The 57,270-nt window shown below is 63.3% G+C and carries 48 protein-coding genes and 2 pseudogenes (2 of these 50 only partly in view); 25 read left to right on the top strand and 25 right to left on the bottom strand.

What is annotated here, in order from left to right; genetic code table 11:
• Together trpS and murJ are read right to left on the bottom strand one after the other, a co-directional pair.
• A protein-coding gene (gene trpS / locus IVB22_RS36910; RefSeq protein WP_247522041.1) for a tryptophan--tRNA ligase crosses the window boundary here: on the bottom strand, window positions 1-768 show its 5' portion. Its footprint begins 285 nt before the window's first position; the window shows 768 of its 1,053 coding nt (coding positions 1-768); the start codon lies at window positions 766-768; the stop codon falls past the left edge of the window.
• Between the two features lie 80 nt (window positions 769-848).
• Window positions 849-2,393 carry a murein biosynthesis integral membrane protein MurJ gene (gene murJ, locus IVB22_RS36905; RefSeq protein WP_247522040.1) on the bottom strand — a complete coding sequence of 515 codons (1,545 nt, stop codon included), beginning with the start codon at window positions 2,391-2,393 and terminating at the stop codon, window positions 849-851.
• Window positions 2,394-2,617: 224 nt separating this feature from the next.
• Between murJ and IVB22_RS36900 the strand changes: the two genes are divergently transcribed.
• Both IVB22_RS36900 and IVB22_RS36895 read left to right on the top strand, forming a co-directional pair.
• On the top strand, window positions 2,618-3,619 hold the full coding sequence (locus tag IVB22_RS36900) for an adenosine kinase (protein ID WP_247522039.1): 1,002 nt from the start codon (window positions 2,618-2,620) through the stop codon (window positions 3,617-3,619).
• A 207-nt stretch (window positions 3,620-3,826) separates the two neighbouring features.
• Window positions 3,827-4,306, top strand: a complete 480-nt coding sequence (locus IVB22_RS36895) for a hypothetical protein (RefSeq protein ID WP_247522038.1) — start codon at window positions 3,827-3,829, stop codon at window positions 4,304-4,306.
• A gap of 829 nt (window positions 4,307-5,135) precedes the next feature.
• On the opposite strand, the gene IVB22_RS36890 is transcribed toward IVB22_RS36895, so the two are convergent.
• Both IVB22_RS36890 and IVB22_RS36885 read right to left on the bottom strand, forming a co-directional pair.
• Entirely contained in the window at window positions 5,136-6,830 is a 1,695-nt protein-coding gene (locus IVB22_RS36890; RefSeq protein ID WP_247522037.1) for an AMP-binding protein, read from the bottom strand.
• Window positions 6,831-6,923: 93 nt separating this feature from the next.
• Window positions 6,924-8,110, bottom strand: a pseudogene (locus tag IVB22_RS36885) (serine hydrolase domain-containing protein).
• A 368-nt stretch (window positions 8,111-8,478) separates the two neighbouring features.
• Between IVB22_RS36885 and IVB22_RS36880 the strand changes: the two are divergent.
• Together IVB22_RS36880 and IVB22_RS36875 are read left to right on the top strand one after the other, a co-directional pair.
• On the top strand, window positions 8,479-8,799 hold the full coding sequence (locus IVB22_RS36880) for a hypothetical protein (RefSeq protein WP_247522036.1): 321 nt from the start codon (window positions 8,479-8,481) through the stop codon (window positions 8,797-8,799).
• A 104-nt stretch (window positions 8,800-8,903) separates the two neighbouring features.
• Window positions 8,904-10,397, top strand: a complete 1,494-nt coding sequence (locus IVB22_RS36875; RefSeq protein ID WP_247522035.1) for an NAD-dependent succinate-semialdehyde dehydrogenase — start codon at window positions 8,904-8,906, stop codon at window positions 10,395-10,397.
• 134 nt (window positions 10,398-10,531) lie between these two features.
• On the opposite strand, the gene IVB22_RS36870 is transcribed toward IVB22_RS36875, so the two are convergent.
• The 3 genes from IVB22_RS36870 to IVB22_RS36860 form a co-directional block, all read right to left on the bottom strand.
• Entirely contained in the window at window positions 10,532-11,335 is an 804-nt protein-coding gene (locus IVB22_RS36870) for a crotonase/enoyl-CoA hydratase family protein (RefSeq protein WP_247522034.1), read from the bottom strand.
• Window positions 11,336-11,506: 171 nt separating this feature from the next.
• A complete protein-coding gene (locus IVB22_RS36865; protein WP_247522033.1) occupies window positions 11,507-12,421 on the bottom strand; it encodes a phosphoribosylaminoimidazolesuccinocarboxamide synthase in 915 nt (304 codons plus the stop codon).
• Window positions 12,422-12,484: 63 nt separating this feature from the next.
• The gene (locus tag IVB22_RS36860; protein ID WP_247522032.1) at window positions 12,485-13,402 is read right to left on the bottom strand and encodes a pirin family protein; all 918 of its coding nucleotides are present in this window, start codon (window positions 13,400-13,402) and stop codon (window positions 12,485-12,487) included.
• Between the two features lie 151 nt (window positions 13,403-13,553).
• Between IVB22_RS36860 and IVB22_RS36855 the strand changes: the two genes are divergently transcribed.
• A complete protein-coding gene (locus tag IVB22_RS36855) occupies window positions 13,554-13,895 on the top strand; it encodes a GNAT family N-acetyltransferase (protein WP_247522031.1) in 342 nt (113 codons plus the stop codon).
• 106 nt (window positions 13,896-14,001) lie between these two features.
• On the opposite strand, the gene IVB22_RS36850 is transcribed toward IVB22_RS36855, so the two are convergent.
• Window positions 14,002-15,372, bottom strand: coding sequence for an MmgE/PrpD family protein (locus IVB22_RS36850; protein WP_247522030.1), 1,371 nt, complete (start codon window positions 15,370-15,372; stop codon window positions 14,002-14,004).
• Window positions 15,373-15,507: 135 nt separating this feature from the next.
• Here IVB22_RS36850 and IVB22_RS36845 point away from each other — a divergent pair, with 135 nt between their 5' ends.
• The gene (locus tag IVB22_RS36845; RefSeq protein ID WP_247522096.1) at window positions 15,508-16,623 is read left to right on the top strand and encodes an FUSC family protein; all 1,116 of its coding nucleotides are present in this window, start codon (window positions 15,508-15,510) and stop codon (window positions 16,621-16,623) included.
• An 83-nt stretch (window positions 16,624-16,706) separates the two neighbouring features.
• Here IVB22_RS36845 and IVB22_RS36840 read toward each other — a convergent pair whose 3' ends face one another.
• From IVB22_RS36840 to gyrB, 4 genes are all read right to left on the bottom strand, one after another.
• On the bottom strand, window positions 16,707-17,180 hold the full coding sequence (locus IVB22_RS36840; RefSeq protein ID WP_247522029.1) for a DUF2867 domain-containing protein: 474 nt from the start codon (window positions 17,178-17,180) through the stop codon (window positions 16,707-16,709).
• Complete coding sequence (locus tag IVB22_RS36835; RefSeq protein ID WP_247522028.1) at window positions 17,177-18,583, bottom strand: MATE family efflux transporter; 1,407 nt, start codon at window positions 18,581-18,583, stop codon at window positions 17,177-17,179. The genes IVB22_RS36840 and IVB22_RS36835 overlap by 4 nt, the downstream gene beginning before the upstream one ends.
• Before the next feature lie 140 nt (window positions 18,584-18,723).
• Window positions 18,724-20,022: a UDP-N-acetylglucosamine 1-carboxyvinyltransferase gene (gene murA, locus IVB22_RS36830; RefSeq protein ID WP_247522027.1), complete on the bottom strand. Its 1,299-nt coding sequence runs from the start codon at window positions 20,020-20,022 to the stop codon at window positions 18,724-18,726.
• Between the two features lie 9 nt (window positions 20,023-20,031).
• Window positions 20,032-22,470, bottom strand: a complete 2,439-nt coding sequence (gyrB, locus tag IVB22_RS36825; RefSeq protein ID WP_247522026.1) for a DNA topoisomerase (ATP-hydrolyzing) subunit B — start codon at window positions 22,468-22,470, stop codon at window positions 20,032-20,034.
• Between the two features lie 334 nt (window positions 22,471-22,804).
• On the opposite strand from gyrB, the gene IVB22_RS36820 reads away from it, so the two are divergent.
• Entirely contained in the window at window positions 22,805-24,685 is a 1,881-nt protein-coding gene (locus IVB22_RS36820) for an acyltransferase family protein (protein ID WP_247522025.1), read from the top strand.
• 9 nt (window positions 24,686-24,694) lie between these two features.
• Here IVB22_RS36820 and IVB22_RS36815 read toward each other — a convergent pair whose 3' ends face one another.
• The 6 genes from IVB22_RS36815 to rpsT form a co-directional block, all read right to left on the bottom strand.
• Window positions 24,695-26,890, bottom strand: coding sequence for a hypothetical protein (locus IVB22_RS36815; RefSeq protein ID WP_247522024.1), 2,196 nt, complete (start codon window positions 26,888-26,890; stop codon window positions 24,695-24,697).
• A gap of 128 nt (window positions 26,891-27,018) precedes the next feature.
• Window positions 27,019-28,158: a DNA replication/repair protein RecF gene (gene recF, locus IVB22_RS36810; RefSeq protein ID WP_247522023.1), complete on the bottom strand. Its 1,140-nt coding sequence runs from the start codon at window positions 28,156-28,158 to the stop codon at window positions 27,019-27,021.
• Window positions 28,159-28,243: 85 nt separating this feature from the next.
• Window positions 28,244-28,549 (bottom strand): endonuclease domain-containing protein, encoded by a 306-nt coding sequence (locus tag IVB22_RS36805; RefSeq protein WP_247522095.1) that lies wholly within the window; start codon window positions 28,547-28,549, stop codon window positions 28,244-28,246.
• 149 nt (window positions 28,550-28,698) lie between these two features.
• Window positions 28,699-29,817 carry a DNA polymerase III subunit beta gene (gene dnaN, locus IVB22_RS36800; protein ID WP_247522022.1) on the bottom strand — a complete coding sequence of 373 codons (1,119 nt, stop codon included), beginning with the start codon at window positions 29,815-29,817 and terminating at the stop codon, window positions 28,699-28,701.
• A gap of 321 nt (window positions 29,818-30,138) precedes the next feature.
• Window positions 30,139-31,569: a chromosomal replication initiator protein DnaA gene (gene dnaA / locus IVB22_RS36795; protein WP_247522021.1), complete on the bottom strand. Its 1,431-nt coding sequence runs from the start codon at window positions 31,567-31,569 to the stop codon at window positions 30,139-30,141.
• Between the two features lie 1,322 nt (window positions 31,570-32,891).
• Entirely contained in the window at window positions 32,892-33,158 is a 267-nt protein-coding gene (rpsT, locus tag IVB22_RS36790) for a 30S ribosomal protein S20 (protein ID WP_247522020.1), read from the bottom strand.
• Window positions 33,159-33,547: 389 nt separating this feature from the next.
• On the opposite strand from rpsT, the gene IVB22_RS36785 reads away from it, so the two are divergent.
• The 4 genes from IVB22_RS36785 to IVB22_RS36770 all read left to right on the top strand — a co-directional run bounded on the left by IVB22_RS36785 (window position 33,548) and on the right by IVB22_RS36770 (window position 36,968).
• Window positions 33,548-33,865: a hypothetical protein gene (locus IVB22_RS36785; protein WP_247522019.1), complete on the top strand. Its 318-nt coding sequence runs from the start codon at window positions 33,548-33,550 to the stop codon at window positions 33,863-33,865.
• Between the two features lie 126 nt (window positions 33,866-33,991).
• Window positions 33,992-34,648, top strand: a complete 657-nt coding sequence (gene msrA, locus IVB22_RS36780) for a peptide-methionine (S)-S-oxide reductase MsrA (RefSeq protein ID WP_247522018.1) — start codon at window positions 33,992-33,994, stop codon at window positions 34,646-34,648.
• Between the two features lie 218 nt (window positions 34,649-34,866).
• Window positions 34,867-35,610 (top strand): polysaccharide biosynthesis/export family protein, encoded by a 744-nt coding sequence (locus IVB22_RS36775; protein ID WP_247522094.1) that lies wholly within the window; start codon window positions 34,867-34,869, stop codon window positions 35,608-35,610.
• A 353-nt stretch (window positions 35,611-35,963) separates the two neighbouring features.
• Complete coding sequence (locus IVB22_RS36770; protein WP_247522017.1) at window positions 35,964-36,968, top strand: tripartite tricarboxylate transporter substrate binding protein; 1,005 nt, start codon at window positions 35,964-35,966, stop codon at window positions 36,966-36,968.
• Between the two features lie 73 nt (window positions 36,969-37,041).
• Here IVB22_RS36770 and IVB22_RS36765 read toward each other — a convergent pair whose 3' ends face one another.
• Genes IVB22_RS36765 through IVB22_RS36755 form a run of 3 tightly spaced genes read right to left on the bottom strand, consistent with a single transcriptional unit; the run spans window position 37,042 to window position 38,903 of the window.
• The gene (locus IVB22_RS36765) at window positions 37,042-37,713 is read right to left on the bottom strand and encodes a dienelactone hydrolase family protein (RefSeq protein ID WP_247522016.1); all 672 of its coding nucleotides are present in this window, start codon (window positions 37,711-37,713) and stop codon (window positions 37,042-37,044) included.
• 60 nt (window positions 37,714-37,773) lie between these two features.
• The gene (locus tag IVB22_RS36760) at window positions 37,774-38,118 is read right to left on the bottom strand and encodes a hypothetical protein (protein WP_247522015.1); all 345 of its coding nucleotides are present in this window, start codon (window positions 38,116-38,118) and stop codon (window positions 37,774-37,776) included.
• The gene (locus IVB22_RS36755; RefSeq protein ID WP_247522014.1) at window positions 38,115-38,903 is read right to left on the bottom strand and encodes an alpha/beta fold hydrolase; all 789 of its coding nucleotides are present in this window, start codon (window positions 38,901-38,903) and stop codon (window positions 38,115-38,117) included. Before IVB22_RS36755 ends, IVB22_RS36760 begins: the two co-directional genes overlap by 4 nt.
• Before the next feature lie 329 nt (window positions 38,904-39,232).
• Between IVB22_RS36755 and IVB22_RS36750 the strand changes: the two genes are divergently transcribed.
• The 5 genes from IVB22_RS36750 to IVB22_RS36730 all read left to right on the top strand — a co-directional run bounded on the left by IVB22_RS36750 (window position 39,233) and on the right by IVB22_RS36730 (window position 45,992).
• Window positions 39,233-39,724, top strand: coding sequence for a (2Fe-2S)-binding protein (locus IVB22_RS36750; protein WP_247522013.1), 492 nt, complete (start codon window positions 39,233-39,235; stop codon window positions 39,722-39,724).
• The gene (locus IVB22_RS36745; RefSeq protein WP_247522012.1) at window positions 39,721-41,994 is read left to right on the top strand and encodes a molybdopterin cofactor-binding domain-containing protein; all 2,274 of its coding nucleotides are present in this window, start codon (window positions 39,721-39,723) and stop codon (window positions 41,992-41,994) included. The genes IVB22_RS36750 and IVB22_RS36745 overlap by 4 nt, the downstream gene beginning before the upstream one ends.
• 131 nt (window positions 41,995-42,125) lie before the next feature.
• The gene (locus IVB22_RS36740) at window positions 42,126-42,995 is read left to right on the top strand and encodes a DUF3800 domain-containing protein (RefSeq protein WP_247522011.1); all 870 of its coding nucleotides are present in this window, start codon (window positions 42,126-42,128) and stop codon (window positions 42,993-42,995) included.
• 370 nt (window positions 42,996-43,365) lie between these two features.
• Window positions 43,366-44,463 (top strand): HD-GYP domain-containing protein, encoded by a 1,098-nt coding sequence (locus tag IVB22_RS36735; protein WP_247522010.1) that lies wholly within the window; start codon window positions 43,366-43,368, stop codon window positions 44,461-44,463.
• A gap of 233 nt (window positions 44,464-44,696) precedes the next feature.
• Window positions 44,697-45,992 carry a cytochrome P450 gene (locus IVB22_RS36730; RefSeq protein ID WP_247522009.1) on the top strand — a complete coding sequence of 432 codons (1,296 nt, stop codon included), beginning with the start codon at window positions 44,697-44,699 and terminating at the stop codon, window positions 45,990-45,992.
• 102 nt (window positions 45,993-46,094) lie between these two features.
• Here the strand turns inward: IVB22_RS36730 and IVB22_RS36725 are convergent, their stop codons facing one another.
• The 3 genes and pseudogenes from IVB22_RS36725 to IVB22_RS36715 form a co-directional block, all read right to left on the bottom strand.
• Window positions 46,095-47,789, bottom strand: a complete 1,695-nt coding sequence (locus tag IVB22_RS36725; protein WP_247522008.1) for an amidohydrolase — start codon at window positions 47,787-47,789, stop codon at window positions 46,095-46,097.
• Between the two features lie 178 nt (window positions 47,790-47,967).
• Window positions 47,968-49,547 (bottom strand): annotated as a pseudogene (locus IVB22_RS36720) (AMP-binding protein).
• Window positions 49,548-49,745: 198 nt separating this feature from the next.
• Complete coding sequence (locus IVB22_RS36715) at window positions 49,746-50,165, bottom strand: VOC family protein (protein WP_247522007.1); 420 nt, start codon at window positions 50,163-50,165, stop codon at window positions 49,746-49,748.
• A gap of 150 nt (window positions 50,166-50,315) precedes the next feature.
• Between IVB22_RS36715 and IVB22_RS36710 the strand changes: the two genes are divergently transcribed.
• The 8 genes from IVB22_RS36710 to IVB22_RS36675 all read left to right on the top strand — a co-directional run bounded on the left by IVB22_RS36710 (window position 50,316) and on the right by IVB22_RS36675 (window position 55,485).
• Complete coding sequence (locus IVB22_RS36710; protein ID WP_247522006.1) at window positions 50,316-51,293, top strand: tripartite tricarboxylate transporter substrate binding protein; 978 nt, start codon at window positions 50,316-50,318, stop codon at window positions 51,291-51,293.
• A gap of 37 nt (window positions 51,294-51,330) precedes the next feature.
• Entirely contained in the window at window positions 51,331-51,630 is a 300-nt protein-coding gene (locus tag IVB22_RS36705; protein ID WP_374207824.1) for a DUF3551 domain-containing protein, read from the top strand.
• Between the two features lie 155 nt (window positions 51,631-51,785).
• Window positions 51,786-52,253 (top strand): helix-turn-helix transcriptional regulator, encoded by a 468-nt coding sequence (locus IVB22_RS36700; protein ID WP_247522005.1) that lies wholly within the window; start codon window positions 51,786-51,788, stop codon window positions 52,251-52,253.
• Window positions 52,253-52,594, top strand: coding sequence for an SRPBCC domain-containing protein (locus tag IVB22_RS36695; protein ID WP_247522004.1), 342 nt, complete (start codon window positions 52,253-52,255; stop codon window positions 52,592-52,594). The genes IVB22_RS36700 and IVB22_RS36695 overlap by 1 nt, the downstream gene beginning before the upstream one ends.
• On the top strand, window positions 52,552-52,806 hold the full coding sequence (locus tag IVB22_RS42220) for a DUF899 family protein (RefSeq protein ID WP_374207822.1): 255 nt from the start codon (window positions 52,552-52,554) through the stop codon (window positions 52,804-52,806). Before IVB22_RS36695 ends, IVB22_RS42220 begins: the two co-directional genes overlap by 43 nt.
• Window positions 52,807-52,890: 84 nt before the next feature.
• On the top strand, window positions 52,891-53,253 hold the full coding sequence (locus tag IVB22_RS36685) for a DUF1428 domain-containing protein (RefSeq protein ID WP_247522003.1): 363 nt from the start codon (window positions 52,891-52,893) through the stop codon (window positions 53,251-53,253).
• Window positions 53,254-53,549: 296 nt separating this feature from the next.
• Complete coding sequence (locus IVB22_RS36680) at window positions 53,550-54,191, top strand: aspartate/glutamate racemase family protein (protein WP_247522002.1); 642 nt, start codon at window positions 53,550-53,552, stop codon at window positions 54,189-54,191.
• A 25-nt stretch (window positions 54,192-54,216) separates the two neighbouring features.
• Window positions 54,217-55,485 (top strand): serine hydrolase, encoded by a 1,269-nt coding sequence (locus tag IVB22_RS36675; RefSeq protein ID WP_247522001.1) that lies wholly within the window; start codon window positions 54,217-54,219, stop codon window positions 55,483-55,485.
• Window positions 55,486-55,500: 15 nt separating this feature from the next.
• Here the strand turns inward: IVB22_RS36675 and IVB22_RS36670 are convergent, their stop codons facing one another.
• Complete coding sequence (locus IVB22_RS36670; protein ID WP_247522000.1) at window positions 55,501-55,812, bottom strand: hypothetical protein; 312 nt, start codon at window positions 55,810-55,812, stop codon at window positions 55,501-55,503.
• A gap of 215 nt (window positions 55,813-56,027) precedes the next feature.
• On the opposite strand from IVB22_RS36670, the gene IVB22_RS36665 reads away from it, so the two are divergent.
• Window positions 56,028-57,270: the 5' portion of a methyl-accepting chemotaxis protein gene (locus tag IVB22_RS36665; RefSeq protein WP_247521999.1), read on the top strand. It continues 455 nt past the right edge of the window; only the first 1,243 of its 1,698 coding nucleotides appear in the window; its start codon is at window positions 56,028-56,030; its stop codon lies off the right edge, out of view.

Raw genomic sequence — 57,270 nt, 5'->3', positions numbered from 1 at the left:
CCGGCTCTCCAGGCCCTTTTCTTCCGACGGCAGCGGTTCCGGATCGGTCTTCGCCTTGCGGATCTTTTGCGCGATGGTATCCGCGTCGTCGGTCAGGTTGATCCGCGAATTGTCCGACGCATCCGACTTCGACATTTTCTTGGTGCCGTCGCGCAGGCTCATCACCCGCGTCGCGGGACCCATGATCAGCGGTTCAGGCTGCGGAAAGAACAATCCGTCATTGGAGCCGTGACTGCGGATCGAATCGGCAAAGTCATTGTTGAATTTCTGCGCGATGTCGCGCGACAGCTCCAGATGCTGCTTCTGGTCCTCGCCGACAGGCACATGCGTGGCGCGATACAGCAGGATGTCGGCCGCCATAAGCACCGGATAGTCATAGAGACCCACCGACGCGTTCTCGCGATCCTTGCCGGCCTTCTCCTTGAACTGGGTCATGCGGCTGAGCCAGCCGACCCGCGCGACGCAGTTGAAGATCCAGGTCAGTTCGGCATGGCCGGCGACCTGGCTCTGGTTGAACACGATGTGCTTCTTCGGATCGATGCCGGCGGCGATGAAGGCTGCCGTAACCTCGCGGGTGTTGCGGGCGAGCTCGGCCGGGCCGCCCCAGACGTCGACGCCTTGCGTGATCGCGTGCATGTCGACGACGCAATAGATGCAGTCATGGGTTTCCTGCATCTTCACGAAGTTGACGATCGCGCCGAGGTAATTGCCGAGATGCAGATTGCCCGTCGGCTGGACGCCCGAAAATACTTTTTCAACAAAAGCCATAGCCAGCTTCCCCAAGGATCCCAAATCGGATGCCTATTTCGCGCTGTCGTTTGCCACGCAGGGGCTGTCAGCGCAAGCTGCTAGCCCTTTGTTTGCCTGACGGCGTTAACCGCGTCGCGCCAGCCGGTGACGCCGAAAAGCCTTAAGAGCAGGCCATAAATCGCAATTCCCGCCGCAATCACGGCCAGCAGCAGGACGGCCTGCACAAACCCGTGCGCGCCTGAGGTGAGGGCCGGCAGCGACCGTGTCGCCAGCCACAGCAGCGCGCCCATGGCGAGCGCGGATAGCGCGATGCGCGGCAGCCGCCGTCGCGCTTCCATATCGATCGAAAATCCAAACGTCTGCGCGCCGCGGCGGATCAGGCTGAACGCCATGCTCCACGCGCCGAGCGCAATCGCCGCCGCGATGCCCTCAGTGCCGTACCAATGGCTGAGCAGAAAGGCCGCCGCGATCGCCAGCACCACGCCCTTTAGCGCTGAAACCAGCGGCGTCATCGTATCTTCGCGCGCGAAGAACGCCGGTGACAGCGCCTTCACCAGCACATGCGCGGGCAGCGCCAATGTCAGCCACATCAGCGCGCGCGCCGTCGCCGCGGTATCATCCGCGGTGAAGGCGCCGTGCTCGAACAACAGCCGCACGATCGGCTCGCTCAGCACCATCAGCCCGAGCGTGGCCGGCAGCGCCAGCCCAACGGCAAGTTCGAGGCCGCGCGATTCCGCATGCGCGACGGCGGTGCGATCCTCCGCCCGCACCGCGCGCGTCAATTCCGGGATCAGCACCGTGCCCATGGCGACGCCGACAATGCCGAGCGGCAGTTCGACCAGGCGGTTGGCGAAATAGAGCCACGACACCGCCGACGGCGAGGAAGATGCGATGATCGCGCCGGCGACCATCAGTAGCTGCGGCGCGCTCGACGCCATCATGCCCGGTGCGGCCTTGGCGAGAAAGCCGCGGATTTCCGGATCAAACGAAATCCGCAAGGGGGCGGCGATGTTGCCGCCACGGCGCAGCACCAGCACCGATAGCTGTAACAGTCCGGCAATGCCTGTGGTCGCGGCGACGATTTGCGCGGCTTGCACCGCATCCGGCCGTATGGCGAGCAGGACAACCATCACCGCGATCAGCGCGATGTTGAACAGCAGCGGCGAAAACGCCGTCAGCGCGAAGCGGCCTTGCGCATTCAGCAGCGCCATCATCACGGTCACTGGCCCTGCAAAGGCGAGGTACGGCAGCATCAGGCGGGCATTGCCGGTGGCGAGCTGCAGCGTCTCGCGCCCCGAAAATCCCGGCGCCAGCGCCGCAATGACGAGCGGCATCGCCAGCACGAGCACCGCTGTGGCTGCGATCAGCGCTGTTGTCACCGTGCCGAGCACGCGCCCCGCAAACGCCGCCGCGGCCACAGCCCCATCGGTTTCGCGCACCCGCAGCCATGCCGGCACCAGCGCCGCGTTCAGCCCGCCCTCGGTCAACAGCCGCCTGACAACATTGACGAGCTGAAACGCCGCCAGGAATGCATCCGCGACGGCGCCCGCGCCGAGCAGCGCCGCCAGCATGGAATCGCGCGCGAATCCAAGCAGCCGCGACGCTAGCGTTCCCGAGGAGACCGTGAGAAAGGAGCGGATCATTGGAGGGGCTGTATAGCAGTCCATAACCCGTCATGCCCGGCCTTGTGCCGGGCATCCACGTCTTTACGGTCTCTCAGCGACGAAGACGTGGATGGCCGGGACACAGGCGAGCGGAACGCGCGGCCCCGCTTCCCTTGCTGGCGCGGGGCCGATCTGGTAGGCCGCAGCCTTCTTGGCCGCGCCCGGCTTATTCGCGCAAACAGCCTTAAAACAGGACGCAACGAATGACTGACGCAAAATACGACGTTCTCGGGATCGGCAATGCGATTTTCGACGTGCTGGTGCAGACCGACGAGGGCTTTCTCGCCCGCCACGGCATGACCAAGGGCGGCATGGCGCTGATCGACGAGGCCCGCGCCGCCGCGATCTACAAGGAGATGGGCCCGGCGACCGAGATGAGCGGCGGCTCGGGGGCCAACACCATCGTCGGCCTTGCCAGTTTCGGCGCCCGCGCGGCCTTCATCGGCAAGGTCAAGAACGACCAGATCGGCGGGCTCTACACCCACGACATCCGCGCCGCCGGCGCGGCCTTCGAGACGAAGGCGGCGGAAAGCGGCCCCGCCACCGGCTGCTCCTACATCCTGGTGACGCCGGACGGCGAGCGCACCATGAACACCTATCTCGGCGCCGCGCAGGATCTTGGGCCCTCCGACATCGATGAAGCGCAGATCGCGGCCTCCCGCATCGTCTATCTCGAAGGCTATCTCTGGGATCCCAAAAACGCCAAGGAAGCCTTCGTCAAGGCCGCTGGCATTGCGCACGGCGCCGGCCGCCAGGCGGCGCTGACCCTGTCGGATTCCTTCTGCGTCGATCGTTATCGTGACGAGTTTCTCGACCTGATGCGCAAAGGCACCGTCGATCTCGTGTTCGCCAACGAGGCCGAGCTGCATTCGCTGTACCAGACCTCGGATTTCGAGGCCGCGCTGAAGCAGTTGCGCGCGGATACGAAACTCGCCGTCGTCACCCGCAGCGAGAAGGGCTGCGTGGTTGCGGCGAAGGATGGCGTCACCGCAGTGCCCGCGTTCCCGATTCAAAAGCTCGTTGATACCACCGGCGCCGGCGACTTGTTCGCCGCCGGCTTCCTGTTCGGCCTCGTCCGCAACGCCGGTTATGAAGCCGCCGGCCGCCTCGGCGCGCTGGCCGCGGCCGAAGTGATCCAGCACATCGGCGCGCGGCCGCAAGTGTCGTTGAAGGATCTGGCGAAGCAGAATGGGTTGCCGGTGTAGGGCTTGCTCGACCTCGCCCTGCCCGTGGCCAGAGCGGCCGGAACAAGGTTGCGCTACCGCCGGTTGAGGATGTTGATACGTCTGCTGACGAATCGCGCTTGAACTTCCATCGGCATCCGCCTTTGTGTAAGCAGCCTTGCGTCGCCATTTTGCTTGATCTCGTCCCTCGGTTGCGAATAAATCCAGCTGGGTAGGGGGATACGTCAAGTGCGTGCATCTAGAACAATAACGCTCGTCGTCACGGTTTGCTTGTTGCTGGCCGGCTGCGGCACGAAATATCAGGAGATGGGCTTTACGGGCGGCGTCTCAGCAGAGCAGATCACCAAAGACACCTATCGTATCGCCGCGCGCGGGAATGGAAATACTCGCTCCACGACGATTCAGGATTACGCTCTCCTGAAGGCCGCCGAAATCACGAAGGCCGCGGGCGCAACACATTTCGCTATAATCAGCGCCGCTGATGCAACTACCTCTGACACGATCGTCATGCCCGGAACGAGTACAACCACATTCAGCGGCAATACGGCCTATACGACGAGGTCGCCGGGATACGTCGACAACATCATCAAGCCGGGCCAAGACGTCCACATCCGAGTCTTAAAGCTCGCGCCGGGCCAGCAGATGCCAAGCGCCTACTCTGCGGACGAGATAATCCAATTTATTGGTCCGAGGGTGCAGCGGGACTGAGATATCGCTTAGCCATCGTCGCGCCCCAGCATTGATTTGCCCGACGGCGCAAATCAAAAAGCGATCTCCCGCAAAAATAGTCCGCTTCTCGTTTCCCCCGAATCATTCCTACAACTTCCGCCATCCCGTCCCCCACAGAGGGGCGTTTCGCGATCGTCACTAAACGGGGCGGGGTGCGGTGGACGCGGCAGCGTCGGGCGCGCAGACGTCGTCGCAGGGCGGGCTCTCTGAGTCCGTGAGCGAAGAGACGGCACGCAGACGAACGGCGCTGAAGCGTACGGCCAAGTCGTGTGGTCCTGGCACCCGTTGCTGGTGTCAAGTCCGCGGAGGATGTGCCGGCCCGACCGGGCAGGCCCCATCCATCAATCCGCGGATGACGGTGGCTAAAGGAATTCGCACACCGGGGAGATCACGAAGTACGCCGTAAAACCATTGCGCAGGGAAGGCCGGATGCTCTCCGCTGGACCTGTATGCTCGTGTGCGCGTTCTTTGTGCGCAATTGCACACGAGACCGCGGGTGCAGCGCGCACCCGGTCTTCCCTGCGCCCTCTTTTCTCAAGGGCGTGAAAGATAAGGGCAAAGCTCGGGCGGAATGCGCCGCGAGATCGCGAAGGTGCGTTTGATGAATGCGAGCGCGCCGCACCTACAGTTGTCGTCACCCGCCTTGTGCGCAATTGCGCACTGGGGCGGGTGACCCAGTATTCCAGAGACAGGAGTGATAGAACCGAGAAGCCTCGGCGTACTGGATCCCCCGCCTTCGCGGGGGACGACGAGTGTAGGCGGGGTGGGTACGTGCCATGCAACCGCGCGACACTCTCATCCTTCTTTTTCACGCCGTCTTCGCCGCCTTCAGCCCCAGCTTCGCTTCCACCGCTTCCCGCATCAAAAACTTCTGGATCTTTCCCGTCACCGTCATCGGAAATTCTTCCACGAACTCGACATAGCGCGGAATCTTGTTGTGGGCGATCTGGCCCTGGCAGAAGGCGCGGACGTCGTCGGCGGTGAGCGTCTCGCCGGGCCGGGTGCGGATCCAGGCGCAGAGTTCTTCGCCGTAGCGATCATCCGCGACGCCAAAAATCTGCACGTCCTGGATTTTGGGATGGCGATAGAGGAATTCCTCGATCTCTCTGGGATAGAGGTTTTCGCCGCCGCGGATCACCATGTCCTTGATGCGGCCGACGATGTTGCAATAGCCCTCGGCGTCGATGATGGCGATGTCGCCGGTGTGCATCCACCCCTGCGCGTCGAGCACGTCGGCGGTCTTTTCAGCCTCGTCCCAATAGCCCAGCATGACGCTGTAGCCGCGGGTGCAGAGTTCGCCGCGTTCGCCGCGCGGCACCACGCGCCCCTCGAGATCGACGACCTTGACCTCGACATGCGGATGGATGCGGCCGACGGTCGACACCCGACGTTCCAAGGGATCGTCGGTCGAGCTCTGAAAACTGACCGGCGACGTCTCGGTCATGCCATAGGCGATGGTCACCTCGCCCATGTTCATCTCGTTGTTGACGCGCTTCATCACCTCGATCGGGCAGGGCGCGCCCGCCATGATGCCGGTGCGCAGCGATTTCAGGTTGAAGCGCGCAAATTCGGGATGATCGAGTTCGGCGATGAACATGGTCGGCACGCCGTAGAGCGCGGTGCATTTTTCGCGCTCGATGGTTTGCAGCGTCGCCAGCGGATCAAAACCTTCGCCGGGATAGACCATGGTCGCGCCGAGCGTGACGGAGGCGAGATTGCCCATCACCATGCCAAAGCAGTGATAGAGCGGCACCGGAATGCAGATGCGGTCCTTTTCCGTCAGCCGCATCGCGCGGCCGACGAAATAGCCGTTGTTGAGGATGTTGTGATGCGTCAGCGTCACGCCCTTCGGCGAGCCCGTGGTGCCGCTGGTGAATTGAATGTTCACCGCATCGTCGAATTGCAACGTCCTGGAGAGTTCGGCAAGCTGCTCGCGGTGCCGCGCGCCTCCCATCTTTGCCACGTCGTCGAAGGCGATGGTGCCCGGAGATTTGGGGCCGCCGATCTGGATCACCGCGCGCAGTTGCGGCAACTGCTGTGCCTGCAATTCGCCCGGCTGCGAGGCCGCGAGTTCCGGCAGCAGCGTATTCAGCATCTCCATGTAGTTGGAGGTCTTGAAGGCGGTCGCGGTGACGATCGCGGCGCAGCCGACTTTTGCCAAAGCGAATTCGAGTTCGCTCAAGCGGTAGGCGGGATTGATGGTGACGAGAATGAGTCCCGCTTTGGCGGCGGCGAATTGCGTCAGCGTCCATTCCGGGCGATTGAGCGACCACACCCCGATCCGCGCGCCGCGCTCCAGGCCGAGCGCGAGAAAGCCTGCCGCCAGCGCTTCGACGCGTTCGGCAAACTCTTTCCAGGTCCAGCGCACGTCATGGCTCGGCGAAACCAGCGCCTCGCGATCGCCCCAGCGCGCGGCGGCCTGATCGAGGCAACGTCCGATGGTGTCGCCGAGCAGCGGCGCGTCGGCGGTGCCGGAGACGTAGCTATCGATGGTGTCGGTCAAATCGGTTTCTCCAAAAACTGGATCAAGTATCAAAGAAGAAATGCGCTGCGCCCTCCCCCGCAAAGGGGGAGGGAGCGGCGATCCTGCGGTAAACTACGCCGCCTTCTGTCCGGCATCCAGCCCGGCATAAACCCCGCGCTCAAAGCCCGCAAAGGCTTCCAGCGCCTTGCCATCGGCGAACGGCAACAGCTGCATCAGGATCACGCCGGCGATGTTGCGCGCCGGGTCGATCCAGAAATAGGTGTTGGCGAGGCCGGCCCAGGCGAGGCTGCCGGCGCTGCGGCCTTCCGCCGTCTTGGCGGTGTTGATCATGAAGGAGAGGCCCCACTTCTTGACGATATCGGGATAGAGATCGACATCGTTGGTGTACATGGGCGCCATCGTCGTCATCTTGCCCATGGTGAGATCGCCGATGTGGTTCTGGCCCATCAACGCGATCGTCTCGGGCTTCAAGAGCTGGTTGCCGTTGCCGCGGCCTTTGTTGAGGATCATCTGGGTAAACTTGATGTAATCGGCCGCCGTGCTGTAGAGGCCGCCGCCGCCCATGTGGAATTCCGGATTCTGTTCGATCTCGAACGGGATCGGCGCCAGCGATCCATCCCCACCGCGCGCATGCACGCCGACCAGCCGCTGGCGCTGGGAGTCCGTGATCTTGAAGCCGGTGTCGCTCATGCCGAGCGGCGCGAACATATGGTCGCGCAGGTAAGCGTCGAGCCGCTTGCCGCTGGCGGCTTCCACCGCCTTGCCGACGAAATCGATGTTGATGCCATATTCCCAGCGCGTGCCGGGATCGGACATGATCGGCGCCTTCAGCGCGGCGTTCTGGCAGCCGAAGATGTCCGGGGTTCCGGTCTTCTCCAGATATTGCGCGCAGTCGCCGTTAAACAAGCTGTAAGCGAAGCCGGCGGTGTGGGTCATGAGATGGCGAAGTGTGATCGGATTCCTGGCGGGACGCAGTTTTGGGTCGCCGCTGGCGTCAAAACCTTCCAGCACTTGCGGGTTGGCAAAGTCAGGCAGCACCTTGCCGATCGGTTCGTCCAGCGAAAGCTTGCCTTGTTCGACGAGCTGCATGCCGGCGGCGCTCGTAATCGCCTTGGTCATGGAGGCGATCCAGAAAAGCTGTCGGCGGTCATCGGATCGTCCTTGGACAGGTCGCGCTTGCCGAACGCGCCTTGATAAATCACCTCATTGCCAGTCGCGGCCATCGCGACCACGCCGGGAATCTCCTTGGCCTCGCATTTTTGACGCAGAATCTGATCGATCTGGGCTTTGCTTTGCATGGGTCACCTCCCGCTATGTTTTTATGGAAGTGGAACGATCTTCCTCCCGGCCGTGCGATCCGGCAAGCGGCCGCGGATGGCCGCCGCCGATGTCGCGATGTCGTGATGGGCAAGCTCTTGATGGGCGAGCCGCGTGGGCAGCGGTGGCGCGGTATGGGCGACGCCAAACTGCAACACCTCGCCACAATCCGCGGTGGGCGATCCCCTCGGTCGGTGACCGGCTTAACCATCCACGATAACGTGATTTCGCCATGATTCCCGTCGCCGATTTTTTGCGGTAAAGCGTTCAGATTCCAGCACAAACGTTGCTCGTTGGCTGGATCAATTGACGAAAATTGTCTCATTTCTGCCTGTCGCGAAGGTGCGCAATGATTTCGACCTGGAGTGAATGGAAGCGCTATCCCCGTGCCGGGCGTGGCGAAAATATCGAGGCCCCGATCTCGCCCGGTATTTACGAAGTCCGCTACGCCGGCACCGGTGCGCTGCATTCCTTCGAGGCGGTCGATAACGTCGCCCAGGCCCTGGCGCTTTTGCCGGTCGGTTCCAAATCCTGGTTCAGCCGCCGCGAGCCCGCCAAGCTGCCCGACCTCGAATACCGGACCTGCGCAACCTCCTCGAAGGCCGATGCCAAGGCGGCGGCGCAACGCATGGTCGGCCGCCGCGAAACCTATATGAGCGGCGCGGCCTGACCTCAAAATTGGTTGACGCAGGGTTGCCTCAGCGGGCGGTGCATTGCTGACGATACAGGCCTATACTCGGACCAATATCCCAAGAAAATCCGAGGAGTAACGCCATGAACCCGCCCGTTGCCGCACGCGCCCAAGCCTCCACTCCCTCGCTGCACGATCGCCTCAAGGATCCCTCGCTGCTGCGCGACCGCTGCTATATCGACGGCGCCTGGGTCGGCACGCCGTCGCGCCCGGTCACTAATCCGGTCAATGGCGTGGAGCTCGCAAAAGTGCCGGCCATGAGCACGGCCGAAGCCACGCAAGCCGTCGAAGCCGCCGAACGCGCCTTCCCGGCCTGGGCCAATCTCACGGCCAAACAGCGCTCCAATACCTTGCGTAAGTGGTTCGAGCTGATCATCGCCAACCGCGAAGACCTCGCGCTGATCCTGACGTCAGAGCAGGGCAAGCCGCTGGCGGAAGCGCTCGGCGAAGTCGATATCGGCGGCGCCTATGTCGAATTCTTCGCCGAGGAGGCCCGCCGCGTCTATGGCGAAACCATCCCGACCCAGCGGCCCGATGCGCGCCTGCTCGCGATCAAGCAGCCGATCGGCGTCTGTGGCGCCATCACGCCGTGGAATTTCCCCTGCTCGATGATCACCCGAAAGGTCTCGCCGGCGCTCGCCGCGGGCTGCACGGTGGTTCTCAAGCCTGCCAATGAAACGCCGCTGACCGCGCTGGCGCTGGTAGCGCTCGCCGAAAAGGCCGGCGTGCCCAAGGGCGTGTTCAACATCCTCACCGGCAACTCGTCGGCGATCGGCAAGGTGCTGTGCGAACATCCGGCGGTGCGCTTCGTCGGCTTCACCGGCTCGACCGAGGTCGGCAAGATCCTGTATCAGCAGGCCGCCGTCGGCGTGAAGAAGCTCGGCCTCGAACTCGGCGGCAACGCGCCGTTCGTGGTGTTCGATGATGCCGATATCGATGCGGCGGTCGAGGGCGCCATCGTCTCGAAATACCGCAACATGGGCCAGACCTGCGTCTGCGCCAACCGCATCTACGCCCAGGACAAGATCTACGACCAGTTCGTCGAAAAACTCTCGAAGAAGGTCGCGGCGATGAAGATCGGCGACGGCACCGAAGCGGGCGTGGTGCAGGGCCCGCTGATCAACATGGATGCGATCGACAAGGTCGAGAAGCACATTGCGGACGCGGTCAAGGGCGGCGCGAAGATCGTCACCGGCGGAAAACGCCATGCGCTCGGCGGCAGCTTCTTCGAGCCGACGGTGCTTTCGAACGTGAAGGCCGACGCGCTGGTTGCGCATGAAGAAACCTTCGGTCCGCTGGCACCGGTGTTCCGCTTCAAGGACGAGGCCGAGGTGATCGCGATGTGTAACAACTCGCCGTTCGGCCTCGCGTCCTACTTCTACTCCCGCGATCTCGGCCGCGTCTGGCGCGTCGCCGAAGCGCTGGAGTCAGGCATGGTCGGCGTCAACACCGGCCTGATCACGACCGAAGTCGCGCCGTTCGGCGGCGTGAAGGAGTCAGGCCTCGGCCGCGAAGGCTCGCATCACGGCATGGAAGAATATGTCGAGATCAAATACGTGATGATGGCGGGGGTGTAGCCGTACTCGTCATTACGAGCGAGGCGAAGGAGTTGTAGCCCGGATGAAGCGAAGCGAAATCCGGGACAAGTTCATCCGCGTGCGAGAACCCCGGATTGCGCTGCGCTCCATCCGGGCTACGCACTTCCCGTGGCTCAATCGCTCGCGTCACCCGCAAACGCGCCGTGACGCCCCACGCCGGAAGCAAACCGTGTCGCGCCTGACAGCGTTTCGCCCGAAGCGATCACCTCCAGCCCGCCGCGCATCTCGTTGGCGATCGCTTCTTCCTCCGAAAGGTCCCATTGCCGCAGCGCCGACAGGCGATCCGCACGCAGGCATTTTTGCGGGAAGCGCGCGATCTCCCGTGCCAGCGCAATCGCCTGCGCGACGGCCTCGCCGCGGCCGACGACGCGATTGGCGAGCCCCATGCGCAGCGCCTCCTGCGCGCCGACCGGGCGTCCGGTGAGAATCAGATCGATCGCCTGCGAATGGCCGATCAGCCGCGGCAGGCGGATGGTGCCGAGATCGATCAGCGGCACGCCGAAGCGGCGGCAGAAGATGCCGAAGGTCGCGTCTTCCGCGACCACGCGCATGTCCGCCCACAACGCCAGTTCCATCCCGCCGGCCACCGCAAAACCCTCGATCGCCGCGATCACGGGCTTTGACAATCGCAATCGGCTAGGTCCCATCGGCGCAATCGTGTCGTGACCGCCAAGCTCGCGCTTCTTGTTGGGATCGCCCGCCGCCACCGCCTTGAGGTCGGCGCCCGCGCAGAAATAACCGCCGGTACCGGTGAACACGGCAACCGACGCTGCTTCATCGGCATCGAACGCAAGAAACGCATCGTACAGCTTCCGCGCGGTCGCGCCGTCAACGGCGTTGCGGCAATGCGGGCGGTTGATGGAAACGACGGTCACGGGGCCGTCGCGTTCGACAAGCACGCTGCCGGTTTCAGTCATGGAGCGCTCCCTGTTGTTTTTCTGAACGCGGATACTCGCATCAGATGACAGGCTGAGGCAATCCAGGAGCCGACGCCGACGGCGTCACACCGTCATTGCGAGCGAAGCGAAGCAATCTATCTACCCCCACGTTGAGGTATGGATTGCTTCGCTTCGCTCGCAATGACGCTGCTAGACCTTCAACTCGTCACCCGTCACCCGCCGATACGCTTCGAGATACCGCTTGCTCGTCGCGTCGACCACGCTGTCCGGCAGCGGTGGGGGCGGGGCGTCGCCGTTCCAGCGGCCGGCGCGGCGCTCGGCGTCGAGATAATCGCGCAGCGGCTGCTTGTCGAAGGAGGGCTGCGGCCGGCCGGGCTTGTAGACGTCGGCGGCCCAGAACCGCGAACTATCCGGCGTCATCACCTCGTCGATCAGGATGATGCGATCGTCCGTCGCGCGGCCGAACTCGAACTTGGTGTCGGCGATGATGATGCCCTGATGACGGGCGATCCGTTCGCCGAAATTATAGACGGTGCGCGCCATGCTCTCGAGCTTGTCGGCGACGCCGCTGCCCAAAATCTCGCGTACGCGTGCGATGGTAATGTTCTCGTCATGGCCGGTCTCGGCCTTGGTGGCCGGGCTGAAGATCGGCGCGTCGAGCTTCTCACTCTCGATCAGCCCGGGTTTGAGTTCCTCGCCGGCGAGCGTGCCGGATGCGGCATACTCCTTCCAGGCGGAGCCGGAGATGTAGCCGCGGATCACGCATTCCACCGGGAATACGGTGGTGCGCTTGCACAGCATCGCGCGTCCGAGAATATCGGCGCGGTGATCTTTCAGGTCCGGCACCTTGCGGATGATCTCGTCGGCATCGGCGCTGATCATGTGATGCGGCACCACGCCTTCGAGCTGACGGAACCACCACGCGCTGATCTGGGTCAGCACCGCGCCCTTCATCGGGATGGTCTCGGCCATCACGACGTCGAACGCGCTGATGCGGTCGGTGGTCAGCAGCAGCACGCGGTCGTCGCCGACGGCATAGATATCGCGCACCTTTCCGCGGCCGATCCGCGGCAGGGGCAAATCGCTGGCGAGCATCGCGTTCATTCGGTCAGGCTTTCGAAACGGCACGCCTGCACAAGCGTGCAAATGAGAAAGCGGAGCAATAGCTCACTCCGGCAGCGGAATGAACTCATGTTCCTGCGGGACGGCGGCAAAACGGCCGGTTTTCCAGTCCTGTTTGGCCTGCTCGATCCGCTCCTTGCTGGAGGAGACGAAATTCCACCAGATATGCCGCGGGCCCTCCAGCGCGTCGCCGCCCAGAAACATCATCCGGGTCGGCCTCACGGCCTTCACGGTGATGCGGTCACCGGGCCGGAATATCAGGAGGCGCGGCCCGTCATAGCGCTCGCCCGCGATCTCGACCTCGCCGTCGACCAGATAGATCGCGCGCTCCTCATGGTCGGGGTCGAGCGGGACGTTGGTGCCGGCCTGCGCCGTCACTTCGGTATAGAACCACGGCGAGACCATGCTCACAGGCGATTTCACGCCAAAGCCGTGGCCTGCGATGATGCGCGCGGTGAAGCCGCTCTCCTTCACGGTCGGCAGCGCTTCGGCAGCGTAGTGCTGGAACGACGGCGAGATCTCTTCCGATCCCGCCGGCAGCGCGATCCAGCTTTGCAGGCCCAGCATCTTCTGGCCGTCGCGGCGCTGCACATCGGGCGTGCGTTCGGAATGCACGATTCCGCGCCCCGCGGTCATCAGGTTCATCGCGCCGGGCTGGATCTCCTGAATGTTACCCTCGCTGTCGCGGTGCATGATGCTGCCGTCGAACAGATAGGTGACGGTGGCAAGCCCGATATGCGGATGCGGACGCACGTCCATGCCCTTGCCGGCGATGAACTGCATCGGCCCGAAATGATCGAAGAAGATGAAGGGCCCGACCATCTGCCGCTTGCCATGCGGCAGCGCGCGCCGCACCGCAAATCCATCGCCGAGATCGCGCGTGCGTGGCACGATGATGAGGTCGAGCGCGTCGCAGGTTTTGGGATCGCCGAGCACGGGATCGTTGGAGGGTTGCCAGCTCATAGGGGACTCCTTGGTGTTTTGTGGCGATCATAGCAGAAATTGCGGGATGGCGTCCAAATGCCTCAACACGTCGTCCCTGGGACCCATACTCTGTGTCCTATCGTTTGGCACCAATGGCAGATATCGTCTCCAACAATCGAAAACGGTGGTTATGGATCCCTTCGCCGTTGAGGAGAAGTCGAGCCGCCGATATATCGGCCGGGTCGGACCGTGGTGCCCGCCAGGATGGCCGGGCTTCGAGGTCGGCTGGGGCATCGACAGCGCATACAGCGGCAAGGGCTACGCGGGGGAGGCGGCGCGGGCGTCGATCGACTGGGTGTTCGCGAGTTTCGAGATCGACGAGATCATCCATTGCATCGAAGGCAGCAACGAACCGTCCAAGGGTGTTGCGCGGCGGCTGGGTGCGCCGCCGGAGGCCGACGGTGTGTTCGACCTCGTGCGCGATATGGTTGCGGCGACCGCGAGCAAAGGAAAGCTGGCGGGCGGCAATTGATGCGTAGCCCGGATGGAGCGAAGCGAAATCCGGGGCGGTATGCCAGCGGATGGTCTGCTCCCGGATTGCGCTTCGCTCCATCCGGGCTACGTGCTGAAGTGGGCTGCTACTGCCGACCTAACTGCGTGGCCTTCTCGACGCGGTCGAATCTCTCCAGCGAGAGGATCGCGTCGGCGAGCTGATCGGCGCGGCCGTTCAGAACGGGGCGGGCGAGGGTGAGGAATTTCTGCTGCATCGCCTGCGCATCCGGAAACGAATTCGGCTCGCCGGACGGATCGGCATAGAGCCGCTCGTGCACGCCGTCATCGGTGGTGATGGAGACGCGGGCGCCGAATGGATGGGTACGGCCGACCTCGAGGCGATCGTCCTGCACCACGTTGAACTTGTCGGCGAGCGCGTTCACCGCGGCGTCGCCGAGCCGGTCGTAATCGTCCCAGCCGAAGCTGCCCTGATCGAGCGCCAGCGCGCCAGTGAAGAACATCGAAAACTGTCCGCCGACGATCGAGGTCGGATGCCGCTTGGTAGCGGCATCGCCCGTCAGCGTGATGCCGTTGCGGTGCAGGCCGATCTCGACACGCTTGATCTGGTCCGGCGTCAGATTGTGTTCCCGCCGCATCGCGATCAGCGCATCCAGCGCCGCATGGGTATAGCGGCAGCTCGGATAGGGTTTTACGCCAATCTTGAGCGTCTCATAGGTCTTGCCGAGGCCGGCGGTCGCCTTGTCGGGATGCGCGTCGTCGCTGTAGCCGACGAGGAGGCCGTGCTTGCCCTCGACGGATTCGGTCGAGCCGACGAAATCGTTGCGGGCCAGCGTGGCTGATATGACGCCGTTCATCGCGGCCGCGCCAACCTGGTAGCGCTTGTTCCAGGCGCCGTTGACCAGAAACTGCAGCGAGCCCGCGGCCTGGCTGCCGGAAACGCCGAAGGCGGATATGATCTGGTCCTTCGACAGGCCGAACAATTTGCCTGCGGCCGCCGCAGCGCCATAGGTTCCCGCCGTCGCGGTCGGGTGGAAGCCGCGCGCATAATGCGAGGTCGGATCGAGCGCATTGCCGAGGCGGCAGCACACTTCATAGCCGGCCACAATCGCAGTCAGGACGTCGCGCCCCGATGCGCCGACCATTTCGCCGACCGCAAAGGCCGCCGGCACCACCGGTGCGCTTGGATGGAGCGAGGAGTCCGCATGCGTGTCATCGAAATCAAGCGAATGGCCAAGCGCGCCGTTGAGCAGCGCCGCTACCGCCGGCGTCCAGGTCTTTGAATCGCCGAACACGGTGGCCTCGCCCTTGCCGTCGAGCGCCAGCGCTTCCAACATCTTAAGCAGCGAGGGCGTCGATTCCGCATCGCGCCGCGCCCGGATCGTGCTGCCGAGGAAATCCAGCGTCAGCACCTTGGCGCGCTCCAGAACCTCCGGCGGAATGTCCGCAAATTTCAGGTCGGCGACATAGGCTGCGAGCGTTGCGGTTTCGTTGGCCATCGTGTTTCCTCGGTTTGCGGCGCAGGGTAGGCGGGCTGATTTTGGCTTTCAAGCCGCCTTCCGGCCGCGGGCATCAGCTATGCTCGGCGTCGTCTAGCACGGGCGCGGTCTACAGATTCCGGAATGCGGCGCATGATGGCTTTCGTAAAACGCATGCTTGGATCGCTCCGTGGCCGCAAGACGCAACTGGCGCTCGCGGTCCGGCTCGCCGTCGCCGCGGTCGCGGCCTATGCGATCGCCAGAGCGCTGCATCTGATGCTGCCGCTATGGGCGGTGCTGACCTCGCTCATCGTCACCCAGATGAGCGTCGGCCGGTCGCTCAAGGCGACCCGGGATTACATGCTCGGCACGGTTGGGGGCGCGGTCTATGGCGGCGCCATCGCGATACTGATCCCGCATTCCGGGGAAGGCGGACTACTGGCGCTATTGGTGCTGGCGGTTGCGCCGATGGCGTTCATTGGCGCCATCAATCCCAGCCTGAGCGCCGCCACGGTGACGGCCGTGATCGTGTTGCTGGTCCCGGCGATGAACCACGCCAATCCGATGGATTCCACGATCGACCGGCTGTTCGAGGTCACGGTCGGCGCGCTCACCGGGCTCGTGGTCTCGTTCCTGGTGCTGCCATCGCGGGCGGTCAGCCAGATCCGCATCAATGCGGCGCAGCTTTTGGAACTGCTGGCTGCTGCATTCGCCGAACTGCTCGCTGGCCTGACGCGCGGGCTCGACAACGACGCCCTGCACCGTATTCAGGATGGTATCGGCACGGCGATGGCGAGCCTCCATGCGACCGGCCTGGAAGCCGAGCGCGAGCGCGCGACGCATTTGTCGTCGGGACCCGATACCGGCCCATTGCTGCGCACCATCCAGCGCTTGCGGCATGATGTCGTGATGATCGGGCGCGCCAGCGTGGTGCCGCTGCCGGCCAATGTGCAGGCAAGGCTGGCGCGACCACTGTCCGATGTCAGCAACGCGATCGTCGGCTATATGCGTGCGGCGGCCGCTTCCTTGCGAAACGGCAGCGGCGCTGTGGACATTCAGCCTGTCGATGCGGCGCTGCAGGCCTATGCCACTGAGGTCGCCGCGCTGCGCAGCGAGGGCCTGATCCGTGGCGTGCCCGTCGATGTCGCGGAGCGGTTTTTCGCGCTGGGATTTTCGCTGGAACAGATGCGGCAGAATCTGAACGACCTGGATCGCTGCCATGCCGACTGGTGCGAGCCCCCGGCTGCGAAGCCGGCCGCTGCAAAAGGTTAGTCGACCAAATCAGCGAGAAAGCAAAGGATCGCTGTATCGCGCTGCGCGTCCGGATTGCGCTAACGGACCTTCCTGCCAGCACCTCAGCCCGCCACCTGACGCAACAGGGCCGGCACGATCAGCCGATGAAACGGCATGATGATTGCCAGATAAGTCCGGCCGAGCCAGTTGTGCGTCTTGACCAGAGTCGTGGCGGTCACCTGCCTGACGCCGCCGGGCGCGGTCACATCCACGACGACGCGAAAATCCAGATGCCTGTCGTTGAAGCCGGCGATGAGGCGATCGGGCGTTTCACTGACGACCGGAAATATTCCAATCATGTCTCTGGGCGGGACCAGGCCCGCACCCGACGTTCTCAGTCCCAGCGGCGCCACCAGCAGGTTGCGCAACGACAACAGCGCCTCGGCCCATCGCGGCTGACGCGCCATCATGCGTTCAGCGGCACGCCTCGCGTCGAGATCGCGATCCCCGATTTCAACGCGGAAGGCGTCGGCGAACTGCGCGCCGGCCAGCAGCGTATCGGTGTCAGCAGGAGGGGTGATCTCGCGGACTTTCATCGGAACGTGAGCTTGCTGGCGAGGACGCGGAAGCGCAAGAGCAGGAGAACGGCAAAAACAGCGGTTCCGACCGACAGCCCGATCCATACGCCAACGGCGCCTGACGGTGTCCAGAAAGCGAGCCAGCAGGCGCAGGCGAAACCGATCAGCCAATAGCTGAGGATCGCGAACAGCAGCGGCACGCGCGTGTCGTTCATGCCGCGCAGCGAGCCGGCGGCGACGGTCTGGATGGCGTCGGCGATGAAGAAAGTCGATCCGACCAGCAGCAGCGTCGCGGAGAGTTCGGCGGTCGCGTCGGTGCTTTCGCCCAGGAAAATCTCTGCAATGCCAAAGCGGCTGACGATCACGGCGAGCGTCAGGATGGCGGCGAGCACGATGCCGAGCCAGGTGGCGACGTAGCCGGCGCGCCGGACCGCGCCGGCGTCGCCGCGGCCGATGGCGTGGCCGACCCGCACGGTGGCGGCCATGCCGATGCCGAACGGCACCATGAACAGGATGGCGGCGACCTGCAGCGCGATCTGATGCGCCGCCAGCGCGGTGGTGCTGATCAGGCCCATCAACAGTCCGGCGGCGCCGAACAGGCCGTATTCAAGCAGGAAGGAGAGCGAGATCGGCGAACCGATGACGATGAGTTGCCACATCAGTCGCCAGTCGATGCGCCAGAAATAGCCGAACACGTGATACTTCCGGAACGGCCGGCGGTACGTGGCGAACCACACGGCCGCCAGGAACGTGCCGAGATTGACGATGGAGGTCGCCAGCCCCGCGCCGAACAGGCCGAGCTGCGGCAGGCCGAACGCGCCATACAGCAAGAGATAGACCAGCAGCGCATTGGCCGGGATCGCGGCCAGCGTGATCCACAGGATCGGCTCCGGCCGGTTGATCGCGCTCATGAAGCCGCGGATCGCCAGGAACCACAGGGCGGGCAGGATGGTCCAGACCAGACCGGCCAGATATTCCTGCGCCAGATGTGCGGTCATGGGCGCCTGGCCCAGCATCAGCAGGACTTGCTCGGCCCAGAACCGCAGCGCCATCAGCGGCAGCGAGATCAACAGCGCCGCCCACAGGCCGACGCGCAGGGAGCGCCGGATCAAATGCGGCTTGCGCGCACCAAAAGCCTGTGCCGCCAAGGGTGCTACGGCCGATACCAGGCCCATGCCGAAGGTGAAGCTGACGAAAAGGACAGTGTGCGCCAGCGACGCCGCTGCCACGGCCTCGGCGCCGAGGCGTCCGATCATGGCGATGTCGGTCGTCATCATCGCGATCTGCCCGAGCTGCGTCAGCGCGATCGGCACCGCGAGCTTCAGCGTCTCGGCAAGTTCAATCGCGAGATGACGGCCGGGCATGGCCGCGGAGGGAGATGGCGCTACGGTTGCGCGTTCAATTTTTTCGAGCGAGGTCATTGCAACAGCCTAGAGCATGATCGGTCCTGATTGAATCAGAACCGAAGCTCCAGCTTCTTTTTGCGCGAACCAGTATCCACTTCGCTTGAAAACGCTATAGCACGGCCGGAGACCGAAAAAGTGACGAGCGCCGCCGCAGCCTATCCGCCGTCTCGCGCCGGCACTCGCGTGATCTTCGCACCCAGCGCATTGAGCCGCTCTTCGATGCGCTCATAGCCGCGCTCGATCTGGTCGGCGTTGTTGATGGTCGAGGTGCCTTCGGCGGCGACCGCCGCCAGCAGCATGGCCATGCCGGCGCGGATGTCGGGGGAGGTCATCGGCGCGCCGCGCAGCCGGCTCGGACCGGCCACGATCGCGCGATGCGGATCGCACAGCACGATGCGGGCGCCCATCGAGATCAGCTTGTCGACGAAGAACATCCGCGACTCGAACATCTTCTCGAACATCAGGATCACGCCGTCGCATTGCGTCGCGGTGACGATCGCAATCGACATCAGGTCGGCCGGGAAGGCCGGCCATGGCTGGTCCTCGAGTTTGGGCACGTGGCCGCCGAAATCGTCGTGGATCTTCATGGTCTGGCCGGAGGGCACCACGAGGTCGTCGCCCTCGACGCCGCAGACGATGCCGAGCCGTTCAAAGCCCATCCGGATCGAGCGCAGATGTTCGACGCCGGCCTTCGCGATGCGCAGCGGCGAGCGCGTCACCGCGGCGAGCCCGATCAGCGAGCCGACCTCGATATGGTCGGGCTGGATCGAATAGCTGGTGCCGCCGAGCGTCGCCGGGCCGTGCACGATGATGGTGTTGGTGCCGATGCCCTCGATCTTCGCGCCGAGCGCGACCAGGAAATGCGCAAGGTCCTGCACATGGGGCTCGGAGGCGGCGTTGCGCAGATAAGTGGTGCCGTGGGCGGCGACGGCCGCGACCAGCGCGTTTTCGGTGGCGGTGACGCTGGGCTCGTCGAGGAACACGTCCGCGCCCCTCAGCTTGGTCGCACGGAACTCCAGCCGGTGCGTCGCGGTGACGGTGGCGCCCAACTGCTCGAAGGCCAGAAAATGCGTGTCCAGACGTCGTCGGCCGATGACATCGCCGCCGGGCGGCGGCAGCGCCACCTCGCCGCAGCGGGCCAGTAGCGGCCCGGCCAGCAGGATGGAGGCGCGGATCCGCGCGCAGAGTTCGGGATCGAGGTCGGCGGCGCGAACTTCCTTGGCGTGGATGGCGAGCGTATTGCGCGCTTTCCATTCGGCCGAGGCCCCGACCGAGCGGATCAGTTCGACCAGCGTTTCGGTGTCGCGGATGCGCGGCACGTTTTCCAGCGTGACCGGATGCTCGGTGAGCAGGGCGGCGGCGATGATCGGCAGCGCAGAATTCTTGTTGCCGGACGGCTCGATCGTTCCCGCGAGCCGGTGGCCGCCTTCAACGATGTATTGGATGGGCGACACGGGCGTGCCTCACACGTCGACATTGGCGCTGAGCGAATTATCCTGGATGAATTCGCGGCGCGGCTCGACCACGTCACCCATCAGCTTGGTGAAGATGTCGTCGGCCTCGTCGACCTCCTTGATCTTCACCTGCAGCAGCGAACGTTCGTTGGCGTCGAGCGTGGTTTCCCAGAGCTGACTGGGGTTCATCTCGCCGAGGCCTTTGTAGCGCTGCAACGCCACGCCCTTGCGGCCGGCGTCGGTCACCGCCTCGAACAGGCTGACCGGCCCGTGGATCGCGGTCTCGGTATCTTTTCGCCGCAGCACGCCGCCCATCCTTGGATAGGACTCCTGCAGCCTGATTGCGTAATCGTCGAGCTTGCGCGCGTCGGCGGAGCCGAGCAGGGCGTCGTCGATCATGGCGACATCCTTGACGCCGCGGACGGTACGCTCGAAGAAGAAGCCTTCGCCTTCGGTGAAACGGCCGATCCAGCCGCGCTCGACCTCGTCGGCCAGCGCATCGAGGCGCCTGGCGATGTAGTCGGCGGCGGCATTGGCGGTCGCGATGTCGCTGGTGATCTTCGGGCTCAACACGCCGGCAATCGCCGCCTGCTCGACCACCTTGCGGTTATAGCGGCTGTGCAGATTGTTCAGGATGCCGCGGATGAGGCGCGCGTCCTCCACCAGCGACAGCAGGTCACGGCCGGCGCGATCCGATCCCGTCGCCGGCTTGAAGACGCAGTCGTCGAGGCCGGTCGCGATCAAATAATCTTCCAGCGCGCGCTCGTCCTTCAGGTACTGCTCGGACTTGCCACGCGTTACCTTGTAGAGCGGCGGCTGCGCGATATAGAGGTGGCCGCGGTCGATCAGTTCGCGCATCTGCCGGTAGAAGAAGGTCAACAGCAGCGTGCGGATATGGGCGCCGTCGACGTCGGCGTCCGTCATCACGATGATCTTGTGGTAGCGCAGCTTGTCGGCCGAGAAATCGTCGCTGATACCGGTGCCGAGCGCGGTGATCAGCGTGCCGATCTGCTCGCTTGACAGCATCTTGTCGGTGCGGACGCGCTCGACATTGAGGATCTTGCCGCGCAGCGGCAGCACCGCCTGGAATTCGCGGTTGCGGCCCTGCTTGGCGCTGCCGCCTGCCGAGTCGCCCTCGACGATGAACAGTTCGGACTTGGCGGGATCTTTTTCCTGGCAGTCGGCGAGCTTGCCGGGCAGCGAGGAAATGCTGAGCGGGCTCTTGCGGGTCAGTTCGCGGGCCTTGCGGGCGGCCTCGCGCGCTGCAGCCGCCTGGATCACCTTGCCGACGATGACTTTTGCCTCGCTCGGATGCTCCTCGAACCATGCGGCCAGCGCCTCGTTGAGGACGTTCTCGACGACGGGGCGCACCTCCGAGGACACCAGCTTGTCCTTGGTCTGCGAGGAGAATTTCGGGTCCGGCACCTTCACCGAAAGCACGGCGGTGAGGCCCTCGCGGCAATCGTCGCCGGTCAGCGCGATCTTTTCCCTTTTCGCGTTGGCCTCGGCATAGCCGTTGACCTGGCGCGTCAGCGCGCCGCGGAAGCCGGCAAGATGGGTGCCGCCGTCACGCTGCGGAATGTTGTTGGTGAAGCACAGCACGTTCTCATGGTAGCTGTCGTTCCACCACAGGGCGGCCTCGACGCCGATGTCGTTCATCTCCGCCCGAACCATGATCGGGGCAGGCACCATCGCCTTCTTGTTGCGGTCGAGATATTTGACGAATTCCTCGACGCCGCCGTCGTAATGCATCGCCTCGCGCTTCTCGACCGCGTGGCGCATGTCTGACAGCACGATATTGACGCCGGAATTCAGGAACGCGAGCTCGCGCAGGCGATGCTCCAGCGTCGAGAAATCATATTCGACGTTGGTGAAAGTCTCGGTGGATGCAAGGAAGGTCACCTCGGTGCCGCGCTTGCCGTTGGCGTCGCCGACGACTTCGAGCGGGGCGACCGCATCGCCATGGGCGAATTCGATGTAATGCTCCTTGCCGTCGCGCCAGACCCGCAACTGGAGCTTGCTGGACAGCGCGTTGACGACGGAAACGCCGACGCCGTGCAGGCCGCCGGAAACCTTGTAGGAGTTCTGGTCGAACTTTCCGCCCGCGTGCAACTGGGTCATGATGACCTCGGCCGCGGAGATGCCTTCGCCCTTGTGAATGTCGACCGGAATGCCGCGGCCGTCATCGCGCACCGTCACCGAGCCGTCGGCATTGAGGATGACTTCCACGGCGGTGGCGTGACCGGCGAGCGCCTCGTCGATGGCGTTGTCGACGACCTCGTAGACCATGTGATGCAGGCCGGAACCGTCATCGGTGTCGCCGATATACATGCCCGGCCGCTTGCGCACGGCATCGAGCCCCTTCAGCACCCGGATCGATTCCGCGCCATATTCGACCGGAATGGGATGCTCAGTATCGGCAGGAGTCTGCCGGGCAGGTTCTGTCATGTGAGGCCTTCGAGGGTGTCCCGAATCAGCTGCGCAATATGAGGCGCTGATTGATCTATTTGTGCCATGAAAGAGGCATTGCGCCTAGCGCAATCTCTCCATCAACAAGTCATTGAATAAATGGCGATTTTTTACCCTTTTTCAAGGTCTCCGAGGACCGATTCTGGCGGTCTCGAAAAGCGCGATTCGACGGCCGATTCTGCGCCCTCGGCGAGCGGATTTTTAGGCGTTGTTGCGGCGGGAATGGCAGGCCGCTGCGGACCTGCTAGAGAAGGCGGTGCGGCAGGTTGCAGTCGTTGTCCACCATCCACAGCGATCCCGGGTTAGCGCTCCATTGTCCTTGCCCTCACTAAAATATCGGCCCGATGTCGACGGCCTCCGGGCCATCGCCGTGATGCTGGTGCTGAATTTCCACGCGTTCCCGGATGCGATGCCGGGCGGCTTCATCGGCGTCGACGTGTTCTTCGTGATTTCGGGCTTCCTGATCACGGGCATCATCACGCGCGAACTGGAACTCGGCCGCTTCAGCCTGGTCGAGTTCTACAACCGGCGGATCCGGCGCATCTTCCCGGCACTGATCGTGGTGCTCGCTGCGACATTGGTGCTGGGCTGGTTCTGGATGCTCCCGGCTGCCTTGGTGCAGCTCGGCAGCGACAGTTTCGCCAGCGCGGCATTTTTGGCCAATATCGCGCTGTGGCTGCAGTCCGGCTATTTCGACGTCGAATCCGCCAAAAAGCCGTTGCTGCATCTGTGGTCGCTCGGCATCGAGGAACAGTTCTATCTGTTCTGGCCGCTGCTGCTGATGCTCGCAATCCGGCTGCGAATGAGCACTATTGCAATGGCTGCGATGCTCGGCATCGCCTCTTTCCTGCTCAACGTCGCATTGATCGGCTCGAATCCGATCGCGACCTTCTATCTGCCGTTCACGCGCGCGTTCGAATTGCTGACCGGTGCGGTGCTTGCCTGCGGCTGGATCAACGTCAAGCATTCCAGCGCGGCGAGCAGCTGGCGCGCCTGGATCGGCGTGGCGCTGATCGCGGTGGCGGCCGGCTTTCTCGACAGCCACCGCGCCTTTCCGGGCTGGTGGGCGGTGCTGCCGGTCGCCGGCACCGCGCTTCTGCTATCCGCGCCGGCTGCGTGGGTGAACCGGGTCGTGCTGGCAAGGCCGGCGATGGTGTGGATCGGGCTGATCAGTTACCCGCTCTATCTCTGGCACTGGCCGCTATTGGTGTTCGCAGGGATGATAAAATTTGCGCCGCTGACGCTGCTGGAGCGCCAGTTGATATTGCTTGCCAGCGTGCTGTTGGCCTGGGCGACCTACCGGTTCGTCGAGACGCCGTTCCGCTTCGGCATGCCGAGCCGGCGCAAGATGTTCAGCCTCGGCGCCGGCATGGCCGTGGTCGCGGTGGCGGGTATCATCGTCGTTTGGGGAAAGGGTCTGGATTTCCGGATTCCAGCGGAAATCCGCGCCATGGCCAACGTGCCGGTGCAGAATGCGCAGTGGCGGGTTCACCAGTGCCTGCTCGATCTCAGCCGCGAGACATCGTTCGCAGAAGACTGCGTCGATCGCGATCGCCGGCCGCTGGTTCTGGTTTGGGGCGATTCGACCGCGGCGGCGCTGATTCCCGGCCTGCGCAAGGCGCAGCAGACGAGAAACTTCGGCATCGCACAGTTGACGTCCAATTCCTGCATCCCCGCCCTCAACGCCGATATCCCGAGCACACCGAACTGCCGTGCCATCAACGACAAGGTGCTGTCCCTCGCGCGCGAGATCAGGCCCGACATCGTGGTGCTGCACGGAACCTGGGAAAAGCATCTCGACAATGTCGCCGAGACGGTCGTCGCGCTGAAGCAGAGCGGTGTGCGGGTGGTGGTGCTGGGCCCGGTGCCGTTCTGGCGGCGCGGCCTTCCCAACGAAGTGATGCGCTATTTCATGCTGCATCACCGGCTCATTCCCGAGCGTTACGACGGCGCGGCACCCAGCGGGTACGACGCGATCATGCGGGAGAAACTGGGGCCGCTGGGTGCGGAATTCATTTCCGCCCGGGATGCCTTGTGCAACGCGGAGGGTTGCCTCACGCGCGTCGGCGGCGGTGCCAGCGACATTACTGTAAGCGATTGGGTGCACATCACCGAAAAGGGCTCGGAGTATCTGATCGCTGCCGTCATCGACCGCTTGCTCGCCGGCGAGGCGCCAGCGAGCAAACCGCGATAGCGGCCTACGTCAATACATCTGCAACGGCAGCACGTCACCGCCGGGCCCGATCATCACGCCCCAGGTATCGCCGGCGCCGATCTCGATCTGGTTGTTGCGCGCCGGCCCGCCCGCGATTTTCAGCGCATACTGGTATTTGCCTGGCGGCAGATCGATCATCGGAGGCCTTGGCGATTGCGGTCCGCCGGCGCCGGCCGCGATCCTGATCGTCTGCTTGTTGATCGAAACCGTAGCCTCGCTCTTGCCGATATTGCCGAACATCAGCTTCGACTGACCGGGCTTCGGTACGACGTCGGCCTTGGCGGCTGCGGCCGGATATTTCTGGGCGAGATTGATCGTGGTCTCGCCCTTGCTGCGGCCGAGTCTGAGCGTCGCCGGTCCGTCGGGCGAGGTGAACGCGAGCTGCACCTGATCAGGCTTCACGACGGCGCCTTCCGCCGTCTCCTGCCAGCCGCGTTTGCCGAGTTCGCTGCGGTAGAAGACGAGCACCGAATTGAGCGTGGCGGGAACGCTGGCCTCGAGCTCCCTGCGGAACGGTGCGTCGCTGCCGGGCATCTTTCCGGTGCCGATCGAGCGCATGGTGCGTTTGCTCGGCACCGGCAACGGCGAATCGGGCTCGGCTTCGAGAACCTCGTCGGCGGTCTTGGCGCTGGGTTCATTGGTCCCCGGTTCGTTGGAGGCCTGAGCGCCGGCTCCGTCAGCCTTGGCGGCCATTTTGGCGTTCGCCATGACCAGGCCGGTACCATCGGCGCTGACCTTGACCTTGGGCCCCATCTGCATGGCGGTGAGCGAGAACGCCTTGCCGCCTTTGGAGAAGTCCATCACGACCATGTTGGCCTGATTGATGACCGAAGGCCGCTCCTTCCAGCCCTGCGACTTCAGCGAACCGCGATAGAATGCGGCGATCGCCCTCACGCTGAAGGCGGAATCGAATCCGAGCCTGCCGTCGGCGCCGTCGAATTTTACGTTTTCCGCATTCTCCGGCAGCGGCACCGGGGTTGCGCTGTCGGCGAGCGGGCGCAGCGGCGCATCCGAGAGATTGGCGGCCTGCGCGACCCGCCGCGCCTCGTCGGCGGCGATCACCTGCTTCGCCATCGCGGCGGCATCGCTCATGAACTTCGCGTCGGCCTCCTTCTTCGCCCTGGCGCGCGCGGCCAGCGCCGCTTCCGTCATCTGCGTGACGAGACTGACAACGGTCAGATCGTACTTGCGTCCAAGCGTCAGCGTTGCGGTCTGCTCGGCGGAGGAGAACCTCAGTGTAACGCTATCAGGCGTGACGACCGCGCCGTTCGTCTCTTCGGTCCAGTTGCGGCTTGCGAGTTCGTGGCGATAGAAGGCAAGTGTTGCTGGCAGCTCGGCGACAACGGCGACCTCGATCTGGCGGCGAACAGAGTCCGAGCCGCCGGAACTCTTCGCGGTCCTGGTCGGCTTCGGCCGCGGCAGGCCAGCCATCTCGGAATCGGCCTCCAACGTCTGCGGCAGCGCGAACGGCGCGACCCGGATTTCCAGGCCGGTCTTGCCGTCGTCGCGACGCAGCAGCGTCAGCATGATCGGTCGCTGCCGATAGAAGCCATCGCCATCGTCATGGCTGTAATAGGCGCGGACGCCGTTCTGGACCGTCTCGCTAAACTCCGCGTTAGGCCACCGCGCCGTGGCATCGGCGGCGGAGAGCGGTTTCCAGCCGATCGCGACCATCTCCTTGCGCAAGAAATCGAGTGTCGCGTCGAGCGCGAGCGGCGCGACGCAGCCGAGATAGGGCCGGTTCTGGTCGAACACGATATCGGTCGCATCGAGCGGGAAGGGTACATTCGCGGTGATCCGCTCGGCGGTGTAGGAAACCACCGACTGATCGGGCCGCCCGGGGCTTTGCAAGAAGGATACGCGAAGGCCCTGCTGAGCTTTCTTGAAAGTCAGGGAAGTGCTCTTCTCGTCGAGGGGGCGGGTATATTGAACCCAGCCATCGGCGGCGAGCAGCTTTTGAGTGGCAGGGCTCGAGAGTGCGACCACGGTCGGAACGCTGTAGCTCATGCTGTAGGACTGTGTGCGCGAGGAATCTTCGACGGCGCCTTCCAGGCGCGGCAGCGCGCGGACGTCCACGATGCCGTTGTCGGCCTTCGCCGCTAGCGGCGCGCCGACCGCGAGCAGGAAGATCAGCGGCAGCAGGCGTTTTCCGGCCGGGACGATCCCGCGCGCGATCTCAGGCATTTTCGTCTCCGGTATTTGTTGCGTACGAACGATGGCCGCGTGGCCGCAAGGGCCGCGGCGTCGTTGACGCCGTTTCCGAAAACTAGTCGCGCCGGCACGGGATTAGGTTCAAACCGGGCCTATTTGGGTCAGCCGCGGCGGCTCACCTGACCGGATTCCACGTCGAAAATCTCGCCGGTCGCGCCGATGTCGACGAATGCGGCCGGATCGGCGCCGGTCATCCAGACCTGCGCGCCGAGCTTTGCGAGTTCATCGAACAGTGCCTTGCGCCTGTTGGGGTCGAGATGGGCGACGACCTCGTCGAGTAGCAGCAGCGGCACGATGCCGGTCATTTCGGCAACCAGCGTGGCATGGGCCAGCACCAGCCCGATCAGCAGCGCCTTTTGCTCGCCGGTGGAAGCGTCGCGCGCCGGCATGCTCTTCGGCGCATAGACCACCTGCAGGTCGGTGAGGTGAGGACCGTCCAGCGTGCGACCGGCCGCGGCGTCGCGGGCGCGGCCGGCGCGCAGGATTTCGCGGTAACGGTCTTCGACGGATGTCCCGGACTGGTTGACCAGCGCATTTTCCATCCAGCCGTCGAGCATGATCTGTGCCGACGGAAAGGCCGAAGCTTGCCCACGTTCGCGCAGCATCGCCGCCAGTCGCGTCACCGTCTGGCCGCGGGTGGCCGCGACCGCTACCGCAAGCTCGGCGGTTTCGCGCTCGATCGCGTCGCACCAATGGTCGTCATAGTTGCGCACTTCGAGCAGGCGGTTGCGCGAGCGCAACGAGCGCTCCAGCGCCGAGACGCGGCTGGAATGTTCGCTGTCGATCGCCAGCACCAGCCGGTCGAAGAAGCGCCGCCGCTCGGAAGCGGCGCCGAGAAACAGCCCGTCCATCGCGGGCGTCAGCCACACCATGCGCAAATGATCGCCAAAGGCCGTTGCCGAGCTCACCGGCTCGCGGTCGATCCGGCAGCGCCGGCTGGTTGACGCCGCCTCCGCGGCCGGCGCATCGAGACCGGTGCCGAGCGTGGCAAGCCCCAGCGCGCCCTCGACCTCGGCCGACACCGCCCAGGAGCCGTCGCCCTGGTTGTCCGCCACATCCTCCAGCGTCGCGCGCCGCAGGCCGCGCCCCGGCGAGAGAAACGAGATCGCCTCCAGGCAATTGGTCTTGCCGGCGCCGTTCGGCCCCACCAGCACCACGACATCCCCGCGCGCCTGCACGCTCGCCGCGCGATAGTTGCGGAAGTGCGTGAGGTTGAGGCGATGGATGCGGGAAGGGGTCATGCTGAGTCGATGTCGGTCTTTCTTCCCCTCTCCCCTTGTGGGAGAGGGTGGCGCCTCACGAAGTGAGGCGACGGGTGAGGGGTTCTTACCGCTCGGCAAGCTTTACGAAAATGTCCTCCAAAACGGCAGAGGGTTGTTGCAACACGTCATTGTTCCAGTAGCGCGCGATTCGAAAGCCTTCCGCCACCAAGGTTGCGTCCCCTGCTTCGTCACGCGCGGATGCTGCGTGCTGGCTGCCGTCAATTTCGATGATGAAGCGCTTTTCGAAGCAAACAAAGTCGAGAATGAAGCTTTGGAAGGGGACTTGCCGACGAAATTTGAACTGCGCGAGCCGTCGGTCACGAAGCAACCGCCACATCGCTAGTTCCGCATCAGTGGGCTCGTGGCGCATCTTCTTTGCGAAGCCGCGGATGCGTTTGGCGACAGGCCTATGGTTTGGTGTTTGCGGCGCGAACCCCTCACCCGTCGCCGAACTTCGTTCGGCGCCACCCTCTCCCACAAGGGGAGAGGGAAGGTCGGCGTCCTCGTCGCTGGAAGTGCTCACACCCGCATCGGCATCAGCACGTAGAGCGCGCCCTTATTTTCCTTGTCTTGCACCAGCGTCGGCGAGCCGGGATCGGCGAGGCGCAGCACGGCGACTTCGCCTTCGATCTGGGCGGCGATGTCGAGCAGATAGCGTGAGTTGAAGCCGATATCGAGCGCGTCGGAGGCGTATTCGACTTCCAGTTCTTCGGTAGCGCTGCCGGAATCCGGATTGGTCACCGACAGCACCAGCTTGCCCGAAGACAATGCGAGTTTCACGGCACGGCCGCGCTCGCTGGAAATGGTCGAGACGCGGTCTACGGCAGCCTCAAAGTCCTTCTTGTCGACGATCAGTTCCTTGTCATTGTTCTGCGGAATGACGCGGCCGTAATCCGGGAAAGTTCCGTCGATCAGTTTCGAGGTCAGCACCACATTGCCGAGGGTGAAGCGGATCTTGCCCTGCGAGAGTTCGATTTTGACTTCGGCTTCATTGTCCTCGATCAGCCGCTGCACCTCGCCGACCGTCTTGCGCGGAACGATCACGCCGGGCATGCCGGTGGCGCCAGAGGGCAGCGCCAGATCGATCTGCGCCAGCCGATGCCCGTCGGTCGCCACGCCGCGAAGCGTTGCCGCCTTGGCGCTGCCGGCCGTGTGCAGGTAGATGCCGTTGAGGTAGTAGCGGGTCTCTTCGGTCGAGATCGCAAACTGCGTGCGGTCGATCAGACGCTTGACGTCGGTGGCGGGCAGCGCGAACGAATGCGTCATGTCGCCGGCGGCGAGATCCGGGAAGTCGCTTTCGGGCAAGGTCTGCAGCGTGAAGCGCGAGCGGCCGGCGCGGATCGCCAGCACCGAACGGTCGCCGTCGGCTTCCAGCACGATCTGCGCGCCATCGGGCAGTTTGCGGACGATATCGTAGAACATGTGCGCCGGCACGGTGGTGGAGCCGCCGGTCGCGGTTTCCGCCGCCAGCGTTTCGGTCACCTCCAGGTCGAGGTCGGTCGCCTTCAGCGACAGCCTGGCGTTTTCGGCGCGGACCAGCACGTTGCCGAGGATCGGGATGGTGTTGCGGCGCTCGACCACACGATGGACGTGGCCAAGCGATTTCAGCAGTTGCGCGCGTTCGACGGTGACCTTCATTGCAATACCCGCCAGAGATGGAAAAAGCCGGGCGGCCCGGAAAGGCAGCGCCGCGGCATTGGAAACCCGAAAAGCCGGATCAGGATCGGATTTGATCAAACCCCCGGGGGGACCGCAAGGTGGCGCGGATGGGGCGCCGGTGCAAGGGAGAGAGCACCCCGTTCCCCACTTTTGCGGCGAAAAATGGCGGCAGAAAAAAATTCTCCCGCCCCACCCAACTCGGGTTTACCCGAGTTGGGTACCTTATCACTATCGAAGTCGGATAAATCCGACTTCGATTGGATCAGGGCGGGAGAGGCTGGGGAGGAGCCAGTGCTGTTCCTATTCCTGCAATTGCCGCTTCAGCGACTCGACTTCTTCGGACAGCGCGATATCCCGGGCCACCAGTGCCTCGATCTTGCGCACGGCGTGCAGCACCGTGGTGTGGTCGCGTCCGCCGAACCGGCGGCCGATCTCGGGCAGCGAACGCAGCGTCAGCGTCTTCGCCAGATACATCGCGACCTGGCGCGGCCGAACCACGTTCGCGGTCCGCCGCGAGGAGAGCAGGTCCGAACGGCTGACATTGTATTGCCGGGCGACCACCCGCTGGATGTCCTCAATCTTGATCCGCTTCGGTTCCTGCGGACGGATCAGGTCGCGCACCTCGCGCTCGGCCATTTCCAGCGTCACCGGCTGGTTGTTCAGTTTGGAATGCGCGAGCAGGCGGTTGATGGCGCCTTCGAGGTCGCGGCCGTTATGGGTGATGGTGCGCGCCAGATAATCCAGCACCGCTTCCGGCACGTCGAAGCTCGCGTGATGCGCACGCGCAGCTGCCACGCGCGACTTCAGGATTCCGAGCCGCAGCTCTTCGCCGAGCGAACCCATCTCCACGACAAGGCCGCCGGCCAGTCGCGAGCGCACGCGATCGTCGAGGCTCTCGAGATCGGACGGCGGGCGATCGGCGGCGATCACCACCTGACGTCCGGCATCGATCAGCGCGTTCAGCGTGTGGCAGAACTCGGCCTGGGTCGACTTGCCCTGCAGGAACTGCAAATCGTCGATCACGAGCACGTCGATGCCGCGCAGCGCTTCCTTGAAGGCCAGCGCCGTCTGCGTCTTCAACGCGGCGACGAAGCCGTACATGAACTTCTCGGCGGTGAGATAGAGCACCTTGCGCTCGCTCCCCGAGTTGCCCGCCCACGTTACCGCCTGCAACAGATGGGTTTTGCCGAGGCCGACACCGGCGTGAATGTAGAGCGGGTTGAACATCACGGGATCGCCGCGGCGTCCTTCGGCGACCTGACGTGCGGCCGCATGCGCCAGCGTGTTGGAGCGGCCGATCACGAAGCTTGCAAAGGTCAGGCGCGGGTCGAGCGGAGAGCCGCCGAGCGCATCGTGGCTGGCGGATACCGGCGCCGTCGCAGTCGCGCGCAATTCTGGCGCGTGCCGGCCATTGGCCTGCTCGGTGCGGCGTTGATCAGCCGGTGCAGTGGCCTCCTTGGCCGGCGCGGCGCAACGCATCGCGGTGCGCACGGTGAGGTCGATCCGGTGCACTTCCGGCATCTCGGCCTGCCAGCAGGTCAGGACACGGTCGGCATAATGCGCCTGGATCCAGCTCTTGAGGAACCGGGTCGGAACCGAGAGATGCACGCTTTCGTCCTGCACGCCTTCCAGATCCATGCGCGCAAACCAGCTCGTATAGACATCCTCGCCCACAGTCGTCCGCAACCGCCCCTTCACGCGCGACCAGCGATCCTGTTCCATATTTGTCATTGCCTGAGAACTTTTCTGAATGAGTAATGGTGCTTGTGAAATCGGCCGGCGGGTTGCCTTGCAGGTTCCCTGCCAGACCTGACCTCGGCGCGGAGCTTCAGCCACCAGACATAGATCGGACATTCGGCGGAATCGCCGTTGCTCAGATCAAGGGCTGGATGGAGTGAGAGGCTACCGCGAGGTCAGCGCGTACTCGCCGGTCTAGCCGGAGTTCGCGTGGGAGGACGACTGAAAACGATGTCCAGGGATTCAGAAGCGGTCTCGATGGAAATGAGCGTGCCGAATGTCGCGTTGATTCCGTAAAGCATAGTACCTCCCCCTCTCGCCGCGAGAACGCGCGGCGAGCAATCACATTACCAGTGTTTCAAAGCCAGTCTGCTGCTACCGAACATCCGCTTGTCCGACCGCTGCGCCGCCGCGTATCTCAGTCTGTCGTCTTCAACACGTTCACGATCTCCGTGTTCCCAGTCGTTGCATCGCCGGTCTGCTTCTTATTCCCCCTGCCTTATTTCCCTTGTCCGGAACGCGCTGAACGCGAGCGCCACGCCGGGAAATTTAGACACAGAACAACCGCTCTCATATTGCTATGAGTTACCAACTCAGCTTCGCTTGGAAAGCGTCGCTAACGCGCACACCGCCGCCGATTTGCACGTCCGCTCTTGGGTCTCATACCGCGCTGGTCAGGAGAGCCTTGAACGTCGCGAACGAGTAACAAATACACCAAGCGCGATTTCTGACAATCCGTGATTCGACGCTGTTGCCGGAGTCTTCGGCGGTGTTGCAACACTGCAATTGCGAAACTCCACACCAAGTTTTTGAATCAGCGCGCAGAATCGCGCGGCGCGAACGAGCGTGACAATTTTCGCTGCACTCGCAAAATTTTTTAAGAAACCGTTACAATCGTGGTTACCGGGACCATTTTTCGAAGCGCTTGCGGTCGCTATGTGGATAAGTGATTAGCGAGACGAAGTTTTTCGGAATTGTTTTTCAGGGTAACCCTGCGCGGCAGCGATGCGGGCAGAAGAAGCCGGCGTCGGATTGGTCAGCCGTCGTGCTTACGCTTCTCGCAAAAGCTCACGACAACGCCGGTGCGCCAAATTGCACCTCGTAAAATTACGGGCGCTAGAAATGTGACACGTAATCCGGTGCTCAGCAACGGGACAATTGAATTGTCACAGTCGCTCTTTTCGCGTGAGCCCGAAATGCAACAGGATGCGCGTGCGCGGTGAAATGGTTTTTCGGGTTCATGCTCGCACGCCAGCATGACTGAAAAAACAAAAGCCCGGCGAGGCCGGGCTTTTGACGAATATCTATCTGTCAGTTCACTTCGCGAGCTTGGCGATTGCGTGCGTCAGGCGCGACACCTTCCGGCTCGCATTGTTCCTGTGAATGATGTTGCGCTGCGCCGCCTGCATCAGTTCCGGTTCCGCGTGCTTCATCGCCTTGAGCGCCGCCTCGCGATCGCCGCTCTTGATCGCTTCCTCGACGGTGCGGACCGCGCCGCGCATCTGCGTGCGGCGCGATTTGTTGACGATGGTGCGGCGGGCAATCTTGCGGGTCGCCTTTTTGGCGGAAGTGGTATTGGCCATGTTCTCAACTATCCTTCGGCTGTCATCGCTCGGGTGGTCGGGCTTGAGCGCGCCGGCCGTTCAAATTGCGTGATCGACGCTGGCGGTGTTTCCAGCTGGTGACGTTTTCCAGGGTGTTCTGACGTAAGCCGTTCTTGAGGATGCCATGGACGGAAGCCAAAGTGCTCCCGAAGCCGGCGCTGCTCAAAGAACAGCGGCGGCGGGATTGCGCCCGCCGCCATTGGGGGTCTTATAGAGGGCGCGTCCTGCACCGTCAACGCTTTCCGCCCTCCCCAAAAGACGGGGAAGGGGGGCGGAAATGGCGCGTAAGGTGCTGACGAGGTTGAATTTCCGGGGTGCCCCCGGTATTGGCTGACGGCCTTTTGGGGGCAATAGATATAAGGTGACGCATGATCCGCGGTTTTTTCCGGCTAATCGGCCTGCTGCTCCTGGCCGGCGGATTCATCTTCATGGTCTATGACGGCGCCCGTTTCGTCGCCGACCAGACCCTGCAGTTCACCCGTTTCGGGCAGTTCTGGAACGACGTCCATCAGTCCAGCCAGCTTGCATTCCGGACCTGGGTCGAGGGTACCGCGCCCTGGCTCTGGAATAGCGTGATCAAGGTCCTCCTGGATCAGCCGGTTTTTGCCGTGCTGGGCGTGGTCGGCATTCTGCTCATGATCCTGTTCCGGCCCCGCAAGCCATTGATCGGCTATTCGCGGGACTGACCGTGCCGGGCTTCCGCTCTGGGGGCCGCGTAACAGGGCTGCGGCATCCGGCGGAAAGACATATATAGAGGTCCAACCGGCCGACGCCGCTGTCGCGTCCGCCGATGTGCTGCCTGGAGGTATTCCATGTTGTTCATGCGCAAGACCACCGCGTTGCCGAGTGCAGCCGAAGCGCTGCCGGGCCGTGCCAGCCCGATACCGACCGCCACCGCGCATTTCGTCAACGGCCGCAAGCTGCAGCCGCCCTATCCGGCCGGCCTCGAGCAGGCGGTGTTTGGCCTCGGCTGTTTCTGGGGCGCAGAGCGCAAGTTCTGGGAACTCGGTGACGGCATCCATGCGACCGCCGTGGGCTATGCCGGCGGACATACGCCCAATCCGACCTATGAAGAGGTCTGTTCGGGCCGCACCGGTCATACCGAAGTGGTGCTGGTGGTGTTCGATCCGAAGAAGATCGCCTACGAGCAGCTCCTGAAGACGTTCTGGGAAAATCACAACCCGACGCAGGGCATGCGCCAGGGCAACGATGTCGGCACCCAGTATCGCTCGGCGATCTACACCTTCAGCGATGCGCAGCGCCAAGCCGCCGATGCGTCGAAGGCAACGTACCAGAAGGCGCTGGCGGCGAAGGGCCTCGGCGCCATCACCACCGAGATTGCGCCATCGGGTGAATTCTATTTCGCCGAGGACTATCATCAGCAGTATCTCGCCAAGAACCCGGCGGGCTATTGCGGATTGGGCGGCACCGGCGTGTCGTGTCCGATCGGCGTCGGCGTGAGTGCCTAGGCCGTCATTGCGAGCGAAGCGAAGCAATCCATCCCTCCGCGCACGGATAGAATGGATTGCTTCGTCGCTTCGCTCCCTTGCGCAAACGCTTTGCGTTTGTCGCAGGCAATGACGGATAGTCTCGCCTTGGGTTATGCCAACCCAAAAAACCCTTTATTAACCATACCCGGTGCAAGACTGGAGCTGTCTCGCTTTAAGGGATGGCTCCGGTGCGGGTTGTGCGCGCGTTTCGACTAACGATCACTGCAATCATCACCGCGCTCGCGCTGTCGGGCTGCATGCGCACGACCGGGCCGGTCGCGGTCGCGCCGCAAGGCGACCTCGATCAGATGGCCTATGGCGAGCCTAACGGCCCACCGCCGCAGGCGGTCGCGACCGGGTCCGGCGGAGGCGCCATCGGCGCGCTTCGCGCGGCTTTCGCCGCGGCGCCACGCGCAGCACCGGCACCCGCCGTCGTTGCCGCACCCGTGGCCTATGTCGAACCCATGCCGGTGCGATACGACGCGGCCTATCACCTCGATGCCGGCGACAGGCTGCGCGTCGTTGTCTACGGCCAGGAAGGCCTGACGAATACCTACGCGATCGACGCCGGCGGCTCGATCACGATGCCGCTGATCGGTTCAGTGCCGGCGCGCAGTCGCACCACGGCTGGACTGGCGGCGGAGATATCGGCGAAGCTGCGGCGCGGCTTCATCAGGGAGCCGTCGGTTGCCGTCGAGATCGAAGCGTATCGGCCGTTCTTCATTCTCGGCGAGGTCGCAGCGCCCGGGCAATATCCGTACGTACCCAACATGACGGTCGAGAGCGCGGTGGCAATTGCCGGCGGCTTCTCGCCACGCGCCCGCCGCGATAGCGTCACAGTCACTCACACCGACGCGTCGGGAACGGCGCGCTTCGTCGTTCCGCCCGGTAGTCCGATCAGCCCCGGTGACACCGTGCTCGTCAGCGAGCGCTGGTTCTAGGGCGTGAAGCCCTTCATCGAGCCGTCATTTGAGCCGGCTCCTTTCCTGAGCATTTGCGTCAGGCAAATGCCTCGCATTTGACCAGAAAAATTCATCATCCGTTTCACCCCAGCGCGGAGGCTGCGTTCTGCGCCTAACTTGCAGTGGCGGACATGCGGCTTCGCACGTGACTGGAAGTCTTGGATTGAGCCCGTGCATCGGTGTCGAACCGCTTTGGTTGCGGTAAATTAGCGCTATGCGCTGACTTCATTCGAAACCTTATTCCAAGTTGCACTGCAGCGATGTAGAAGAACGTCGTCAAATCTAGGCGCGCCGGTTTGTTCGGTTATGTGCCTGCAATCCGGAGTATGACCATGAACTATCATTTGCCGGTTCGCGCGCTGCGCGCGGCGACCGCGGCAGCGTTGCTCGCTTCCATCGCCGTAACGGCTTTGTGTGCCTCTTCGCATCAGGCGTCGGCGGATTCCTATCCGAGCCGGCGGATCACCTTCGTCGTGCCCTATCCGGCGGGCGGCGCCACCGACGTCCTGGCCCGGTTGCTTGCCAACAAACTATCGGAGTCGTGGAAGCAGGCCGTGGTCGTGGAGAACAAATCGGGCGGCGGCGGTGTGGTCGGCAACGACAATGTGGCCAAGGCGCAGCCCGATGGCCACACCGTGCTGGTCGGCATTACGCAGATCATCCAGGCACCGAGCCTCGTTGCGAAGCTGCCCTACGACGTCTTCAAGGATCTCGCGCCGGTCACCCAGATCTCGCTGTCGACGATCGTTCTGGTGGTCCCCGAGCAGCAGCCGATCAAGTCGGTCAAGGAACTGGTCGATTATGCCAAGGCCAACCCCGGCAAGCCCTACGGCACCTTCGGCAACGCCACGACGTCGCACCTCTACGGCGAACTCCTCAAGAAGGTCGCTGATGTCGACATGACCCACGTCCCCTATCGCGGCTCGGCTCCGCTGACGAACGACCTGCTCGCCAACACGGTGACCTCGGCCTTTGTTGACCTGACCACGGCGAGCCCGCAAATCAAGGCGGGCAAGCTCAGGCCGCTGGCGGTTGGTGGCGAGAAGCGCAGGACCGCGTTGCCCGACGTGCCGACGATGGCCGAACTCGGGTACCCCGGTTTTGAAATCGAAGGCTGGCTCGGCGTGTTCGTACCCGCCGCAACGCCCAAGGAGATCGTGAAGAAGCTTTCGGACGAACTCGCCCGCATCATCGCCTCGCCCGAGGGCGTCGCCGGAATCGAGACGCTCAGCCTCGTGCCGGTGGGTGGATCGGCGGAAACGTTCGAGAAGGTCCTGCGCCGCGACTACGAACGATGGGCCGAGGTCGTGAAGGCAACCGGCGTCAAGGGCGAGTGAGGCGGGGCTAGAAGTCCCTGCATCGTCGTTCCGGGGCGCGTCGAAGACGCGAACCCGGAATGACGACAGATCGTCACTTCAAATGCTTGGCGAAAAACGCCAGGCTGCGCGGCCAGGCGATGTCGGCGCTGGCCTTGTCGTAGCTTGCGCGCTCGTCGCAGTGAAAGCCGTGCTGCGCGCCGGGATAGACGTGAACCTCGACCTCGGGCCGCTTGGCCTTAATGGTCTCGACGTCGGTCAACGGAATGCCCGCATCCTTTTCGCCGAAATGCAGTTGCGTCGGCACTGTTGGCTTGTCGTCGGCAAAGCGGACGACGGCGCCGCCGTAATAGCCGATCGCGGCCGATAGACCCGACAGCTTGGTCGCCGCCGCATAGGCGATGCTGCCGCCGAGACAGAAGCCGATGATGCCGATCGGGCCGACATCCTTCACGGCATCGATCGCGGCCTGGGTGTCGCGCAGCATCGCGGCCCAATCCGGATTGGCGACGAACTTGCGCGCGTTGGTCACTTCGTCAGGCGAATAGCCGCTGGTGAAGTCAGGTTCGATGCGATCGAAGATCGACGGCGCGATGGCGACATAGCCTTCGGCCGCCAGCCGGTCGCACACCGAGCGGATGTGGTGATTGACGCCAAAGATCTCCTGGATCACCACGATGGCCGCCTTCGGCGCATGCGCGGGATCGGCGCGATAGCCGCCCAGTTTGAAACCGTCCGAAGCCGTCAGTTTGATATCCTGTCCCACGGGTCATCCCTTCTTGTTTTGGGTCGCACGAAGTCGTTGCGTGAATTTGCGGAGCCGCGGCTACTGCCACATCCAGTTGTGGCCCCAGTCGCCCTTCCAGCCGGCGAGCCTGCCCTTGCGGAATTGCAGAAAGAGCCGGTCCTTCTTGTAGAACAATCCGCTGCCGCCGATGTTGCGGAATGCGAGGAAGATTTCTTCGCCCGGTCGTCCCCGGACATAATTGAGCGGGGTGCCGAGCGCACGCGCGGCTTCGCCAGCGTCCATGCCGAACGCCAGTGGCGTGTTGTTCGACAGCGTTTCGGTGAAAGGCGGCGGGTAGGGGCCGCCGATCGGCGGCAGTTTTTGCGCGGCAGCGTTCGTGAAGCTGCCTGCGATCAGCGCGAGGGCCACGGCGGCTGTTTTCATGATGCAGCCTTCTGCGTTGCCGTACTGTCCAGGCGGTCGAGGAACGGCAGCACGGCATCGATGAAGGCCTGCGGCTGGTCGATGTTGACGGCGTGGCCGGCGGCCGGGATCACCACCTTTTGCGCGCCGGGAATCTTGGTGGCCATGTAGTCGGAGGCCGCGAGGAAAGGCGTGTCGTCGGCGCCGACCACGATCAGCGACGGCACCTTGATATCGGGCAAGGATTCGATCACGCGGGCATCGCGCTGGGTCAGCATGCCGCGCGCGGCGCGCGCCAGTCCCAACGCGTCGCGATGGGTGACGCTGGAGCGTTCGCGGCTGGCCGATTTCAGAACCTCCAGCCCTTCGCGCTCGAAGCGGTTGCCGGTGTCATGCGCGCGCTTATTCCAGACCTCGCGGGCCTCGTCCTTCTTGAAGCCCGGGCCGGTGTCGATGATCAGCAGCGCGCGGACGCGCTCGGGGTGGGCGCGGTAGAATGCCAGCGACATGTAGCCGCCTAGCGAGAGCCCGCCGACGATCGCCGTCTCGGCGTCGACGGCGTCGAGCAGTGCGGCCATGTCGGCGACCGTCAGCGCTTCGCTATAGGCGGCGGTATCCTCGGGGTAACCGGACTGGCCATGACCCCGCATGTCCCACAACACGAGTTTGTGGTGCTTCGACAAGGCCGCGATCTGGCCCTGCCACATCCCACTGGTCGACGAGTAGCCGTGGGTCAGCAGGAGCGGTGGGCCGGAGCCGTGAACTTCGTAGTAGATGCGGACCCCGTCGCGATCGATTGTCGGCATGTGATTTCCCAAGCAATACGCGAAATCCGGCCCACGCCGTCATCGCCGCCCACATCCTAACGCGATCCATCAGGGAATAGGAAATGCGGAAACGGCAGACGCGCCCGCGCAGCGCGCTCGATTGACAAGTCCATCACAAGGCCTTGCCGCAGCGCACAAGCGTGAGCCCTCAAAGCCTTATTCCTTTCGAACGATTCCAAATTGGATTGCCTCCGGGAAAGTTCGGTATCATGCTGCACGCCAACTGGCATTACCCGGTGGTGCCGGCCAATACCCAAAAGTGAGAAGGCCGCCGTAAGCGGCTTCCAACACCGGAAGGGGAAGCGCCAATGCCTAATCTGAATATCAATGGACGGAATATGTCCGTCGAGGCGTCCAACGATACGCCTCTGCTCTGGGTCATCCGCGAGCAATTGCAGATGACCGGTACGAAATTCGGATGCGGTGCCGGCCTGTGTGGCGCCTGCACGGTTCACCTCAACGGCGAAGCCGTTCGCTCCTGCCAGACCCTGGTCAGCGAAGCCGCCGGCAAGAAGATCACCACCATCGAAGGTCTGTCCGCCAAGGGCGATCATCCCTTGCAGAAGGCCTGGATCCTCGAGCAGGTGCCGCAATGCGGCTACTGCCAGTCCGGCCAGATCATGCAGGCGGCATCGCTGCTTTCCAAGAATTCCAACCCGACCAAGGATGAAGTGGTCGCGCATATGGACGGCAATCTGTGCCGTTGCATGACCTATTCGCGCATTCAGAAGGCGATCATGCGCGCCGCGTCCGAAATGCGTACCGCCTCCAACGCCGGCACCGAGCGGAGGGCAACATGAATACGCATGTGAAAATCCCATCCACCGATCTCAGCCGCCGTTCGTTCCTGGTCGGCTCCGCCGCCACGGGCCTCGTGCTCGGCTATGCCGCCGTTCCCGGTATCGATCAGGCTTTGGCCGCGCCTTCCGCTTTCGAACCCAGCGTGTGGTACTCGATCGGTCCCGACGGTCTCGTCACGGTCACCTGCGGCAAGGCCGACATGGGCCAGCACATCGCCTCGACCATGGCGCAGATCGTTTCCGAAGAGCTCGGTTCGAGCTGGAAGGACATGCGGGTCCAGCTTGCCTCCAACGATCCGAAATTCAACGACCCCGTGCTCGGCGCGCAGATTACCGGCGGCAGCTGGAGCACGATGATGAACTTCGATGCGATGAGCCGCGCGGGCGCCGCGGGACGTATCGCATTGACGGAAGCCGCAGCCGGCATCATGGGCGTGCCAGTGGGTGAACTGGTGGTGCGCAACTCCACCGTCTCGCATCCGAAGTCGAAGAAGTCGATGAGCTTTGCCGATATCGTCAAGAGCGGCAAGATCACCAAGAAGTTCACGCCAGACGAACTCAAGGCGATCAAGCTCAAGACACCCGATCAGTACACAATGGTCGGCGTCTCGGTTCCGCAGCTCGATATTCCCCCAAAAATCAACGGCACGGCGAAGTACGGCATCGACGTCATGCTGCCGGGCATGGTCTACGGCAAGGTGATCACGCCGCCGGTGCGCTTCGGCGCCACGGTGAAATCGGTTGATGACGCCGCCGCCAAAAAGGTGCCGGGCTTCATCAAGGCGATCACGCTCGACGACAAGACCGGTAGCACTTCCGGTTGGGTGGTGGCGGTAGCCAATACCTATGCCAATGCGAAGAAGGCCGCCGACGCGCTGAAGATCACCTATGACAACGGCCCGAACGCCAAGCTGTCGAGCCAATCGTTGATCGACGAGGCCAAGCGGCTGCAGGCGCTCGACGATTCCGGGCAGTTCTTCGTCAAGGATGGCGATACGGCGGCGGCCTTCGGGACGGCGGCGAAGGTGATGGAGGCTGAATACACCACCAGCATCAACATCCATGCGCCGCTGGAGCCGATGAACGCCACGGCCGAGTTCAAGGGCGACATCCTGCACATCTATTCCGGCAACCAGTTCGCGACGCGCTCCGGCGCGATCGCGGCTGGCGCTGCCGGGATCGATCCGAAGTTCGTCGTGATGCACCAGATGTGGCTGGGCGGCGGCTTCGGCCGAAGGCTCGACGCCGACATGATGGTGCCGGCGGTGCAGGCGGCGAAGGCCGTCGGCAAGCCGGTCAAGGTCATCTACTCGCGCGAAAACGACATGACCATGGACTATTCGCGTCCGCTGACTTTCCAGAAGGTCAAGGCCGGTCTCGATGGCGATGGCAAGCTGGTTGCGCTCAACCACGACGTGGTCAGTGCGTGGCCGACGCAGCGGTGGGGCATACCGGACTTCCTGACGCCTTCGGTCGACAAGAAGGGCCCGCTCGACTCGTTCACCGTGAACGGTGCGGACTTCTTCTACACCGTGCCCAATCACAATGTCCGTGCGATCAAAAACGAGATGGCGCACAACGCCACCCCATCGGGTCAGTTGCGCTCGGTGGCGCCCGGCTGGACCTTCTGGGCGGTCGAAAGCATGATCGACGAACTCGCTCATGCGGCCGGTCAGGATCCCGCGCAGTACCGCATCGCGATGCTGGACGGCAAAGGCAAGAACGACGGCGGCGCGCAACGCCTGCGCAACACGTTGCTGGCGGCGATGGGCATGGCCGGCTACGGCACCACCAAGCTGCCGAAGGGCGAGGGCATGGGCGTCGCCTGCGTCTCGTCGCAGGAGCGGGCAACCGCAAGCTGGACCGCGTGCGTGGCCCATGTTGCGGTGTCGCCGTCCGGCGAGGTCAAGGTCAAGAAATTGACCGTGGCAACCGACGTCGGCATGCAGGTGCATCCCGACAACATCCGCGCCCAGGTCGAGGGCGCGGCGCTGTGGGGCCTTTCGCTCGCCATGTATGAGAAGGCGACGTTGAAGGATGGCGGTATCGAGCAGACCAATTTCGATACCTACACCCCCTTGCGGATGAGCCAGACGCCGGAAGTCGCCGTCAACGTCATCGCCAACGGCGACAAGCCAACCGGCGTCGGCGAGCCGGCGGTGACGGTGATCGCGCCCGCGCTCGGCAACGCGATCTTCAACGCCTGCGGTGCGCGCATCCGCGCGCTGCCGATCACGGCAGAAGCGGTGAAGGCGAGCATGAAGGCGTAAATCGCCGAAGCATCGATAAGAATGATCCGCCGGAGGTAATGCCTCCGGCGGATTTGTTTGTTCCCCTATCTCGTCGGCGAAATTATACTTTGCGTACCCACGTGGTACAGTGACCGTAGCGGGGTGAGTCGATGAACTCTCACTACCGTGGCGACTCCTTTGCGATTGTCCGCCGCGCGTCCGGCGTTCGCGGATCGCAAGGCAGGAGGCTCATTTTCGTGTTCGAATGCTACTTGGACGATAGTGGCACCAGCGGGTTGCCCATTGTGACCATGGCCGGGTTCCTTGCACCTCTTGAGGCGTGGGAGGAATTGGAGCCGAAGTGGGATTCGATACTCAACGGCTACAACATTGACGTTTTTCACTCCAAGGAGTTCTACGCGACCAAGCCGCCATTCAAGACTTGGAGGAAAATCAAAAAGCTTAGTTTCGCAGAAGAGCTATTCGCCGCGTCTCATGGTCGGATTTTTGGCGTGAGTATCTCCATCAGCGTTGATGAAATAGCGCGCCTAAAAAAGGCCGATCCTGGGTTTTCAGATATGTCCCCTATGGGGGTGGCCTTCTCATCCATTTTGATGAAATCAATTACCGATGAGCAGTTCGGTCCGTATGTGAAAGAGCAAGGCATCTCGTTTTTGATTGAAACCGGCAATCGCAACAACGGGGAGATCGATCAATACTTTCACAAGATGGCCGATCTGCCAGTCTTTGAAGGGTGTTTGCGTTCGATCAGCTTCATTCCAAAAAAACACTGTCGAGCAATTCAGATGGCTGACTTTTACGCCTACTTTAGCCGTCGCCTAGCGCACAGCCACTATAGATTTGGAAGCAAGTTAATATTGCCAGATTGCCCGTATATAGAAACTCTCAAACGTCATGGGCCGCTCTGGCAGAGGCTTGGAAATCGCGATACGACGCGAGGTCTCGCGCTAAACGTTAAGGATTATTCCGATTTCGGTTCTTTCCGCTCGGCACTGACGGAAGTGCTTCTTCCAAAGTAGCTTCGAATCGCCACCGCGCTCGGCTGCGGCGCGCGTATCCGCTCGTTGCCGATCACGGCAGAAGCGGTGAAGGCGAGCATGAAGGCGTAAATCGCCGAAGCATCGATAAGAATGATCCTCCGTCGTCATGCCCCGCGAAAGCGGGGCATCCAGTACGCCGCGGCCGTGCGGCCTTTAGCCAAGCGCCACGGCGTGCTGAATCAGCCACTTGCGCGGATGATGACGGTTTCGGGTGCAGCGCATCACGAACCAGATCGCTAAAATTTTAGCATTTATGGTAGTTCGCTTTCAGCATCCCTCTTAAGCCGCAAGGAACCCATTCTCCGCTAGCCTCGGTTGCAAGTCTTCACTGCTAGGGGTCTGGGGTTTCATGACATCGGTAGCCAACAAGACTTCGACCAAGCGCCGGCTGTTGCTGGCTTCGGATCGGAGCGATCAAAGCAGCGAACTCGCCAGCATTCTGCGATCCGTCGGTCAGGTCGACACGATAGCGACATCTGACATTCCCGACGCGCCGGAGCGCGACCTGGCGGGCATCGTGGTCGACATCAATTTGCGCTCCGCCGAGAGCGTGCAGCTGGTGCGCAACAAGCTGCGCGCCGAGGCCTATCGCGAAATGCCGCGGCTGTTCGTCCTAGCTGACGCGCTGCATCACGGATCGATGCAGGCCTGGGCGCTCGGCGCCACCGACACCATCGCGCGGCCGTTCGACGCGCAAGGAATCCTGCAGCGGATTCGCGCCGCGTTTCCGGACAGCGAAGGATATGACGAGACCGATCGCGGCAAGGTCCTGAACAGGGGCGTCGAAGCGGCGCATGCCGTGATGGTCAAGATCTTCGAAAAGCTTCCGGCCGGCGTTCCCCTGAAATTCAGCGACATCGTCGAGGCCGAGAACAAGATTCTCAAGGCGATCAAGCATTCGTCCTTGCGGGAATGGCTGACGACGGTCGGCTGCCATCACGCTGGCAGCTATCGCCATTGCCTCTTCGTCACCGGCTTTGCGGTCGCCTATGCGCAGCATCTCGGCATGCGCGAGGACGACCAGCGCCGCCTCGCCCGCGCCGCGCTGCTGCACGACGTCGGCAAGGCGTACATTCCGGTGGCGATCCTGGACAAGCCTGGCCCGCTGACGCTGGAAGAGATGGAAGAGATGCGCCAGCATCCGCGCCGCGGCTATGACGCGCTGGCAGCCCAAGGCGGCTTTCCTCCCGAAATGCTTGACGTGGTGCTGCACCACCACGAGTTCCTCGACGGCACCGGCTATCCCAACGGCCTCAACGGCAACCAGATCAGCGACATCGTGCGGCTGACCACGATCGTGGATATCTATGCGGCCCTGGTCGAGAAGCGCGCCTACCGGCTGCAGTTCACCCACGCCAAGGCGTTCGGCATGATGGAAGAAATGGGCGACAAGATCGACCAGCATCTGCTGCACGCCTTCCGCCCGGTGGCGTTCGGGTATTATTGAGTCTTCCGACTCTCCGCCGTCATTGCCTGCGACAAACGCGAAGCGTTTGCGCAAGGGAGCGAAGCGACGAAGCAATCCAGCTACCGGTTATGCCGCGCGATGGATTGCTTCGCTTCGCTCGCAATGACGTGGCAGAGAGTAGCCGCTCAACGCAAGCCTCCGGCCCTGCAAACGCCTAGTTCTCGTTGATCATCGGCGCGCATTGCGCGTGAAGGTGACGACGGGGAAGACCCATGGATACGACAGCGACTTCGGGCGGAAATCTCGACATTCCCGCCGACATTGCGGCCACGCTCGTCAATCCGGCTGCCTATGCCGACCATCGCATCCATGACAGCTACCGCTGGCTGCGCGCCAACAACCCGCTCGGCATTGCCCGGCCCGAGAAGTTCGATCCGTTCTGGGTCGTGACAAAGCACGCGCATATCCAGGCCGTCAGCCGCCAGAACGAGCTGTTCCACAATGCCGATCGTCCGACCACGCTGACGAACCGGGCGGTGGAGGAGCGTGTCCGCAAGATCACCGGTGGACCTAACCTGGTGCGCTCGCTGGTGCAGATGGATGCCCCCGATCATCCGAAATACCGCGCGCTGACGCAGGGCTGGTTCATGCCCGCCAATCTCGGAAAGTTCGAGGCGCGCGTGCGCGAGATCGCGCGCGCCACCGTGCAGCGCATGCTGGACAAGGATGGCGCCTGCGATTTCGTCGAAGACGTCGCGCTCGGCTATCCCCTGCATGTCATCATGGAAATTCTCGGCGTGCCCGAGAAGGACGAGCCGCGAATGCTCAAGCTGACGCAGGAGCTGTTCGGCCCGCAGGATCCCGATACGGCGCGGATCAGGGAACAGCTTACAGCGGAGCAGTTCTCCGGGATGATGCAGTCGGTGGTGGCTGATTTCGGTGCCTATTTCCGCGGCATCACCGAGGACCGGCGCCGCAACCCGCGCGACGATCTCGCCACCGTCATTGCGAACGCCAAAATCGGCGGCGACTACATGCCGGATCACGATGCGACGAGCTATTACATGATCGTCGCCACCGCCGGACACGACACCACGTCATCCTCGACCGCCGGCGCGATCTGGGCACTGGCGGAAGACCCCGCGCAATTCGAAAAGGTGAAGGCCAATCCCGAGCTGATCCCGGGTCTCGTCGACGAGGCGATCCGCTGGATGACGCCTGTGAAGCATTTCATGCGCTCGGCGACGTCGGATACCGAGCTCGGCGGACGAAAAATTGCAAAGGGCGATTGGCTGATGCTGTGCTACGCGTCCGGCAATCGCGACGAGGACGTGTTCGAGGAGCCGTACAAGTTTCGCTGCGACCGCAAGCCGAACCGCCACGTAGCCTTCGGCTATGGCGCGCATCTCTGCCTCGGGCAATATCTGGCCAAGCTCGAGATGCGCATCCTGTTCGAGGAATTGCTGCCGCGGCTGAAATCGATCGCCCTCGACGGCGAAGTGAAGATGACGCAGGCCTATTTTGTGAATGGCCCGAAGAAGCTGCCGATAAGGTTCGAGGTGAGTTGAGGAATGCGTAGGGTGGGCAAAGCGCAGCGTGCCCACCGCCTCTTGCACCGTCGTCGATGAATGGTGGGCACGCTGCGCTTTGCCCACCCTACGCACCACGCACTAGCGTCGTTCCTCGGCAAACGGCGGTGCCGCATACACCACCTTGCCGCCGAGCATCGTCAGCACGGATTTGATCTTGCCGATCTCCTTCACGGGCGCCGTCATGTAGTCCGCCGACAGCACCGCGAGGTCGGCGAACTTGCCGGCCTCCAGTGTGCCGCGCTTGTCGTCGTCATTTGCCATGTAGGCGGTGTTGCGGGTGTACATCTCCAGCACCTGGCGGCGGCTGGGCGCTTCCTCGTCGCCGCGGGTTTTGGTGCCACCGATCGTGGTGCCGTCGAGATACCATTGCAGCGACACGAAGGGATTGTAGGACGACACGCGATGCGCGTCGGTGCCGCCGCCGACCACGAGCCCGAGCTTCATCGCGGTGGCGATCCGCGGCATCGCCTTGGCCTGTTCGACACCGACCTCCTTCTGCAGCCGCTCGCCGCCGAAATAGAGCCCATCCTGCACGCCCCAGACCAGGCCGAGCGCCTTCATCCGCTTCAAACTGGCTTCGGAGGCAGTGTAGAGATGCAGCACGGTCCAGCGCAGGTCGCGCACCGGAAAATCCTTGTTGATGTCCTCAACCACGTCGAGCAGGTCGTGGACGGTGCGGTCCGGATTCCAGTGCAGCTGAATGGTGTAGCGCTTTGACGCCGCCCAGCGCAGCAGTTCGGCAAGCTTCGCCTTGCCGTCGGGCGTGATGTCGCCGTCGGTCCAGTCGGCCCAGATCAGGATTTCGCCTGGGCCGTTGAAGTGCAGCATGGCGTCGCCAAAACCCGGTGGCGAGAGTTGCGTCAGGTTTTGCAGGTCGGCAAGCTCGCTGCCGGGCTTTGGCGCGCAGAGGTGATAGGCGACGCGCACGGTCAGCTGCTTGTCCTGCCACAGCCGGAACACCGCCTGGTAGTTCGCCGGATACATGCTGACGCCGCCGCCATCGACGATGCCGGTGATGCCGAGGCTGTTCATCTCGCGGAAGAATTTCCTGGAGCCGTCGATCTGCTGCTCCATGGTCGGCTTGGGCAGCTTGTCGAAAATCTTGCCGAGCGCAGCGCCGCCGGCGTCGATGATGCCGGTCGGCTTGTTGTCGCTATCGCGCGTGAGTTTGCCGCCGGGCGCCACATCGTTGTCGTCGCGGATGTTCAGCGCTTCCATGGCCTTCGGCGATAGCAGCAGCCAGTCATAGAGATGCTGGATGTAGACAGGATTTTCGGGCGCCACTGCTGCGACCTCTGCCGGTGTTGGCCGGCGCTTCTCGGCAAACTGCTCCTCGGTCCAGCCGCCGGCGACGACGATCCAGGATCCGGGCTTCTGCGCCTTTGCGGCTTGACCGACTTTCTCCAGCGCGTCTTTCAGCGTGGGCACACCGATCCAGTTCACCTCGGTGCCGAAGGTCAGCGCAGCGCGGATGCCGTGGATGTGCCCGTCAGTGAGCCCGGGAATCACGGTGCGGCCACCGAGATCGATCAGTTTTGCGCCCCTGCCAGCGAGCTTCCTCATCGCTGCGGAGGTGCCGGTTGCGAGGATCTTGCCGTCGGTAATCGCCACTGCCTGCTGGGTAGAGAAATCCTTGTCGACGGTGAGGATTTTCCCGTTGAAGAGGATCATGTCGGCAGATTGGGCCGAGGCGATGCCGACCGGTGACGTCACGATGAAAGCCGCCGCAAAATAGCAAGAAAGCCTTGCAGAGTTCGACCTCAGTCCTGGCATTACGTGCTCCCCCTGTGGTTCTCTATGTTGTTCTTCTACTCTTCCGTCGCCGCGTTCCTTCGCAATGACCAAGCCGAAATCGTAGGGTGGGCAAAGGCGCTCTTGCGCCGTGCCCACCATGTTCTTGCTGTGGTCGTGAATGGTGGGCACGCTTCGCTTTGCCCACCCTACAAAATTTTCACCCCAGCCTCTTCCGCAATTCCGCCTTTGCCACTTTCTCCAGCGTCGAGCGCGGCATGTCGTCGACGAAGTGAATTTCGCGCGGCACCTTAAAGTCCGCCAGCGAAGTGCGGCAGGCGGCCATGACAGTGTCATGCAGGTTGGCCGGCGCGCCCTTGACGCCGGCCTGCGGAATAATGAACACGACCGGCACTTCATCCAGCATCGGATGCTTCTTCGCCACCACCGCGGCCTCGCGCACGCCCGGCACCACCGCAATCACCTGTTCGATCTCGGATGCCGCGACATTCTCGCCGCCGACCTTGAGCATGTCCTTGGTACGGTCACCGAATTTTATGAAGCCGTTCTCGAGCAGGGTGACGCGGTCGCCGGTGATGAAATAGCCGTGCTCGTCAAAACTTTCGCGGGTGGCCTTTTCGTTATGCAGATATTCCGAAAACAGCGACAGGCCGGAGGTGCCCTTGATCAGGAGATTACCGGTACCGCCGACGGGCGTAGGCCGGCCGTCGTCCTCGACGATGCGGATCTGATATTCGGGTGCGGCGCGGCCGATCGACATCGGCGTGTTGGGCTGGTTGACCTCGCCGACGATCCCGTGCGTGATGGTTTCCGTCATGCCCCACCAGCCGATCGTCTTGACGCCGAATGCGGCAAACGGCGGCGGCTCGGATACCGCAGTGCCCCAGAGCCGGAACTTGTGATGCCTGGGAATCTCGTGCTCCAGCAGCGCCTTCATGCAGAACGGGATCGTCGAGGTCCAGGTGCAATTGTGTTCCAGCGCCACGCTCCAGAACCGGCTCGCCGAAACCGCGGCTGGATCACGCAACTCGCGCCGACCCACAGCGTCGCCAGCATCGAATAGGCCAGCGCGTTGGTGTGAAACAGCGGCAGGTAGGTCTGGTGCACGTCATCCGCGTGCAGATCCTCATGCGCGGCGTTGACCTTGGCGCCCCACAGCGCATTGGCATGCGTCCACAACACCGCCTTTGGCCGCGACGTGGTGCCCGAGGTGTATTGAACGCTGCAGGGCGCGGACGGGTCGGCGGCGCGGCGCGGCCGGTCGGTGCTGTCGGCGAATAATGATTCAAAACTGTCGCCGCGCGGCGCGCTTTGCGCAGGCGTACTGCCGGCATCATGCGAGATCACGGCGATCCAGCGCAGGCCGCGGCAATTGGCCGAAATCAGTTCGGCATAGGCCGGCTGGGTGATGGCGGCGACCGCGCCGCAATGGCCGGCGAAATATTCCATCTCCGCCGCCGCCGAGCGGGTGTTGGTGGTGACCGCGATCGCGCCGAGTTCGACGCAGGCAAACCAGGACAGAACAGCCTCGATGCAGTTGTCGAGATGGATCAGCACATATTCGCCGGGCTTGATGCCGCGTTTGACCAGGCCCGCGGAAAGCGCGCCGACGCGCTCGTGGAATTCGCCGTAAGACCAGCTCCGCGCCGGAGCCTCGAACGGCGCCCAGATCAAAAATGGATGGTTGCGGCGGCTCTCGGCGCGCATCCGCAGCAGCCACGGCACGTCGAGATCAGCGAATGGTCCGACAATGCCCGGCGTGGCTTGCGAAAGTGACATGGAATTCCTCCCGTGCAGCTTTGGCTGGCTGCCTTGATTTTGCTTGGGAGTAGTTCTGCCATCGGATCACGCGATGGGCAAATCATCGATGCTCTCCGTCGTGCCCGGGCTTGTCCCGGGCATCCACGTTTTGCTGGTATTGCCGCAAGGAAGACGTGGATGGCCGGGACAAGCCCGGCCATGACGAGCAGGGGTGCGCTATTTCACGCCATCCTCATACGACGAAATCTCGATCAGGCTGCCATCGGGATCCCGGCAATAGACCGATCGTAGCGTGCCGCGGGCGCCCTGCTTTGCCACGGGGCCTTCCTCGATTCTGACCCCGTTGGCCTTCAGATGCGCGACGACTTCGTCCGGCGTGCTTGATGTCAGGAAACACAGGTCGTCGCTCCCTGCGGTTTCGTGGTCGGCCGTGAACCATTCGACCTTGTCTGCGCCGCGCGGCCGCACGTTGATCTTCTGGTTACCAAACACCAGCGAGGTCCGCGGCGTTTTGCCCGGGCCCGGGTCGAACACCTTGACCTCCATGCCGAGAATCTTCCGGTACCACTCGGTGCAACGCGCCACGTCGGACACATTGATAACGAGATGGTCGAGCGCGTTAACCCTGACAGGCATGTCTTATCCTTTCGTCGCGGTCGGCGGCGCCGGGTCGCACTGGCCGCACCTGACTTTGTTTGTTACAACGCGGGCCGCGTTCGGTTCAATAGAACAGCGCCTCATAGAAACGGACTGGGTTCTGAAGCCCGGCCTCCAAGGAGAAGTTTTATGATTTCACGTCGCACCGCGATTTGCCTGGCCGTGATCGGCCTTTCCACGACCGCTTCGATCGGCAGCGCTTCGGCGGCGGATTATCCGACCCGGCCGGTGAAATGGGTCGTCGGATATCCTCCGGGCGGCGCGACCGACATCATCGCGCGGCTGCTCGGCCAGCGGCTTTCCGAACGCCTCGGCCAGCAATTCGTGATCGAGAACAAGCCCGGCGCCGGCAACAACATCGCAACCGAGTCGGTCATCAACGCCGAGCCGGACGGCTACACCGTGCTGCTGGTCAATCCCGCGAACTACATCAACGCCACGCTCTACGCCAACCTGAAATTCAACGTCGTTCGCGATATCGCGCCGGTCGCGGCGTTCAATCGCGTGCCGAACGTGATGACGGTCAACAAGGACGTGCCGGCCAAGACGGTCGCCGAGTTCATCGCCTATGTGAAGGCCAATCCCGGCAAGGTGAACCTGGCCTCGTCGGGCAACGGCACGTCGGTGCACCTCTCGGGCGAAATGTTCATGGCGATGTCGGGCGCCAAGATGCAGCACGTGCCCTATCGCGGCGCCGCGCCCGCGATTACCGATCTGCTCGGCGGCCAGGTTCAGGTGATCTTCGACAACATGCCTTCTATTCTGCAGCACGTCCGCGCCGGATCGTTGCGGGCGCTGGCCGTCACCACCACGACGAAATCGTCGCTGTTGCCTGATGTGCCGGTCCTTGCCGACACCATTCCGGGCTACGAGGCCAGCGCGCTGTTCGGTATGGGTGCGCCGAAGAACACTCCGAAGGAAGTCATCGCGAAACTGAACAAGGAGATCAACGAGATACTCGCCGAACCCGCGATCAAGGCCAGGCTGGTCGATCTCGGCGGCGAACCGCTGATCGGCCCCCCGGAAGCGTTCGGTAAGATGATCGTGGCCGAAACCGACAAGTGGAAGAAGGTGATCGAGGAAGCCAAGGTCGAGAAAGTGCAGTGATCTAGGTCACGGAACATTGGCCCGGTCGCGGTGTTTTATGGCAGAGGCGACCTGGCTTTTGCGTCACGTGAAGGAGATCGAGATGCGCAATGCAATGTTAGCGATATTGGCACTGTCGGCGGCGACAGTCGCCACGGTGGCGGGCAGCTCGCCGGCGGCGGCGTACGATTATCCCTATTGCCTCCAGGGCCGGGGCATCGGCATCCCCGGCGACTGCTCATACAGTACCTATGGGCAGTGCATGGCGTCGGCGTCCGGACGGGCGCTCTACTGCAATATCAATCCGCGCGTTGCCTTCGGACAGCAGGGGCGGATGCGGGTTTATCGGGATTATTGATCGAGGCTCCCGAATTCCTCTCGGGATGGCCGGACTGACGCGTGAAAGCTATTTGCGCTGAATGATCCGGCCATCCGCGCCTTCGTTGCCCACTCTCGACTTCGTGATGCTAACGCCGGCTTGACGGCGCTTCTTTTGCATCTATACTAAACCGTATGGTTAAGTATCAAGAAGACGTTCTGGACCGTACCTTTGCCGCGCTGTCCGATCCGACCAGGCGCGCGCTGCTGGCGCGGCTCGGCGATCGCGAAAGCCTTTCGGTCAGCGAGCTGGCGCAGCCGTTTTCGATGTCGCTGCCTGCGATCATGAAGCACCTCGATGTGTTGTCCGACGCCGGCCTGATCGCGCGCGAAAAGACCGGCCGCACAGTCGCGTGCCGGCTGACTGCCCAGCCGATGGAGCTGGCGATGGACTGGCTCAATCGCTACCAGCGCTTCTGGTCCGACGCTCTCGACCGCCTTGCCGCTTTTGTGGAGGAAGACCCATGGCCGCCCAGTCAAGCCCTATCAAGTCAAGCGCCCGCGATGCCGAGCCGGCCGAGCGCCCCAGCCTCACGCTCACGCGCCGGTTCAACGCGGCGCCCGAAAAAGTCTACGCCGCGTGGGCCGACCCGCAAAGGCTAGTGCAATGGTTCGGGCCCGGCTCGGTCGAGGAAGGCTCGGTCAAGGCCGATATCGATCTGCGCGTCGGCGGCCGCTACCGCATCAGCTTCAACGCCAAGGGCACATATAACGAGGTCGGCGGCGTCTATCGCGAGGTCGTTCCGAACCAGCGGCTGGTTTTCAGCTGGGCCTGGCATTCGACGCCGGAGCGAGAATCGCTGGTGACGATTTCGATGAAGCCGGAAGGCAGCGGCACGCTGCTCACTTTCCTTCACGAACAGTTCGCCGATGCGACAGCACGCGACAATCACGAACGCGGATGGACGGAACTGCTGGCCAAACTCGAAAACTACCTGGCCTGACCACAGGAGCCGCTTATGCAGCCGCACATCATCGCGGCCTCGACATGATGAACGCCGCCTACCACTATCTCGACCTGACGCCGCTCGGGCGTCACGAACAGGGCCTGCCCTATCGATGGACTGGGTGCGGCTACGTGACCAATACCAGCCGGCGCCGATTCAGGCATCTTGTTGTCATAGCTAAAATCGCCTGGCCGTCATTGCGAGCGTAGCGAAGCAATCCATCGGGCTGCAAAGAAACGGTGGATTGCTTCGCTACGCTCGCAATAACGCCAAGAATGTGAAGAGGAATGCCCATGCCCTACGTTGATGGCTTCATCGTCGCCGTCCCGAAGAAAAACCTCGCTGCCTACGCCGCGCTATCGAAGAAGTGCGGCAAGATCTGGCGTGAATACGGCGCGCTTGATTACCGCGAATGGGTCGCCGACGACGTCAAGGTCGGCAAGCTCACGTCCTTCCCGCGCAGCGTCAAGCTCAAGCCGGGCGAGACCGTGATATTCTCCTGGATCACCTACAAGTCGCGCGCCCAGCGCGACAAGATCAACGCCAAGGTGATGGCAGACCCGCGGCTCAACGAGATGATGGATCCGAAATCGAAGCCGCCGTTCGACGGCAAGCGGATGATCTTTGGCGGGTTCGAAAGCCTGGTGAAGGTGTAGCTCGTAAGGCAGCCCTCGGCCCGCTGTATGCCGCGCGGTGGAATTGCTGGCCCCGTCTTTCAATCCTGCACCGGCCAGGACGAGATACGCATGCGGCTAGCCTGCGGATAACTGGCCGCCGGCCGCATTGGCTGACGGCGAAGGCGACGAGCGTCCGCGCGCGGCGCTGATCGTCGTCGGTCACCGGTTCAAGAACCGCCAGCGCCTTGCTCCGGCGTCGCCGGAGCGACTGCGTTCTCGCGCGAAGCCCGACGCCGCGGGTTGACACCAGCCGCGCCGCAGCCAGACTGATCCGCATGCGCATCACCCTGATCCACGCCCTGAAACATTCGATTGTGCCGATCGAGGCCTCGTTCGCCAGGCTTTGGCCGGATGCTCGCCTGATGAATCTGCTCGACGACAGCCTGTCGGCCGATCTGGCGCGCGACGGCGGGCTCACCGATGCCATGACCGAGCGCTTCCTCCGGCTTGGACGCTACGCGGCCGGCACCGGATCGGACGCGATCCTGTTCACCTGCTCGGCGTTCGGCCCCTGCATCGAAGCGGTCGCGCGCGCGCACACGCCGATGCCGGTGCTCAAGCCCAATGAAGCCATGATCGAGCAGGCGGTCGCGCGGGGCCGCAAGGTCGGGCTGCTGTCGACGTTTCCACCGACGCTGGCCTCGATGCCGCCTGAGTTTCCGTCGTCGATCGAACTGGTTCCGAAACTGTCGGAAGGCGCCATGGCTGCGCTCGATCGCGGCGACCGTGCGACGTATGATCGTTTGGTCGTCGAAGCGTCAAAAGATTTGCGCGATTGCGATCTGATCGCGCTGGCGCAATACAGCATGGCACCTGCGGCAGAACGGGTCGCCGAGGTAACCGGGCGGCCAGTGCTGACGACACCCGACAGCGCGGTGCTGAAATTGAAGCGAATGCTTACCGCCGGCAGCACTTAGGTTCCAAAGCGTTGAGGGGAGCGCGATGACGGTGCGGTTCAGTCGGCGCGATACGTTGTTGCGAACGGCAGCCGTCGCGGCGGCAGGCTTGATCCCCGTCGCGGCCATTCCCGGCCTTGCCGCTCCGCTGCGCACGCCGTCCCGTAGCGGGGAAATCGACGCCGTTTTGCAGGCTCGGGTCGATGCGGCAGACGTGCCAGGCGTTGTCGCCATGGCCGCAACGGAGCAGTTGGTGATCTACCAGGGCGCATTTGGTGCCAGAAGCATGGGCACGGCTGCCAGGATGTCGGCCGATACGGTCTTCAGTATCGCGTCAATGACCAAACTGCTGACATCCGTCGCAGCGCTGCAGCTCGTCGAACGGGACAAACTCAAACTGGACGAACCGGCGGCGAGAATTGATCCGACGCTTGGGTCGCCTCAAGTTCTCGATGGTTTCGATGCGCACGGGACCCCGCAACTGCGCGCCGCGCGAAAGCCCATCACGCTACGCCATCTGCTGACGCACACATCCGGGCTTAGCTATCAGCTTTGGGACACGAATATCGTTCGCTACAGCAAAGCGTCTCGCAACAATCCGGCGCTGCCCCGTACGCCGCTGATATCAGATCCGGGCGCCAAGTGGGCCTATGGCGGGAGTCTCGACCGGGTCGGCCGCCTCGTTGAAATCGTCAGCGGGCAAAGTCTGGATCGCTATTTCCGCGATCACATCCTCGGTCCGCTCGGGATGAACGACACCGCCTTCTCGCTCACAGAGAAGCAGCGCGCACGTCAGGCAAGTCTGCATTTGCGCAAGGCGGACGGTACGCTTGTGCCGCAGCCCTTGGTGAGACGAACCGACCCGAAAGTGATTTCTGGTGGCGGCGGCATCTATTCCACAGCGCCGGATTATCTGACTTTGCTCCAGGCGCTGTTGAATGGCGGAGCACTTGCGGGGAAGAGCATCCTGCGGCCGCAGACGGTTGCGCTGATGTCTACCAATCAAATCGGCAACCTTGACGCGGGAATTCTCAAGACAACAAATCCGGCATTGTCTGACAACGTCGATTTCTTCCCAGGGGTCCGGCTGCGGTGGGGACTTGGCGATATGATCAACATCGATCCTGTGCCTGATGGCCGCAGTGCAGGCAGCCTGACATGGGCCGGACTCTACAACACCTACTATTGGATCGACCCGGCCTCGCGTATCGCGGGAGTGATCATGATGCAGATATTGCCATTCGCCGACCCGCGCGCGCTCAACGTCTATCGTCTATTCGAGCGCGGTATTTACCGTGCTCATAGGGCAGCCTGAGCGCGGGCGGCCGCTTCAGCCGTCTTTCTTCTTGGCAGGCTTTTTCGCTGCCTTCGCAGCCGCCGCTTCCTCGGCCGCGTTCCGGATTGCCCGCGCATAGCTATCGGCGGTGTTCTCCGCCGAATTTTGCAGCCGCTTGGCCGCGGCGGTGCCGAGCAGCATCGTGCTCTTGGCGATCAGCCGGAATTGGTCCCGGGTCTCCTTGTCCTTTGCCTTGGCCGCGCGGGCCATGATCTGGTCGCGCCGTTTCTTGACGGCGGCCATCAGGCTCTTGTTCTGCGTTTTTGCGATTTGCCGGATGACAACGTCGAGATCGGCTTCAGCCATTATGGGTCACTCTTAGCGCACCATGCGATTCCGCACGGTGCGGGGAACATTGGCGCGTCTTGTTGAAGGATGGCCGCCATTGTGTCGCCGCGGCGCGGTCATTTCAAGCGCCGTTTCTCGCGATCGGACGCTGCGGGCCATCTGCGCAACCCGCCGATAACATTCGATTAACGTTGTATTGGTACGAATCTTCAACCAACAGGAAAGCAAGCAGCATGCGTAACCTCACCGTCTATCAGCGATTTGCGATGATCATTGCGGCGCTGACGATGGTGCTGTTTGCCGTCTCCGCCTTGCAGATCCTGGTGTTGCGGGATGCGGTGCTGGACGAACGGCGCACCACGGTCCGCGATCTCGTCGAGGCCGCGATCAAGATTCTGGCCCACCACGAGGGCGAGGCCAAGGCCGGCAGGGTCGGGCCGGACCAGGCGCGCCAGATGGCCTTTGCCTCGATCAGCGCCATGCGCTGGGGCGAATACTCGGACTATATCGGCGTCTACAGCACCGGAAGTGCCGACGCCGGCGTCACCTACGTGCATGCCAATCCCAAATACATCAACGTCAACCGCTGGGAGTTCAAGGACAAGAGCGGCAAGCTGTTGATTCAGGACATCGTGCGGGCCGCGCGCGCCGGCGGCGGCTTTGTCGAATATCTGGCTCCCCGGTCGGCCGGCGGCGCCGAACTCCGCAAGATCGCCTATGTCGGGGCCTTTGGCGCAGGCGACAAGGCTCTCGCGCTTCAGGCGGGCGCCTATGTCGACGATATCGACGCCGTGGTCTTCCGCCGGATGATCTGGGCAGGGATCGGGGGGCTCGCCGGGTTGGCCATCGCGGCATTCGCGGCGTTCTGGCTTGGCCGCGGCCTGGTCGGCCCGCTCAACAGAACCTGCTCGGCGATGGACGAGCTGGCCAAGGGCAACCTTGCTGTCGACATTCCGTTCGTCGACCGGACCAACGAGGTCGGCCGGATTGCGCGAAGCCTGCAGGTCTTCAGGGATCATCTGGTCGAAACGACGCGGCTCCGCACCGAGCAGGAAGAGATGAAGGTTCGTTCCGCCGGGGAGCGGCGGACGGATCTCGCCCGTATCGCCGACGAATTCGAGCGCAGCATCGGCGGGGTGATCCGGGGCACCGCGACCGCTGCCGACGAGCTGCAGAATTCCGCGTCGTCGATGTCCACGATCGCGGTGGGGACGACGGATCAGAGCGCCAAGGTCGCGGCCGCGGCCGAGCAGACCGCAACGAACGTTCAGACCGTTGCGGCCTCGGCGGAGGAGCTGTCGTCCTCGATCCAGGAGATCTCGCGGCAGGTCACCCAGTCTTCGTCAATCGCCCAGAACGCGGTCGGGCAGGCCAACCGAACCGAGGCCATGGTCGGACGCCTGGTCGAGGCCTCCCAAAAGATCGGCGAGGTCATGGCGCTGATCCAGACCATCGCGGGTCAGACCAACCTTTTGG

Source organism: Bradyrhizobium sp. 190 (assembly GCF_023073415.1).
Classification (GTDB): domain Bacteria; phylum Pseudomonadota; class Alphaproteobacteria; order Rhizobiales; family Xanthobacteraceae; genus Bradyrhizobium.
The sequence above is the reverse complement of the archived record's forward strand: the minus strand, read 5'-3'. Positions and strand labels throughout refer to the sequence as shown.

What these genes read in the sequence shown, in the direction of transcription:
- murJ (WP_247522040.1), bottom strand. Translation starts at nt 2,393, where the DNA reads ATGATCCGCTCCTTTCTCACGGTCTCCTCGGGAACGCTAGCGTCGCGG.
- IVB22_RS36900 (WP_247522039.1), top strand. Translation starts at nt 2,618, where the DNA reads ATGACTGACGCAAAATACGACGTTCTCGGGATCGGCAATGCGATTTTC.
- IVB22_RS36880 (WP_247522036.1), top strand. Translation starts at nt 8,479, where the DNA reads ATGATTTCGACCTGGAGTGAATGGAAGCGCTATCCCCGTGCCGGGCGT.
- IVB22_RS36875 (WP_247522035.1), top strand. Translation starts at nt 8,904, where the DNA reads ATGAACCCGCCCGTTGCCGCACGCGCCCAAGCCTCCACTCCCTCGCTG.
- IVB22_RS36870 (WP_247522034.1), bottom strand. Translation starts at nt 11,335, where the DNA reads ATGACTGAAACCGGCAGCGTGCTTGTCGAACGCGACGGCCCCGTGACC.
- IVB22_RS36865 (WP_247522033.1), bottom strand. Translation starts at nt 12,421, where the DNA reads ATGAACGCGATGCTCGCCAGCGATTTGCCCCTGCCGCGGATCGGCCGC.
- IVB22_RS36860 (WP_247522032.1), bottom strand. Translation starts at nt 13,402, where the DNA reads ATGAGCTGGCAACCCTCCAACGATCCCGTGCTCGGCGATCCCAAAACC.
- IVB22_RS36855 (WP_247522031.1), top strand. Translation starts at nt 13,554, where the DNA reads ATGGATCCCTTCGCCGTTGAGGAGAAGTCGAGCCGCCGATATATCGGC.
- IVB22_RS36850 (WP_247522030.1), bottom strand. Translation starts at nt 15,372, where the DNA reads ATGGCCAACGAAACCGCAACGCTCGCAGCCTATGTCGCCGACCTGAAA.
- IVB22_RS36845 (WP_247522096.1), top strand. Translation starts at nt 15,508, where the DNA reads ATGGCTTTCGTAAAACGCATGCTTGGATCGCTCCGTGGCCGCAAGACG.
- IVB22_RS36840 (WP_247522029.1), bottom strand. Translation starts at nt 17,180, where the DNA reads ATGAAAGTCCGCGAGATCACCCCTCCTGCTGACACCGATACGCTGCTG.
- IVB22_RS36835 (WP_247522028.1), bottom strand. Translation starts at nt 18,583, where the DNA reads ATGACCTCGCTCGAAAAAATTGAACGCGCAACCGTAGCGCCATCTCCC.
- gyrB (WP_247522026.1), bottom strand. Translation starts at nt 22,470, where the DNA reads ATGACAGAACCTGCCCGGCAGACTCCTGCCGATACTGAGCATCCCATT.
- IVB22_RS36815 (WP_247522024.1), bottom strand. Translation starts at nt 26,890, where the DNA reads ATGCCTGAGATCGCGCGCGGGATCGTCCCGGCCGGAAAACGCCTGCTG.
- recF (WP_247522023.1), bottom strand. Translation starts at nt 28,158, where the DNA reads ATGACCCCTTCCCGCATCCATCGCCTCAACCTCACGCACTTCCGCAAC.
- IVB22_RS36805 (WP_247522095.1), bottom strand. Translation starts at nt 28,549, where the DNA reads ATGCGCCACGAGCCCACTGATGCGGAACTAGCGATGTGGCGGTTGCTT.
- dnaN (WP_247522022.1), bottom strand. Translation starts at nt 29,817, where the DNA reads ATGAAGGTCACCGTCGAACGCGCGCAACTGCTGAAATCGCTTGGCCAC.
- dnaA (WP_247522021.1), bottom strand. Translation starts at nt 31,569, where the DNA reads ATGACAAATATGGAACAGGATCGCTGGTCGCGCGTGAAGGGGCGGTTG.
- rpsT (WP_247522020.1), bottom strand. Translation starts at nt 33,158, where the DNA reads ATGGCCAATACCACTTCCGCCAAAAAGGCGACCCGCAAGATTGCCCGC.
- IVB22_RS36785 (WP_247522019.1), top strand. Translation starts at nt 33,548, where the DNA reads ATGATCCGCGGTTTTTTCCGGCTAATCGGCCTGCTGCTCCTGGCCGGC.
- msrA (WP_247522018.1), top strand. Translation starts at nt 33,992, where the DNA reads ATGTTGTTCATGCGCAAGACCACCGCGTTGCCGAGTGCAGCCGAAGCG.
- IVB22_RS36770 (WP_247522017.1), top strand. Translation starts at nt 35,964, where the DNA reads ATGAACTATCATTTGCCGGTTCGCGCGCTGCGCGCGGCGACCGCGGCA.
- IVB22_RS36760 (WP_247522015.1), bottom strand. Translation starts at nt 38,118, where the DNA reads ATGAAAACAGCCGCCGTGGCCCTCGCGCTGATCGCAGGCAGCTTCACG.
- IVB22_RS36755 (WP_247522014.1), bottom strand. Translation starts at nt 38,903, where the DNA reads ATGCCGACAATCGATCGCGACGGGGTCCGCATCTACTACGAAGTTCAC.
- IVB22_RS36750 (WP_247522013.1), top strand. Translation starts at nt 39,233, where the DNA reads ATGCCTAATCTGAATATCAATGGACGGAATATGTCCGTCGAGGCGTCC.
- IVB22_RS36745 (WP_247522012.1), top strand. Translation starts at nt 39,721, where the DNA reads ATGAATACGCATGTGAAAATCCCATCCACCGATCTCAGCCGCCGTTCG.
- IVB22_RS36740 (WP_247522011.1), top strand. Translation starts at nt 42,126, where the DNA reads ATGAACTCTCACTACCGTGGCGACTCCTTTGCGATTGTCCGCCGCGCG.
- IVB22_RS36735 (WP_247522010.1), top strand. Translation starts at nt 43,366, where the DNA reads ATGACATCGGTAGCCAACAAGACTTCGACCAAGCGCCGGCTGTTGCTG.
- IVB22_RS36730 (WP_247522009.1), top strand. Translation starts at nt 44,697, where the DNA reads ATGGATACGACAGCGACTTCGGGCGGAAATCTCGACATTCCCGCCGAC.
- IVB22_RS36725 (WP_247522008.1), bottom strand. Translation starts at nt 47,789, where the DNA reads ATGCCAGGACTGAGGTCGAACTCTGCAAGGCTTTCTTGCTATTTTGCG.
- IVB22_RS36715 (WP_247522007.1), bottom strand. Translation starts at nt 50,165, where the DNA reads ATGCCTGTCAGGGTTAACGCGCTCGACCATCTCGTTATCAATGTGTCC.
- IVB22_RS36710 (WP_247522006.1), top strand. Translation starts at nt 50,316, where the DNA reads ATGATTTCACGTCGCACCGCGATTTGCCTGGCCGTGATCGGCCTTTCC.
- IVB22_RS36705 (WP_374207824.1), top strand. Translation starts at nt 51,331, where the DNA reads ATGGCAGAGGCGACCTGGCTTTTGCGTCACGTGAAGGAGATCGAGATG.
- IVB22_RS36700 (WP_247522005.1), top strand. Translation starts at nt 51,786, where the DNA reads ATGGTTAAGTATCAAGAAGACGTTCTGGACCGTACCTTTGCCGCGCTG.
- IVB22_RS42220 (WP_374207822.1), top strand. Translation starts at nt 52,552, where the DNA reads ATGGACGGAACTGCTGGCCAAACTCGAAAACTACCTGGCCTGACCACA.
- IVB22_RS36685 (WP_247522003.1), top strand. Translation starts at nt 52,891, where the DNA reads ATGCCCTACGTTGATGGCTTCATCGTCGCCGTCCCGAAGAAAAACCTC.
- IVB22_RS36680 (WP_247522002.1), top strand. Translation starts at nt 53,550, where the DNA reads ATGCGCATCACCCTGATCCACGCCCTGAAACATTCGATTGTGCCGATC.
- IVB22_RS36675 (WP_247522001.1), top strand. Translation starts at nt 54,217, where the DNA reads ATGACGGTGCGGTTCAGTCGGCGCGATACGTTGTTGCGAACGGCAGCC.
- IVB22_RS36670 (WP_247522000.1), bottom strand. Translation starts at nt 55,812, where the DNA reads ATGGCTGAAGCCGATCTCGACGTTGTCATCCGGCAAATCGCAAAAACG.